Raw genomic sequence first — 57,671 nt, forward strand, 5'->3', positions numbered from 1 at the left:
TAAAAAGTCAGCTTATTGCTGACTTTTTATTTTAATTATAATTATGAGAATAAGCTTTAAATGTTTTAAATAATAATTTTTGTTGTTTAATTTATTTTTAGAGAAAATATAAACATAAAAGCAAGTTGATTTTTTTATGGAAATTATAGTGGGGAAATAGATAAGTTTTTGTTAAATATGATAATTAAATGTAGCTATAGAGATTATTATAGGTTGAAAAGAAAGGGATTCTGGAGTATAATCTAAAAAGTATTAAAATAGAGTAACGGATGAAAGGAATGTTATATAGATGAGATTAGGGATTGTAGGACTACCAAACGTAGGGAAAAGTACATTATTTAATGCTATCACTAAAGCTGGAGCAGAATCAGCAAACTATCCATTCTGTACAATAGAACCAAACGTAGGTGTTGTTAGTGTACCAGATAAGAGATTAGATGTATTAGAAAAAATGTATGGAACAAAGAGAAAAGTATATACTGCTGTTGAGTTTTATGATATAGCAGGGTTAGTTAAAGGAGCTTCAAAAGGTGAAGGTCTTGGAAATAAATTCTTATCACACATAAGAGAAGTTGAGGCTATAGTACATGCTGTTAGATGTTTCGAAGATGAGAATGTAGTTCACGTTGAAGGATCAGTAGATCCAATTAGAGATATTGAAACTATAAACTTAGAGCTTATATTTGCAGATTTAGAAGTTTTAGAAAGAAGAATGGAAAAAGGAGTAAAACTTGCTAGATCAGGTGACAAGAAAGCTAAAGCTGAATATGAAATAATGGAAAAGGTTAAAGCACACTTAGAAGCTAACAAACCAATAAGAACTTTAGAATTAACTGAAGATGAAGAAGTTTTTGTTAAATCTTTATTTATGATTACTTCTAAACCAGTTTTATATTCTTGTAATATATCAGAAGACGATATGATGGCTGGAAATCTAGAAAATGACTATGTAAAAATGGTTAAAGAATATGCTGCAAACGAAAATTCAGGTGTAGTGGTTGTTTGTGCAAAGCTTGAAGAAGAATTATCAGGATTAGAAGATGAAGAAAAAGCAGAAATGCTTGAAGAATATGGATTAACTGAATCAGGATTAGATAAACTTATAAGAGCTTCATACAAATTACTTGGATTAATAAGTTACTTAACTGCAGGTGTTCAAGAAGTTAGAGCTTGGACAATAAAAGAAGGAACTAAAGCACCAGCCGCTGCAGGTAAAATCCATTCAGATATTGAAAGAGGATTTATTAGAGCTGAAGTTGTTGCATATGATGATTTAGTAGAATGTGGTTCAGAGGCAGCAGCTAAGGAAAAAGGTCTATACAGATTAGAAGGTAAAGAATATGTTATGAAAGATGGAGATGTTGTAAACTTCAGATTTAATGTATAATTAACTTTAAATTATATAGGGTATAATATAAAAGTAAAATCTACAAGTATCTTATTGTATTTGTAGATTTTATTTTTTTATTTGAAATTTATTATAAAATTTATAAGAGATTTATAGTAAATATTGTTGAAATTTTCTTAGAGATTTTCATTGTAAATTTTATTTAATAATATTTAAAAATAATGATAGAAAATGATATTTTTTCTGAATAATATTACATAAAAAGGAATAAGAAATGTTTGTTTGTATAGTTTTATTAAAAACTAATAAAAAGTATTGAAAATGCTAAGTTTTATAAAGAAAAATTCAAATAAAACTTGAAGGAATTTCAATTATTTTATAGAATATATAATGTAGTGGTGTAAAGTGGTTAAAAGTGGTTAAATATTACTTACTGGAGGTGCAAAATGTTTATTGGAGAATACCAACATAGTTTGGATAATAAAAATAGAATTGTTGTACCTTCAAAGCTTAGAGAAGAGCTTGGAGAAAAGTTTGTAATTACTAAAGGACTTGATGGATGTCTTTATGCTTATCCACAAAAGGAATGGATTATACTTGAAGAAAAACTTAAGAAGTTACCACTTACAAATAAAGAGGCACGAGCTTTTGTGAGATTTTTTTTCTCAGGAGCATGTGAAGTGGAAACAGATAAACAAGGAAGAGGATTAATTCCATTAAATCTAAAAGAATATGCAGGCATAGAAAAGGAAATAGTAAGTATAGGCGCATTAACCAAAGTAGAAATTTGGAGTAAAGAAAAATGGCAAGCATATAATGAATTAAACATAGATTTTAATTCGATTGCTGAAAAAATGGGCGATTTAGGAATATAAGGAGTTTTAAAATGGAATTTAATCACGTATCAGTTTTGTTAAATGAATGCTTAGAAGCATTAAACATTAAAGATGATGGTATTTATGTTGATTGTACTTTAGGTGGAGCAGGACATTCAAGTGAGATAGTTAAAAGATTATCTAGTGAAGGTAGACTTATAGGTATAGATCAAGATAAAGATGCATTAAGAGCGGCAGGAGAAAGATTACATAATTTTAAGAATGTAACTCTTGTACATAACAATTTTCATAACATAGGAGCTATTTTAGAAGAGCTTGAAATTGAAAAAGTTGATGGTATTCTAATGGATTTAGGTGTTTCTTCTTATCAATTAGATGAAGGTGAAAGAGGCTTTAGTTATATGAAAGATGCTCCTCTTGATATGAGAATGAATAGAGAAAATAATTTTTCAGCTTATGATGTAGTAAATGATTATAGCGAAGAAGAATTATATAGAATCATAAGAGATTATGGAGAAGAAAAATTTGCAAAAAGAATTGCAAAGTTTATTGTTGAGAGAAGAGAAGAAAAAGCTATTGAAACAACTTTAGAATTAGTTGAGATAATAAAAAATGCAATTCCAGCAAAAGCAAGAAGAGAGGGGCCACACCCGGCTAAAAGAACTTTCCAAGCTATTAGAATTGAGGTAAACAGTGAACTTTCAATTTTAAATAAGGCCATGGAGGATGGAGTAAATAAGCTAAACAAAGGCGGAAGAATGGCTATTATAACATTCCACTCATTAGAAGATAGAATTGTTAAAAATAAATTTAGAGATTTAGCTGTATCATGTAGATGTCCAAAAGAGTTTCCAATATGCGTATGTGGAGAAAAAGCAAAGGTAAAGGTTATAAGCAGAAAAGCAATAGAACCAAGTAAAGAAGAAGTAGAAATAAACCCAAGAAGTAGAAGTGCTAAACTAAGAGTTATAGAAAAAATATAAATATTATGAAAAATTAGTGGGGGTGTGAATAAAATGGGTGTAAGAGAATATGATTATATAAGAGGAAATACAGCTCTAGTACCAGAGAGAAAAATTAAAGAAAAAGAACGCCAAAGAGAAGAACAAAAAAGAGCAATAGAAAAGAAAAATCATTTAAAAAGAAAACAATTTATAAAGAATACTTTTAAGGTTGCAAGTTTAGCATTTATATTATCTTTTATTGTTTTACTTATAGATGGATATGTATATAAGTTACAAGAAAACTTAACTACTATAGAAGATGCTGTAAGAGAAGAGTTAGATGTAAATGAAGCATTAAAAGTAGATATGCTACAGTTTGCAGCTTTTGATGTAGTTAAAAGTGCTGCAGAAGAAATAGGAATGGTTTATCCAAAGGAAGAGAGTACTATAAGTATTGATATGTCTAAAGAATATTTTTCTCATATAAAGGAAGAAGAGAAAGGTAATAGCAGTTTATTTGGGAAATTAATAGAAATATTCAATTAATTATATAATTATAGACTCTTAATTGGCCTAAAGTATTTACCTATAAGTAAAGAGATATTGTTATTCATGATTATTTAATTAGTTGAATATTTCATGGAGGAATGAGTATGAATAAAAAGTATTTTAAAGACCGGGCATTGATTAGAAAAAGAATGACGCTTGCCTTATGGTTTATTACAGCAATATTTCTTATACTTATACTTAGGCTATCTTACATAATGATAGTTAAAAGAGAAGATTATTCATCAAGAGCAGAAGAGCAATGGACGAGTGAAGTGCGAATAGATGCACGAAGAGGAAGGATATTAGATAGAAATGGAAACGAGCTTGCAGTATCGGCTAATGTATATAGAGTAGACTTTGATTTAAATTCTATAAGACAATATTTGAAAAAGAATGATAAATCAACAAGTGATATTGCTCCATTAATTGCAGAAGCATTAGCTATGGAAAGTGACAAAGTTTTAGAAAAACTTGAAACTAAATTACCTAGTGGAGCAAATGCTGGATCGGCAACTCTAGTTAGAAGAATAGAAAAAGAAGAGGCTGATAAAGTTAAGGCATTAGAGATTTCAGGAGTTATAGTTTCACCAGATACTAAGAGATATTATCCAGAAGGTGAATTTTTATCTCATGTTTTAGGAAGTACAAATGTAGATGGACAAGGATTAACAGGAGTTGAACTTCAGTATAATGAATATTTATCAGGAGTTCCAGGCCTTAGAAGAACAGAATTAGATAGAAATAGTGAAAATTTACCATATACTATATCAGAATTTACAGCTCCTATAGAAGGTAAAGATGTTAGTTTAACAATAGATAAAAATATTCAGGCTATAGCAGAAAAGGTAGCTGAAAAAGGACTTGTAGAAAATAAAGCAGCCAGAGTATCTATATTAGTTATGAATCCTAATAATGGTGAAATTTTAGCTATGGTTAACAAGCCTGATTTTGATCCGAATAGTCCATTTGATGGATATGAAGATTTTATTGGAGAAACAGATGCAGAAAAACTTCAAAAAATGTGGAGAAATAGCTTAGTAAATGATACATTTGAACCAGGATCAATATTTAAGGTAATTACTATGTCAGCAGCTCTTGAAGAAGGACTTGTTAGTGAAACTGATACTTTTAATTGTGGAGGAAGCTTACAAGTTGGACCACATACAATAAAATGTTGGAAAACTTCAGGACATGGAGAGCAGACATTATCTGAAATTCTTCAAAACTCATGTAATGTTGGTTTTATGAAGCTTGGAGAAAAAATTGGTAAGGAGAAACTTACAGAATATATAAAGAAATTTGGCTTTGGTAAGATATCAGGAATAGACTTACCAGGAGAAGCTAAGGGAATAATTAAGTCTGCAGCTAATATAAATGAAGCGGACCTTGCAACAATATCTTTTGGACAAACTAATACAGTAAATGCAGTTCAATATATGACAGCATTTAATGCTATAGTAAATGGTGGAACTTTAATAGAACCACACATTATGAAGTCTGTAACACATGAAGATAGTCAAGGAAATCTAGTGGTAGATGAAGAATTTGAACCTACAATTACAGAAAATGTTATTTCGGCAGAAACTGCAAGTACATTGAGAGACTTTTTACAAAGAACAGTAGCACAAGGTGGTTCTAATAAGACGTATATTCAAGGATATCATATAGGTGCAAAGACTGGAACAGCACAAAAAGTAAATCCTGTTACAGGTGGATATGAAAGTGGTAAATATATTTCTTCAATGGCAGGATTTGTTATGAATGGAGAAGAAGCTCAATTTACAGTGTTTGTAACCATAGATGAACCAAGTGCTGGCGCTTATTATGCAGGTGTAGTAACAGCTCCATTAGGTAAAATTTTAATTAATGATATAATAAATTATTTAGAAACAGAGCAAGATGAGGATGTTATCTTAAAGGATATAGTAATACCAGAAGTAAGAGATATGTCAGTAGAGGATGCTAAAAATATATTAAAAGATTATAATTTGAAGTATAATATTTATGGAAATGGGTCTATAATAACAAATATGAACCCTTATCCTGGATATACAGTTAAAGAAGGCTCTACTATTAATCTTTACACAGATGAAAATGAAACTTATAATAAGAGTGTTGTTATGCCAGATTTAAGTGGATATTCAAGTGAGGCAGCTACGGAACTTTTAAAATCACTAGGTATTGATTATACTCTTCAAGGTGATGGAGTAGTTAATAAGCAAAGTATTCCTAAGGGTGAGTTAATTTCAGTTGGTACTACAGTAAAGCTTACTTTAAGTGCTGAATATGGTGATTAACAAATTTCCCTTTGTTATTTAGCATGTGGGAAACTCACATGCTAAATTTTTTGTTTATTAGTAGTATAGATATTTTAAAGGAGAGATAGATTATGAATTTAATTGAGTTATTACAAGATGTGGACTTTAATTTAGTAAAAGGAACTTTAGAAAAGGAAATAAATCATATTCAATACGATAGTAGAAAAATAACAAATGGTGATATTTTTGTATGTTTATCAGGCTTTGAAGTTGATGGTCATGATTATGCTAAGAAGGCTATAGAAGCTGGAGCCACAGTAATTATATGTGAAAAAGATTTAGATTTTGATAATATAGATGAGTCAGTAACTGTTATTAGAGTAAATGAGGGAAGAAAAACATTAGCAACTATGTCAGCTAATTTTTATGGACACCCTACTAAAAAGTTAAAGCTTATAGGGGTTACAGGAACTAATGGAAAGACTACTAGTGTATATATATTAAAATCTATATTAGAAAAAGCAGGTAAAAAAGTAGGGTTAGTTGGAACAATTGCAAATTACATAGGAAGCAAAAAAGTTAAATCAGAAATGACTACACCTGAATCGTTAGAGTTACAAAAACTATTTAGTGATATGGTAGAAGAAGGCTGTGAATATTGTGTTATGGAAGCATCTTCACATTCATTAGAGTTAAATAGAGTATATGGTTGCAATTTTGAAGTTGGAATATTTACTAATATAACAAGAGACCATATAGATTTTCATAAGACTTTTGATAATTACTATAATGCAAAGTTTAAGCTTTTTGAAAGAAGTAAAACATGTGTTATTAATGTAGATGATAATTATGGATATAGAATAATAAATGATTTAAAGGGATTAGATAAGAATGTAACTACTTATTCAATAAAAGAAGAAAGTGATTTAAGAGCCTATGACATTAAATTAGAAGAACAAGATATTATATTTAATGTAAATAATGTAGAATATAAATTTGTTCTTCCAGGAGAATATAATATTTATAATGCATTAGGTTGTATAGGAGCAGCTAAAGCTTTAGGCATTGATGATGAAAGCATAAAGAAAGGTTTATTAGATGTAGTAGTTCCAGGTAGATGTGAAAGAATTGGTCAAAAATACAATTTACCGTATGAAATAGTTATTGATTTTGCTCATACTCCAGATGGACTTAAGAATATACTTGAAACATTAAGAGGATTTACAAAGAATAGACTTATTGCTGTTTATGGTAGTGGTGGAGATAGAGATAAGGTTAAGAGAGCTGAGCTTGGAAGAATAGGTACAGAGATTGCTGATTTAGTAATAATTACATCTGATAATCCAAGAACAGAAGACCCACTTGCAATATTAAAAGAAATTGTATTTGGTACAGAAAAGACAAATTATATAGCTATTGAAGATAGAGTAGAAGCAATAAAAATGGCAATGAACATGGCAGAGCCAGGAGATGTAATTGTGTTAGCTGGTAAAGGACATGAAACATATCAAATAATGCCAGAAGGTAAAGTTCATTTTGATGAAAGAGAAGTAGTTGATGACATAATAAATGGAAGAAAGTAGTGTGATAGTTATGGAAATGTCATTTGAAGAGATAGTAAAAGCACTTGAAGGTAAGGTTATAGTAGATAATCATTATAAAAACTTTAATAAATTTTGTATTGATAATAGAAAGATAGAAAAAGATAATATATTTTTAGCAATAAAAGGTGAAAAATTTAATGCTAACAATGTTGCTATAAAAGCCTTAGAAGATGGTGCATCTATAGCCATTGTAGATGAAGTGAATTTTGATTTAAATGAGGCTGAAGGAAAAGGAATTATTATAAAGGTTGATAACACAATAAAGGCTTTATTAAGATTAGCAACTTATTATAGAAATAAATTAAATGTTAAAGTTGTTGGGGTTACAGGTTCAACAGGTAAAACATCGACAAAAGATTTAATTGCAGCACTATTAAGTAGTAAATATAAGGTATTTAAAACAAAAGGTAATTTTAATAGTGAAATAGGATTACCACTTATGATACTAGAATTAACTTCAGATATAGATGTTGCTGTATTAGAAATGGGAATGAGTGATTTAGGAGAGATAGAAGTATTAGCTAGGGTTGCAACTCCTGATATAGCAGCTATTACAAATATAGGATTATCTCATATGGAACACCTAAAAACTCAAGAAAATATATTAAAAGCTAAGATGGAGATAACAACTTGTTTTAATGAAAATAACATTCTAGTTATTAATGCAGAAGATAAGATGCTTAAAAATATTTCACAAAAAGGATATAAACTTAAAAAAATTGGATATAATCATGAATATGATGTTTACGCTTCTAATATTATATTAAGGGAAGAAGAAACAGAGTTTTTAGCTCATGTTGGTAATAAAGAGGCTGTATTTACTTTAAAAATGGCAGGAAAGCATAATGTTTTAAACACAATGATAGCTATTGAAGTAGCCAATAATCTAAATGTATCTTTAGAGGAAATGATAAAAGGCTTAGAAAATTTAGAAGCAACTTCAATGAGATTACAATTAATAAAAAAAGATGGATTTACTATTATTAATGATTGTTATAATGCTAGTCCTGATTCGATGAAATCTTCATTAGATGTACTTTCTGCCTATAAAAACAATAGAAGAATAGCAATTTTAGGAGATATGTATGAATTAGGTACAGAAGCTACTAAAGCACATATGGAAATTGGTGAATATGCAAGAGATAAAGTTGATCTTTTAATAGTAATAGGAGAACAGAGAAATAACTTTAAAGATGGTTATAAAAATGAAAATATATTTATGTATGAAACTAAAGATGAATGCATAAAAGAATTAAAAAATATTGTAAAAAAAGATGATGTAATATTAGTTAAGGCATCTAGAGGTGTGAAACTTGAAGATGTAACACAAGCTCTTACTGAGTTAACAGTATAACTAAGGAGGTGAACTGCTATTAAAGCAGTAGAAAGATGGGGGATAGAATAATAAGTATGTCACAGTCAGAAATTTTTAAGATTTTAGCAATAACATTAATTTTAGGTACACTAATTGCCTTAATTTTAGGACCTATAGCAATACCAATATTAAGAAGACTTAAATTTGGTCAAAACATTAGGGAAGAAGGTCCAAAGAGTCATTTAAAGAAAGCAGGAACTCCAACTATGGGAGGAGTAATATTTATACTTTCAACTTTAATTGTAATGTTAATAATGAGCAGTAGCTTTACAGAAAAAGGTATGATAGCTTTATACTCATTAATAGCATTTGGATTTATTGGATTTTTAGATGATATCTTAAAGATAATAAAGAAACAAAGTGAAGGTTTAAAGGCTTGGCAAAAGATGGTGTTATTACTTATAGTATCTGGAGCTTTAGGGTATTATGCATATTTAAATTTTCAACACGATGTAATAATACCATTTACACAAATTAAAATACCTCTAGGTATTATGTATATACCTTTTATAGTTCTTGTATATGCAGCTACTACAAATGCAGTTAATTTAACTGATGGATTAGATGGTTTAGCATCATCAGTATCAGTATTAGTTTTAACATTCTTTGCTGTAGTTTGTGTAATAATGAAAGAATATTCTTTAGCTATATTTGCAGTTGCATTAATTGGTGGACTTTTAGGATTCTTAAAAAACAATGCTTATCCAGCTAAAGTATTCATGGGGGATACAGGATCTCTGGCAATAGGTGGTGCTATAGCAACTATAGCAATAATATTAGAAGAACCATTGCTAATAGTTATAGTTGGTGCAATTTATGTAATAGAAGCTTTATCAGTAATAATTCAAGTAACTTCTTTCAAGCTTACTGGTAAAAGAGTATTTAAAATGGCTCCAATTCATCATCACTTCGAACAATGTGGTTGGAACGAAGTAAAAATAGTTACAATATTTTCAATAATAACTGTAGTTTTATGTATAATAGGTTTTTTTGCAATTTAGTAATTAAATTGGAGGAATGTCTATGAAATTTTATAAGCCCAATGAAAAGAGACTCTTAGGCGAAATTGATTATGGAATGTTTACTACATTATGCATTTTATTATCTATAGGAGTTATTATGGTATATTCGGCAAGTTCGTTTTACTCAATGTTTCATAATAATGATAGTATGTATTTTTTTAAGAGACAATTATTATGGGCAATTATAGGGCTAGTAGCAATGATATTTATGATGTCTTATGATTATCATAAATTAAAAAAAATTACCCCTGCAATACTAATAATTACAATACCATTATTAATATCTGTATTTTTCTTTCCAGAAGTTAATGGTGCTAAAAGATGGATTCAAGTTGGAATATTTTCTTTTCAGCCATCAGAGCTTGCAAAATATGCAGTAGTATTGTTTTTAGCTTTAAGTATAGATGTTAAAGGGGATAAGGTAAAAGATTTTTGGCATGGGTTAGTTCCATATTTATGTGTTTCAGGATTTTTTGCGGCACTTATATTAGCAGAACATAATATGAGTATAGCAGCTATAATTATGATAGTAACATTTATTATGCTTTTTGTGGCAGGGGGTCAAATTAAGCATTTATTTGGAATAATATTACCAGCTTTAACAACGTTAGCTATATTTTTTATATTTAGTTCAGATTATAGAAGAGAAAGAATGTTAAATTTTATAGATCCGTGGAAAGATGCAGCTGATGCTGGATATCAATTAATTCAATCTTTTTTAGCGTTAGGGTCAGGTGGTCTTACAGGGCTTGGGCTTGGACAATCAAGGCAAAAAACATTATATATGCCAGAGCCACATAATGATTTTATCTTCTCTATCATAGGAGAAGAGGTAGGACTTATAGGATGTCTATTTATAATCTCTTTATTTATAATATTTATATGGAGAGGAATAAAAGTTGCTATAAAAGCTAAGGATACCTATGGAAAACTTTTAGCTATGGGAATAACTTCTATAATAGCAGTTCAAGCTATAATAAATATAGCTGTTGTAACAGGTTCTATGCCAGTAACAGGTGTTCCGATGCCTTTTATAAGTTATGGAGGATCGGGGCTTGTTATAAATTTAATGGCGATGGGAATTTTATTAAATATATCTAGACAAATAGAAGATAAAGCTATTTAAAAGATAACCTATAAGAGCTTCTTATTTTTAAGAAGCTCTTAAATTTTACTTAATAACCATAATTTATTCATTTATACAAAATTATCGTAAAAAAAATTGTAATTTATGATAAAATAGTAAGAGAGAATAAAATTAATTACAAAGGATATAAGGAATAAATATGAAAGATGTAAAAAAGTTTATAAATTCTAAAAAGAGAAAAAGAAAAATTAAAAAAGTAATATTAATGACTATAGTGACTTTAGTGGCTATAATTATATTTATAGCTAAAGCGCCTATATTCAATGTGGAAAGCATTATATTTTCAGGAAATTCAGCTATAGCAACTGAAGCTTTAGCACCATTAGTTCAAGATAAGATAGGACAAAATATTTTCACTGTTAATCAAACAGCCATAAAGGAAACACTACAAAGAAATAAATATATAAAGGGAGTAACAGTAAAAATAAAAGGAATATCTACGTTAGAAATTAATATTAAGGAGGAAGCTCCAGTTTATTATATAAAAATGAATGAAAAGTACATTATAGTGAACAATAATTTAGAAAAAATAGAGGAAGTAGCAAGTATAGAAGGCAGAAACTTAGTAGAGATAATAGGTGTTGATCTTAATACCATATTAGAAGATAACAATAACAGTGAATTAGATTCGTTTAAAGAAATATTAAATAAGTTTTATCCATATATATCAGAAAATAGAGAAGAGTTAAGGTTAGATGCATTAGATATATCTAATATTATAGATATAAGAGGATATATTGGAGATGTAGAAATATTCTTTGGAGATGATGAAGGGCTTCACAACAAAATGGAAAAAGTATATTCAATAATGTTAGATAATACTGTGAATTTAAAAAAGGGATATATAAATGTAAGCTTTGAAGGTTCGCCAGTAATAAAAAAAGAATAGGAGGAAACATATTTGAAGAAAATTGGTTCACAAATTTTAGTAGCAATTGTCTGTGCATTATTAGGATTTTTATTAACATATCAATTTAAACTGTTAACTGATAAAAATAAAGAAAATGTTATTGAAAATAATTCAGATATTTTATTAGAAATTGAAAATCTAAAAAAAGAAAAAAAAGAATTAGAAGAGACAAATATGTCACTTTCAGAGGAACTTAAAAAATTAGAAGAAGCTGCAGCAAAAGAGGGGGAGGTTGAAGGAGAAATTAAAAAATTACTAGATAATGCAAGAATGCAGATAGGACTTTTAGATGTTAAAGGACCAGGTATAATATTAACAATAACTCCTAAAAACTCTATATTCTCTACTAATTCAACTCAAAATGTAAAATCAATTAGTGAGGAAGAGTTAGTTAACATAGTAAACTCATTGTGGTATTCAAATGCTGAGGCTATATCAATTAATGATATGAGAATAACACCGCAAACAGGAATAAAAACAGCTGGAAGTTATATTTCTATAAGTTCTGCAGGGAGAATAGATCCTAATGCTGAAATTGTAATAAAAGCAATTGGAGATAAATCAAAGTTAAATGTAGGTGTAAACTATGCAGGGGCGTTAGATTATGGTGCATTAAAATATTATGATAAAGATATAAAAACATTAGATGATATTATAATTAATAAAACAACACAATCATTAAAATCAGAATATATGACACCAGTACAATAAGGAGGAGAGATTATGATAGCAGTTATAGGATTATTAATAGGAGTTTTTTTAGGATTACTTTTTGATGTAAATATTCCAGAAAAGTTTTCTCCTTATATGTCAATTGCAATACTTGCATGTTTAGATTCTGTTTTTGGAGCTTTTAGGGCATGGCTTAATAAAAATTTTAAACCTGATATATTCATATCAGGATTCTTTGGTAATTCATTGTTAGCAGCAGCACTTGCTTATTTAGGAGATAGATTAGGAATTCCTATTTATATTGCAGCGGTAATTGTTTTTGGAAGCAGAATATTTGATAATTTCGGTAGTATAAGAAGATTGTTGCTAGAAAAGTTTAAAAATAAGCAAAGAGGTGATTAAATGAAAAACTATAAGTTTAAGTTTTTTGTTTTTATTGCTTCTATTACTTTAGGATTTTTAATTGTAGTAAATGTGGGCATGGGAAAGAATATAGGAATATTCAATTTAAATGCAGTGCAATACAAAGATGCTACAGAAGAAAGAAATAAGTTGTATGATGAAATTGCAAACTTAAAAGATGAAAATTATAATCTTTATGAAAAGATTAGCAGTTATAATGTAGATGAAAATGGGCATGAAAAAATCATAGAGCATATGAAAAGTCAATTAAATGATTATAGTACTGTTGCAGGAATTAATATGGTTAGTGGACCAGGAATAATACTTACTATTAATGATGCTGATTTTGATGTTTATACTAATAGTGAATTTGAAGTAAGCAGAAGCATTTTACATGCATCAGATGTTGCTCTTGTATTAAATGAATTACGAATTGCAGGAGCTGAAGCATTAGGATTAAATTCATATAATAGTGTTACTAGAGAAGTAAATGATGAATTTGATAAAATAATAAAAATAAATGAATTGTCAAGGGAAGCTTATAGAATAATAAATACAACTGGAGTAGAATGTGCATGGGCATTTATTGAATTAGATGATAAAACTAAAAAGATAGAGGGACCATTTGCTTTTTACGCAATTGGAGATCCAGAACAGTTGGAAGCTTCGCTTTTGGCTCAAGGAAGTCACATAAATAATTTAATTATAAGAAATTTAGATATTAGTATAGTGAAAGTAGATAAAATTATACTACCTAAAAGTATATATTCTATTGCACCTACCTATATGCAAAGGGCTGATAGTTAAATTAAAAAAGTTCTTAAAAAAATCCAAGAAAAATGGTATAATTATTTGGAAAAGTATGAAGGGAATTTAAGACTTTTGAAGAATAATATTCTATAGGAACACAAATCTCTTTCAAAGGAGGGGGTTAATATTAGTATTGAAAACAAAATTAAAAATATATTAAATGAAATACCAAAAGATGTAACTTTAATAGCAGTATCAAAAACTAAGCCAGTACAACTAATAATGGAAGCGTATAATGCCTCACAAAGAGATTTTGGAGAAAATAAGGTTCAAGATCTTATTTCTAAGAAAGAAGTTTTACCAAAAGATATTAGATGGCACTTTATAGGAAAATTGCAAACTAATAAAGTTAAATATCTTGTAAATAATGTATACTTAATTCATTCTTTATCTAGTATTAAACTTGCAGAAAAGATTGAAAATGAATTTGGAAAATCAAATAGTATAGCAAATGTGCTAATACAAATTAATATAGGTAGGGAAGAAAGTAAAAGTGGTATATTAGAAGAGGATATAGAAGATTTAATATCTTTTGTTGAGGAATGTAATTTCATAAAAGTAAATGGAATTATGGTTATAATACCGAAGGGTAGTGAAGAAGAAAATAGATATTATTTTAGAAAAACAAAATCTATTTATGAAGAGTTAAAAAAACGTACATTTAAAAATATAAAAATGGAATTTTTATCAATGGGAATGACAAATGATTATAAAATAGCTATAGAAGAGGGAGCAACTACAATAAGAGTTGGCTCTGGAATATTTGGAGCAAGGGATAATTAGAGGAGGATAAATATGTTTGGAAAGTTTAAAGAAATGATAGGATTAGGTGACTTTGAGGAAGAATTTGATGAAGTTGATGAAACTCTTGAAGAAGAAGAAGATGAAGTTGAAGAAATAGAGCCAATAATATCTAAACAAAGAGGAAATAAGGTTGTAAATATTCATAATGCTGCATCTGCAAAAATAATGGTGGTAAAACCAACATCTTATGAAGAAGCGAGAGAAATTGCTGATGCCATAAAAAATAGAAAAATAGTTGTTGTTAATACTACAGCAATGGAAACAAAAATAGCACAAAGATTAGTTGATTTTATAAGTGGTGCATGTTGTGTTTTAGGAGCTCAGCTTCAAGAAGTAGAACAAAGAGTTTATTTACTTTCTCCATCAAATGTTGAAGTAAGTAACGAACTTAGAACTGAAATAAGTTCAAAAGCACTATTTAATTGGAATAAATAGGAGGGATTTTTATAGGAATTATAAGTAATTTTTTATCTTTATTATTTTCAGTATTATATATAAGTATATTTGCTGAGATAATAATGTCTTATATACCTAATCTTAGACAAAGCCAAGTTTATAAGATAATAACATCGTTTAATTATCCTATTTTAGAACCTTTTAGAAGAGTGCAAGAAAAATTTTTTGGTCAAATGATGTTAGATTTTTCGCCGGTGTTAGCAATTATGTTTTTAAGTTTAATTAAAGGATTATTATTAGGATAGCATGATAAGTAAAGATGATATTTTAAAGAATTTTTCAAAAGAAGACATTGAAGATGTTATAAAAGTATATGAATGTATGAATATAGCTTATCTAAAGGATATTCCTACATTTACAAAGTTTTTTTGTAAACCTAATATTTGGATGTATTTTATTAAGGAGTTTAATTCAAATAATTTTTCTGTGAAAGCTGAATGTGGATTAGATGAAGGTGATAGAAAAATATTATCTTTCAATAATATTTATTCTATACCTTACCCTTATAAAATACTTAAAATAAGCAATAGTTCTAAATTTAATAAATTAACTCATAGAGATTATTTAGGAGCACTTATGGCTTTAGGATTAGAAAGAGATAAGTTGGGGGACTTAAGAGTTAATGATGATTATGCAATAGTTCCTGTTTACGAAGAACTTGCAGATTATATATGTACTGAACTGAAATTAGTTAATAAAGCACCTGTTAAGGTTTGTGAGATATTTGAGGAAGATTTGCCAAAGGCTAATTTTAAAGAAGAGACAATAATAATACCTTCACTTAGATTAGATAATTTTGTTTCTAAGCTATCTAATGTATCTAGGGGGAAAGCTATAACGCTTATAGATACAAATAAGGTTTTAGTAGATTATGCTAAAGTAAAGGGTAAAAGTCAAGAGATAAAAGAAGGGCAAAGAATAACAATCTCTGGAACAGGAAAATTTTTAGTTGGTAATATAATGGGAAATACGAAAAGTGGAAGATATAAAATAAACATTAAAAAGTATATATAGAAGAGGTGACGGGGATGAAATTAACTCCTATGGATATAAACAATAAAGAATTTAAAAAAGCAATAAGAGGATATAGCCCAGAAGAGGTTGATGAATTTTTAGATGATGTAGTTGAAAATTATGAAGAGTTATATAAAGAAAATTCAAGACTTAAGGATAGTTTAAATAGAGCTAATGAAAAAATAGAACATTATGAAAAGCTTGAAATAACCATACAAAACACTTTACTTTTAGCTCAAAATGCAGCTGATCAAGCAAAAGAAAGTTCAGAAAAACAAGCAGATTTAATTATTAGCAATGCAAATGAAACAGCACAAAGAATTTTAGATAAGGCTCACGGTGATGTAGTAACTATTAATGATGAATATGAAAGAGTTAAGGAAGAGTTTATAAAATTTAGAGCTAAGTTTAGAGGATTTATGAATACTCAACTTCAAACATTTGATGAACTTGAAAAAGATTTAACTAAAAATTACAATGTAGCTGAACCAGTTGAAAATTATGAGTTAACAGAAAAGGAAGTAGATATTTTTGAAGAGCCAAAGAAAGAAGAAGTTCTTTCGGATGAATTTAATGATGATATGTCAGAAATAAAAAAGTTTTTTGCTAATAGTTAATACATATAGGAGACCAGAAAGTGGTCTCCTTTAAATTTAATTTAATTACTTTTGAGTAATGTGTATTGAGTATAAGGTATTTATATATTATAATGTCTAAAGAAAAAGAAATGACGGAGATAATTAATATGGAAGAAATTATATTTAATATAGATGAAGAAAAAGTTGGGCAAAGAATAGATAAATATTTAAGTGAAGCAATAGAAGGAAAATCTAGATCATTTATTCAAGGACTTATAGATGATGAAAATGTTAACGTAAATGATAAAAAAATAAAGAGTAATTATAAGTTAAGAAAAAATGATGTTATTACTGTTAAATTAAAAGAACCTGAAGAGTTAAATGTATTACCTGAAAAGATGGATTTAGATATAGTATATGAAGATAGTGATGTTATAATTATTAATAAATCTAAGGGTGTAGTAGTTCATCCAGCTCCAGGTAATTATACTGGAACTTTAGTTAATGGGATATTACATCATTGTACAGATTTATCAGGAATTAACGGTGTAATAAGACCGGGTATTGTTCATAGAATAGATAAAGATACATCAGGAATACTAGTAATAGCTAAAAATGATGATGCACATAATAGTTTAGCTGTTCAGTTTAAAGATCACTCAATAAAAAGAGAATACTATGCTCTAGTTGAAGGAAGATTTAGTACTTTAGAAGGTACAGTGGATAAACCTATTAGTAGAGATAAAAAAGATCGTATAAAGATGGCTATAAATAGTGATGGTAAAAGAGCTGTTACTCATTATGAAGTATTAGAACAATATGATAAAGGTGTATCTTTAATTAAATGTACATTAGAAACTGGAAGAACACATCAAATTAGAGTTCATATGGCATCAATAGGTCATCCTTTAGTTGGTGATTTAGTATATGGTTATAAAAGACAAAAGTTTAATATAGAAGGGCAAGCGTTACATGCAAAGACTTTAGGTTTTATTCACCCAAGAACAAAAGAATATATGGAATTTACATCAGAATTACCAAAGTATTTTGAAGAATTATTAGATAAATTAAGAAAATAGTAGGAGTGAATCGTAGTGAAGTTAAAAGCAAATTTATTAGATGAAAATGCAATAAGAAGAAGTTTAATAAGAATTTCACATGAAATAATTGAAAAGAATAAAGGCGTTGAGGATATTGTTTTAGTGGTATAAAAAGAAGAGGATATCCATTAGCTAAAAGAATTGCAGAAAATATAGAGAAAATTGAAGGTGTAAATGTAGCAGTAGGGTATGTAGATATAAGCCTTTATAGAGATGATATAACAGAAGTTAATGATATTCCAGAAATAAACTCTGTTGATTTAGGAGTAGAAGTTAAAGGAAAGAAAGTTATATTAATAGATGATGTATTATTTACTTGTAGAACTGTAAGAGCAGCTATAGAAGCTATTATAGATGCTGGCAGACCACTTTCAATACAACTTGCTGTGCTTATAGACAGAGGACATAAAGAATTACCTATTAGAGCTGATTATGTAGGAAAGAATATACCTACATCTAAGACAGAAATAGTAGCAGTGGAAATTAATGAAATAGACGGAAATGATTCAGTAAAAATATATGAATCATAAAAGGAGACAAAAGAAAAATGGAATATAATTTAGTAGCAACAACTACCTTTGGATTAGAAGGAATTACAGCTAAAGAGTTAAAAGCTTTAGGATATGAAGATTTAAAGGTTGAAAATGGGAAAGTACATTTTGAAGGTGATGAAATGGATATTGCTATTGCAAATGTTCATTTAAGAACTGCAGATAGAGTATTTATAAAAATGGCAGAGTTTGAAGCAAGAAGCTTTGAGGAACTTTTCCAAGGAACTAAAGCAGTAAAATGGAGTGAAATTATACCACAAGATGGTGTTATGCACGTTGTAGGAAAATCAGTAAAATCAACACTTTTTAGTGTGCCAGATTGTCAATCAATAGTAAAAAAAGCTATTGTAACAAGTATGAGTGAAGATTATGGAGTAACACATTTTAGTGAAGATGGACCAGTATATAAAATTGAAGTTTCTATATTAAAGGATGTTGTAACTTTATCAATTGATACTAGTGGAGTTGGACTTCACAAAAGAGGATATAGAGAAGAAGCAGGGATTGCACCACTAAAAGAAACTTTGGCAGCAGCTTTAGTTTTAATTTCAAGATGGAAAGAGGAATATACTTTAGTTGATCCATTCTGTGGTTCAGGAACTATATTAATTGAGGCAGCAATGATAATGCAAAATATAGCACCAGGTCTTTGTAGAAACTTTGTATCAGAAACATGGCCAACGATTGGTAAAGATATTTATGAACAAGTTAAAGAAGGTGCTGAAAGATCAATAAAGAAAAAAGATATTAAACTTATTGGTTATGATATAGATGGAAGAATGCTTAAAATTGCAAGAAGTAATGCTCAAAAAGCAGGCGTATCTAATTACATAGAGTTCCAAAAGAGAGATTTTAAAGAGTTTTCATCAAGTGAAAAAAATGCATTTATTATAATTAATCCACCATATGGTGTAATACTTGGAGAAAAGAAAGAAGTTGAAGAATTATATAAATACTTAGGTATGAATAAGAGAAAGTTAGATACTTGGGATTTTAATATATTAACTTCTTATGAGGGCTTTGAATCACCGTTTGGAAGAAAAGCAACTAAAAATAGAAAGCTATATAATGGTAAATTAAAATGCTATTACTATCAATATTTTGATAATGAAAAAATTAAAAATCATGGAGATATGGTTGTTAATCATATTTAGAAAAATTAAATAATTAAGTACTTAAAATAGAGAGTATGAAAGCTAATTAGCATAACATACTCTCTATTATTTTAAGTAAGTATTTTTGTAGAATTTTTTATATCTTAATTAACAGAATTACATAATTTGTTATTATATCAAATAATAGTTTTTTAAAGTGCTTAAGTTGTTAAATTTTAGTTATATTAAGATTAGTTAATTGTGAAGGTTCTGCATACATTGTATAGTTGGTATGATAAATAACCATTCCTGGGTTGGCTCCATTAGGTTTTTTAAGATTTTTTACTAATGTATAATCAACTGGTACTTTAGAGGAGTCTTTTGCTTTACTATAAAATGCAGCTAGAGTTGCTGCCTCTTCTAATGTATTATCTGGAATATTGTTTGAACAAACAATAACATGAGAACCAGGAATATTTTTAGTATGAAGCCACATAAAGTTTTTATTTGCAAATTTTAATGATAAATAGTCATTTTGAATATTATTTTTTCCTACAAAAATATCTATTCCATCAGAAGAGATATAATGAAGAGGTTTAGATGATTTTGATTTTTTAGAATTTTTATTAGACTTTTTCTTTCTTACATAACCTGTAGAAATAAGCTCTTCTTTAATATCATCTATTTCAGTGTAACTTTCACAATTTTCTATATTAGTTAATACAGAATATAAATAATTAAGTTCATCAGAATTTTTTTCTAATTGTTCAAGTGCAGATTCTTCAGATTTTTTTAATTTATTATATTTTTTATAGTAGCTTTGAACATTTTCAGAAGGACTCTTATTTTCATCTAAAGGAATTTCTATTTCTTCACTATTTTCGCTATAGAAATTAACTAAAGTTATAGAAGTATCACCTTTCTTTATACTATAAATATAAGAAGTTAATAAATCACCTTCTATTTTAAATTTTTCTTTATCAGAACACTTTTCTAAAAGTGAGTTTAGCTTCATTTCTTTTTTTAAACATCTATCAATATTTGTAGTAACTAGTTTGTGTAAATTTATAGAGCGTGATTTTATTCTTTCTTGTTTATCTTTTTCCATATAATATTTATCCATTAACTGGTTAACATCATCAAAACTTTCAGAAGTATAAGAAGCTTCTAATTGATTTAAGGAAATAGTATAAAAATCAAAATAATTGTTATCAGAATCTATATAAATTTTAAAATCTTTATTATCTGTTAAAGTATTTAAAAAATTAGAAATAAATTTATAAATTAAATCTACAGAGAAATCACTATTGTTTTTTAAATATTCAATATAAAGATGTTCTGATAATGGTTTGCTAATACCGGTAAAGCATGAAGTAAAGAAATTTTTATCAAAAATTATGGGATTTTCATGCAAAAATTGGGTTAAAGTGGTATTATTAAATGTGAATGGATTAATTTTAGTAGATTTAGGCGGAAGTTTATAAGTTATTCCAGGATATAGTACTCTATAACTATTAATGCTAGGAGAAATATGTTTAATACATTCCATTATTTTATTATCTCTTTCTCTAACCAAAGTTATATTACTATGTCTTCCCATTATTTCTACTATTAAAATATAGATACTGTTAAAGCCTAGTTCATCAGCAGCTTCTATATAAAATTTAACTATTCTATCACCCTCATGCTGAGTAATATCAGTTATTTGGCCTCCAATTAAATATTTACGTAAAACCATTGTAAACATTGGGGCTTGTAGAGGGTTTTGTTTTATTACATTTGTTAGATGAAATCTAGGATATTTGGATGAGGCAGAAATAAGCAGTTTAACATTTTTTCTGTCTTTTCTTAGTGTTAAAATTATTTCATCTTTTTCAGGTTGATTTATTTTGTCAATTTTAGAATTTATTATTGATTTTTTTAAATCTTCAACTAAACTATATAAGTAGATACCGTCTATTGCCATAAATGTTCATCCTTTCTTAGGTACTAATTAAGGTTAGTATAACATTAAAAGCGGTATTAGTTCAATGTGATTATTAGGGGGTTATTATGGAATTTGTAAAAATGCATGGAACAGGAAATGATTTTATTTTCATTTTAGATTTAGAATCTAAATTAAAGGGGCAAGAAAGTAAAATAGCAAAAAAGCTTTGTCATAGAAGATTTGGAATAGGAGCTGATGGATTAGTTTTAGTAAGAAATTCAAATTGTGCTGATATGAAAATGGACATAATAAATAGTGATGGCTCTAGCGCTAATATGTGTGGGAATGCCATTAGATGTTTTGGAAAATATGTTTATGAAAATTCTTTAGTTTTAAAAGATGAAATTAAAGTAGAAACTGGAGATGGAATAAAGGTTTTGAATTTGAATATAGATGAATATAATATAGTACAAGATGTTAGAGTATATATGGGTGAAATATCTTTTGATGGAAGCCGTATACCACTAAAAGATAAAAAAGAATTAATTAATGAAAAAATCACTGTAAATGGTAAAGAATATAATGCAACATCTATTTTAGTTGGAGTACCGCATACAGTTATTTTAGTTGATGATGACGATTATAATGTAGAAGAGGGAAAATATATTGAAAAATATGAATTATTTTTAGAAGGAACAAATGTTAACTTTGTAAAAGTTATTGATGACGAAAATATAAGGGTAGAAACTTGGGAAAGAGGAGCTGGAGCAACCTATTCTTGTGGAACAGGATGTTCTGCATCAGCTGTAGTTTGTAATAAATTAAGAAATACAAGGGGTAAAGTAAATGTTTTTGTACCAGGTGGTAAGCTTGTTATAGAAATAGTTAACAATTCTATTTTTATGATTGGTGGTGCAGAAATTATTTGTAGGGGGATAGTATATTAAGAAAAGGAGAAGTAGATGAAAAGGAAAGGGACTATATTATTTTATAGATTATTTATATTATCTATAAGCTTTTTACTTGTTGGCTGTAAGGCGCAAATAAAAATAGAGGAAAAACCATTAGCTTTAAAGGTGAAAATATCTAGAGGAGCTTTTGTAAAGCAAGAAGGAGAAAACTTCGATACATTTAATTTTATTAATGAGTATGACTATGAAGGTGTAGATACAGAAGATAAAGTAATAAATAATTTTAATTTACTAAGTAATACATATACGTATTTTAGAGGCACAAATTATTTTATAAATTATAAAGATAATGACATTAAAGTAGAAGAAGAAAATGTATCAAATTTTAAGATATCACCTAAAGGTAATTATGTTTTTTATTTTGCAAATAATGAATATTTGCAACCAATAAATTTTAATTTAGAAGAAAATACTTCTGAATTAATAGAAAATAAAGCTATAATATCAGGAAAATTTATAGATTGGTTTAATGATGATCAACTGATTTTTTATGGTATTGACGTTGAGAATAAAGTCAATGGTATTTTTACATATGATATAGTAACTAAGAAAGAAGCACTTTTATATGAAATAAATAATGGGTTTATAAGCTTTTTAGAATATATAGATGGAAAGGTTTATTTTGTTCAAAAGGATTTTGATGATAATGGAGTGCTTAAAAGTATAGATGAAGAAGGAAACATAAAAGAGGTATGTCTAGATATTACAGAAATATCAGATGTTGAAGTAAGTGATGAAAAAATATATGTTTTAGGAAAAATAAAAAATAATGTATATTCTATTTATGAAGTTTCAACAGGGGTAGCTCATAGGATTGTATATGATTTTCCAAGTAGCATTAATATAGAAAAGGGATTATCTATAAATGAAAATGGAGAATTAATGTTTATGGGACTTACTAATAATAAAAAAAGTGAAATATATAATTATTCAGATGATGGAATAGCGCTAATATCAAAAAGTGAAGGTGAATACAACTTTATAAATGTAAAATAGCAAGCTTAGAGTAAAATCTAAGCTCTTTTTATTTTTAATTGAATAAAAAAGAAAATAAGTGGACACTATCATAAATAGTAACCTTAAGGTTTAGGAGGGTGAGAAAATAAAGGTTAATATTGGTGATATAGATATTAGTATTTCACGAAAGATAAGCGAAGAAAAATCAAAAAAGCTTAAAGTTTTACCTTTTAAGGAGAAAAATAATGAAGTATTTATTTTTGTTTTAAAAGAAGAAGATTTTATAAGGGAAGAATTAAGTATTATTTTTAGAAAAAACATAAAAGAAATAATAGTAACTGAAGATGAATTAGAATATTATCAAAAGGTTGTATATTTAGGTTTAAGAAAGAACTTGGATCAAATTATATTATTAGAAGCTATTAAAGAAAAAGCATCAGATATTCATATGGAACCACATAAGGATAAGATTATAATACGCTTTAGGGTGGATGGATTTTTGAGAATAGTTTTTATATTTAAAGTAGAGGAATATTTACAGATTGTATCTAAAATTAAATTGAATTCAGACTTAGATATTACAGAAAAGAGAAGACCACAAGATGGTAAAATGACAATTAAAGATCAAGATAAAACATATGATTTGAGAGTATCTATAATACCTGTTTCTTACGGAGAAAAGATAGTAATAAGAGTTTTATATAGAGATGTTTTTAACTACTCTTTAAATAAGTTAAACTTGACAAAAACTCAAATAAATAACATTAGATACATTATGAAAAGTAACAATGGCCTTGTCTTTGTAAATGGGCCTACAGGAAGTGGAAAATCTACAACTTTGTATACTATGATACAAGAGTTAAACAATGAAGAAATAAATATTTCAACATTGGAAGATCCAGTTGAAGTAATTATAGATGGAATATCTCAAATGAGTATAAATACAAAAATAAATATAGGATTTGCACAAGGGTTAAGAAGTATATTAAGACAAGATCCTGACTTAATAATGTTAGGTGAAATTCGTGATGAAGAAACAGCAGAAATGACAGTTAGAGCGGCTCTTACAGGACATAAAGTATATTCTACTATACACACTAAGGATGCTAGAGAAGTTTTTATTAGATTAGAAGATATGGGAGTAGAAAGCTATTTAATAAGGGATTCAATAGTAGGAATAATATCACAAAGATTAATTAGGGTATTGTGTGATGAGTGTAAGAAAAAAGATATAAATATATTGGTATTAAATAAAAAAGTAGAGAGTTATAAGAAGTGTGGATGTTCTAAATGTAATTATAGTGGATATAGGGGGAGAGCTTTGGTAGCTGCAGTTCATATTATTGATAATAATACAAAAGAAGCTATAAGAAGAATTCATGAAGATAGAGATATATTAACCAATAATGAAATGATAGATAATTTAAATGATTTACTTATCAATGGAAAAATTTCATTTGATGACTATAATGATTTTATTAAATGGGAAGGAATAAGTCATAGTTATGAAAACGTTAAATAAAGGAAAAGCAAGAGATAAGGATTTATCTTTAATTGCTATAAATATAGCCAAGTTATATGAAGAAGATATAAATTTTTTGAAAATAATAGACTTATTAGACGAACTTCCACTTAGAAAAGATTATAAAGAATCAGTAAAAATGATATCACAAATTATAAAAAGAGGAGGATCTTTAGAAGAAGGATTTTCTATTGATAATAAACTATTTCCAGGATTTTTTGTATCTATGATTAGTATGGGAGAAAGTACTGGAAAAATTTCAAAGGTTTTTAGTTCGCTTGGAATATTTTATGAAAAAATGGAACTTATAAAAAAGAAATTAATAAATACATTAACATATCCAGCAATTTTGATTGTAGCATTGATAGTATTATTTATGTTTGTAATTTTTTTCTTTATACCTAATATGACAAATGTCTATGAAGAAATGGGGAATGGTATGCCTAAAATTTATAATAGTATAAGTAAGTTTACAGAGTTTACAATAGAATATCCATTTATAACAAGTATATTTGTGGTGTTTTGGGGAGTACTTTTACCTTATATTTTATTTAAGAATTATTTTAAAAAATATATAAGAATTTTATGTGCTAAGATACCTATTTATAAGTTATTTAATGAGTATTTAGTTATTTCTATAATGTCAGTAATAGTTAATAGTGGCATAAATATTTCAGCTGGGATTAATCAATGTTGTAATTGTAATTTATTAAACAGTATTGCTAAAGAGAGGTTAATTATTATGAATGAAAGTATTATGAGAGGAAAATCAATAAGAGATTCTATGGATAAGAGTAAATTGTTTTCTAAATATACATTAGCACATATAAAACTAGGAGAAGAAAGTGGGACAATTGATGAAAGACTAAGTGTATTACAAGAAGAATTATTTTTAAGGTTAGGTATTAATATGGATAATTTATTAAAATTAATTGAACCTATATCCATAATTACAATGGCAGCAATAGTTATTGTATTTTTATTTGTATTTATATTACCTCTTTTTAATAATATTTTTAGTATATGATAACAAATATGAAAAAAGAAAAGAAGAAAGGATATACACTTATAGAAACTATAACGGTAATGTTTATGGTACTAATATTATTTTCAGCAATTTCTCATATAGGAAATAGTATAAAGAAAATCAAAGAATATGTGGCGGTAAAGGGTACTATTTTAGAAGTTGTAAATATTATTAGTTATGGAAAGCAATATTGTAGGAATTCAGAAGGTCAAGGAATAGTTGAGATTTATATGGAAAGTGGAGAAGTAAAATTGAAAGATGTTTCTTCAAAATATAAGATTATAAAAGAAATTAAATTGCCAAAGGGGCTAAGATTTTTAAGTAATCAAGAATTATATATAAATAATAAGGGACAAATAGAGTCAAATACTATAAGAATATTAGATAGTGATAAAAATTTATATAGAATAACAATATCTACAGGAGTTGATACAATAAATATTTATGAGGAATAGTAAACTTTTAAAAAAGAAAAAAGCAGTTACAATGCTTGAGGCTATAGTAAGTATTTTTATTATTTTTATTATGTTTAGTGTAGTTGTTAAACTTGTACAACATAACAATAAGATACTAGAGAAAAGGGAAGAAATAGAGCAAGGACATAGAGTAGTTTACTGTATAATGCAAGAAATAAAGTATAATATAAGCTTTAATGATGTAAAAGAACTTTATAATAATGAATTATTAAAGTATAAAAATTATAATGAACTATTAAGTGATTTAAGAAGTAGTAGTTTAAATTACATTGATATTGGTGAAGACATAATAGTTGATATTGAAGAGTTTAATGATAGTTTAAACATATTAATAAGTTTATATGATGCTAATAGTAATTTAGTTGTTGAAAGAGAATTTTTAAAATATAAGTGGATGGATTATTATGAGTAGGTATAAAAGAGGATATACGTTATTAGAATTTGTTGCAGTAATGTCAATGTTTCTTATAATTGGAGCAATAGTCATTAATTTAGGTATTTTTAGTGTTAAAGATTATTTAAATAAAGTTGATAAGGGAGTAATGTTAGAAAAGTTTGATAATGCAATGTTAAATATAGATATTATATGTAATAAAGCATCTATTGTATCTATAGATGGCAATGTAACAGCAGCTTTAGGTAAAGGAAATAATATAGTTATACAGTATATAGAAAATAATGAGGAAATTAAAAAAACAATATATTTAAATGGAAATAGACTTATGGTAAATACTGTGGTTATAAAAAATGGATATAATGTAGATGAAGGTAATAATGTAATATTAAGTAATGTAGAAAATTTTGAAGTTAATAAAAAGGGTAAATTAATATATTACACAATTGAAATTAAGAATAGTGGAGAAAGAATAAGATGTATTTAAATAAAAACAAAGGGATAATAATGTTAGAAGTATTATTAATACTTAATATTTTATTAGTTCTTATTATGTATAGTAGCAAGTTTATAGTTATAAATTGTAGTAAGTTTAATTTATACAATATTAAGGAAGATATAAAAGCAATTACTGAGAATGAAAATGAATTGTTAAGGGAAGTAATTAAAGAAATAAATGAAAAAGATAATATTAAAGAAATTTTTAATTTGTATAAAGAAGATAAAACTATAAGTTATGAATATTTTTATAGCGAAAATAAAGAAATTAGATTTTTAATTAAAAATGGAGAATTGTATATTGAAAATAAGAGCAATAAATCAAGGCCTATTGTTAGTAAATTAGATATGAAGATCTTAGAAAATGAAGAGATAGTTTTTATGCCAACAACTTATAAATTATATAAAAAAATAGTGTAAGGAGATTATATGAAAGAAATTATATTAGTTGATAATAGTAATTTTCATTATAAAGGGATAACTTACACCAAGGATGATATAAAAGAGAAGATAGGAAAGAAAGTAAAGTTTATATTATTAAATGAAAATATAATTGTTAAAAGTTTTGAAGATATAAGTAAAATAAATTATAACTTTATTGATGAAATTATAAAGATTGAATATGGAGAAGATTATGAGATTTTAACAGATTATGATTATTGTAAAAGATTAAAAAGACTTTATTTATATTCAATAGGAAATGGAAACTTGTTATATAGTGTTAGCAAAAAAGTAAATGAATTAAGTGTGGAGCCTATACAGTTTTACGCAAAAAATAGTTTGCCCAAAAAATTTAAACGTATTACTAATTATATATTAGTAATAATGATTGATAAAAGTATTTATTATATAGAGGTATTATATAATTGTATAGTTAAAAGTTATATAGAAAGAAATGTATCAAATATTTCTAATAAAATAAGCAACTATAATGCTAACCAAATATTATTAATTGATAAGAGTGTGGAACAATTTATAGATAGAAATATTAAGGAAAGTACAAATTTAACAATAATAAATATAGGAGGCAAAATAAATGAGCAAATATATAAAGCATAAAAAGTTTATTCCTATAAATTTTATTGAAAGTAAGAGCATGACTATAGAAAAGAATAATGGAAAAGCAATATTTCTTTTATTATTAATAAATATATTTCTATTTCCACAAAATATAAAGGGGATATTTTTAAAAGAGGAAAAGGATGAGTTTGTAGAAGTAAAAGCTAATGACTATATAGATATTAATGAAATAGAGAAATGGATTGCTTTAGATAATGAACATATATTGAGGTTTACTGTTAGAGATAATACTGGAAAAGTAGTATTAAAATCAGATGAAGCTCTTAATTATATTGAACAATTGGGAGTTACAATAAAAAAATATAATATTGAAGATGATGAAATATTAGTTGAGGTAGACTATGATTAGTAATTTAAAATTTCATTTAGGAGTAAATATAACAATAGCAATCTTAACTATAATTCAATTTGCAATATATATTCCTTTAAATTTTAAAAATGTAGAGATTTATGATAATGATATGCAGGTTATTTCAAATAATAAAGTAGAAGCATTTTCTACAATAAGAAATGAGCTTGAAAATATATATTCATTAAAAATAATAAATATGAAAAAAGAAAATGATAAATGGAATGTTAGAATTTCTGTAGAAGGAAGTAAAGAAGAAATATTGAGAATTGTGAATAAAATGGTAGAATTTCAAATATATAATTATAATATTGATGGAAAAGAAGGAAATTTGATATTAACTTTAGATTTATATAGATAAAATAATTAAAAATTTTAACGATATTGATGAAATAATTGCATTTCTTTAGTAATTTTGATAGAATGTTTTTGTTGTGTCATTAATCAACAAGATAAGTTATGACTATTTATTTTGAATAAAGGTCATAATAACTATGAATTCAAGTTATTTGGAGGGAAATTTTTATGATATCAGCAGGAGATTTAAGAAAAGGTACAACTTTTGAGTATGAAGGACAAGTGTATACTGTTATAGACTTTTTACACGTTAAACCAGGTAAAGGAGCTGCATTCGTAAGAACTAAGCTTAGAAACGTTATTTCAGGTGGGGTTACAGATACTACTTTCAACCCAACTGCGAAATTACAAGAAGCAGTAATCGAAAGAAAAGAAATGCAATACCTTTATTCTGATGGAGAATTATACTACTTCATGGATCAAGAAACTTATGAGCAAATTCCACTAAACTATGAAAAAGTTGAAGAAGCTATAAAGTTCTTAAAAGAAAACATGTTTGCAATCATTAAGTTCTACAAAGGAGATGCATTCTCAGTTGAAGCACCAAACTTTGTTGAATTATTAATAACTCAAGCAGATCCAGGAGTAAAAGGAAATACTGCAACAAACGCTATGAAGCCAGCTACATTAGAAACAGGAGCTGTTGTTAACGTTCCTATGTTCGTTAACGAAGGTGACACTATCAGAGTTGATACAAGAACTGGCGAATACATGGAAAGAGTTTAATATTTAAAGTAAATGCTAGGTTTTTAAACTTAGCATTTGTTTTATATTTAAGTACATATAAAATTTAAAAATAATAAAATGTTTTATTTTAGAATTTGTATATAAGGATATAATCAATAATATATAAGTATGAAATAAATTATGTTAAAGTAATTTATTTCTTTAGAAGGGAAGTGTAGCAGATGAAAGATGTTTATAATAAGATAGATAAGGTTAAAGCTGAAATTGAAAAGATAAAAGATGATAATTATTTAAATATATTTAATTCTTTTTCAGATATTTTAGAAAGTTTATCTTCTAAAGTAGAAGAGGTTATTTTACATCAAGAATATTTAGAAGAAAATATGGAGTATATTGGAGATGATTTAACTGATATACAAGATGAACTTTTTGAAGAAGTGTCTTTTGATGATTTATCAGCATTAGATGATGAATATATTGAAATAAGCTGTAAAAATTGTGATAAACCTATTTTTGTAGAGCAACAAGCATTACAAAATGGAAACTTTATACCATGTCCATTCTGTGGTGGAAATGCAAAATAAGGTAAATAAGAGCCGTTTCAAATAAATGATTTTTTAATCACTTATTTGAAACGGCTTTTTATTATTTAAAACAAAAAATAAAGGTAAAGATCAGAAAGTTAAAAATAAATATGTTAAGTATATTTTTAAATAAATAATTTACATATTTTTATATAACATGAATATTTATATAATATGTGAAATAGAAATTTATAGAGAAGTACATTTAAAGGAAGTGATGAAAGTGGAATATGAAGAAATTTATAGAATGCTTCCAAGTGGAATAAATGAAGAAGTAAAAAGATATTTCAAGATAGAAGGAGTGCAGGAAATAAGAGTAAAAATAGGAAAGCAAGTAATGTTAACCACTTCTAAAGGAGAAAAAATATTAGATTATACAATAACAAATGAAGACTTAAAATATATGATGTCTAAAATATCAAATTACTCATTATATGCATTTGAAGAAGAGATAAAACAAGGATATATAACAGTAAAAGGTGGCCATAGAGTGGGACTTGCTGGAGAGTGTGTTATGGTTAATGGAGAAGTTAGAACAATAAAAAATATATCATCCTTAAATATAAGAATATGTAATGAGGTAGTTGGTTCATCAAATAGGGTTATGAAATATATAACAAATAATAATAAAGTATATAACACACTTATAGTATCTCCACCTAAATGTGGTAAAACAACAATTCTTAGAGATATTGCTAGAAATATATCTAATGGAATGTATAGTTTAAACTTAAGAGGAAAAAAGGTTACTATAGTTGATGAGAGAAGTGAAATTGCAGGTTGCTATAATGGTATACCACAAATGAATGTAGGAGTTAGAACTGATGTTTTAGATAATTGTTTAAAAAGAATAGGAATGATAATGGCTATAAGAAGCTTATCACCAGAAGTATTAATATGTGATGAAATAGGAACAGAAGGCGATTTAGAAGCATTAAATATGGCTTTTAATTCAGGAGTTAATATTATAGTAACAGTTCATGGTAATGATATTAATGATATTTACGGCAGAGAAATGTTTAGAAAACTAATAGATGATTGTATATTAGATCGAATAATAATATTAAGTAGTAAAAATGGAGCAGGTACTTTAGAGAAAATTTATAAAGTAAGTAGGGAGGAGGGATTAGTATGCTTAGATTTGTAATGATAAGTATTATGTTTATTATTTGCACATATATAGGATTTTATTATGGAGAAAAATATAGAACTAGAAGTTCAAATTTAAAAGAAATACAAAAGGCTTTTATTATGTTCAACAAGTGAGATAAGTTATTCTAATACCCCACTTCCAGATGCATTAAAAAATATAAGTAATAGAGTAGGAGAACCAATTTCTAAAATATTATTAGATATGTCAATAAATTTAAATGATGTAGATATTAAAGGTGTATATGAGGCTTTTACAATAGCATATAAGAAGTATAAAGATGAGATAAACCTAAGTAAAGATGACTATAAAATATTAAGTGATTTTTTTAAGACTATAGGGGAATGTGATGCAGTAACACAAGAAAAAGTATTTACAGTTGCTTTAGAAAACTTAAATCTAAATTATATTGATGCAAATAATGAAGCAAATGTGAATGTTAAGATGTATAGAACACTGGGGATTTCAATTGGAATTATGATAGCTATATTTTTTATTTAATGGGAGGGTAAAAGATGCTTTTTGATGTAGGAATTTTATTTAAAATTGGTGCTATGGGAATTTTGCTTATGGTAATAGAAAAGGTGTTAGAAGCTAATGGAAAGAAAGAGATTGCAAGTTTAGCCAATTTAGCTGGGGTAGTAATAATACTAGTAACTGTTATAGGTATGGTTGCCAATCTTTTTGATACTGTAAAAACTATGTTTACTTTATAGAGGTTTATTATGGAGATTATTAAAGTTGTAGGATTTGCTTTTGCTGCAGTCTTCATATACTTACTATTAAAAGATAAGAAGTCAGATGTTGCTTTTTATGTATTGGTAGTAGCTGGGATATTAATATTTATGTATATGATAGGGCAGCTAGGTGAAGTTATTAATTTTATTGATGATATTGCAAGTAAGGCTAATATAAACACTGTATATATAGAAATAGTATTTAAAATACTTGCAATTGCTTATATTACATCTTTTTGCAGTGAAATATGCAAAGATGCAGGAGCATCTACTATTGCATCGAAAGTTGAGTTTTCAGGAAAAATTATGATTTTAGCATTAGCTATTCCAATTCTAATGGCTGTATTAGATTCTATTCTTCAAATAATGTAGGTGAGAATATGAAAAAGTATATATTAAAAATTGTGTTATGTGTAGTTATGTTTATTAATTTATATACAGTTATCCCTAGTTTTGGACAAAGTGTATTTGCAGAAGAAAACACTACTATAAGTACAAATGATGAAGTAAATTCAAAGCTAAATGGCTTATACGATTATATAAACACAATGAAAAGTGATGTGGAATTAATGAATGAATTAGATCCAGTTAGCTATATAGAAAGTTATATAGAAAATGGGGAAGGTAATATTTCAGTATCAAAGGTTTTAAGTGCAGTTATAAGTTTGTTTTTTAGAGAAATAAAGTCAGTACTAGCACTATCATTTTCTATAATTGTTATAGGTATAATTTGTTCATTGTTCAAAAATATACAATCAGCATTTTCAAGTGAAGGAATATCACAGGTAGCATTTTATGCATGTTATGCATTACTTATAATAATTTTATCAAAGACATTTATAATATCTTTAGATTTAGCTAAGGACGTTATAGTTGAAATAACAAACTTTATGTCAAAGCTTTTACCTGTGCTTGTTGTAATGCTTGCAGCAGCAGGTGGTTTAACACAAGCCGCTACAATTGATCCTATAGTGTTAGGCGCAACAATAATAGTACCAAAGATATATACAGACATAATAATACCGCTTATATTAATGACATTTGTGGTTAAATTTACAAATAATATTTCAAGTGAGCCTAAGCTTTCAAATTTAAGTGCTATGATGGAAAAGTCGGTTACTTGGATACAAGGTTTAGTATTGACAATATTTATAGGCTTGCTGACAATTAGAGGAATAACTTCATCTACAATTGATGCAGTTACATTAAAAACCAGTAAACTTGCAATAGAAAGCTTTGTACCAATAGTTGGTAAATCACTTTCAGATTCAATTGCATCCGTTGCAGGCTATTCATTAATAATAAAAAATGCAATTGGGTCTATTGGGTTAATAGCAGTAATATTAATAATAATATATCCCATAATTAAGATCGTATTATCATCAATGATATTTAAGCTTTCAGCATCTCTTTTAGAGCCTATAACAGATAAAAGAATAACAAGTTCTATTGCAGCAGCGGGAAAGTCATTAGTATTGATAATGTCCTGTGTTATATCAGTAAGTTTAATGTTCTTTATTTTAATTGCGATGATGATATCGGCAGGTAAGTTTGTTATAGGAGGATAGAAATTGAAATATATAAATGATTTTATTGTAACCTTAGTTATTATGATGATTTTCATAACAGCAGTAGAAATTATTGCACCAGATAATTCAATGAAAAAATACATTAAGTTTGTACTTGGACTTATATTAATATCTGTTATGTTAAATCCAATTATATATTTTTTCACAAAAGGGGAACAGAGTATTATTGAAGCAGTAGAATCTTATGAGGAAATGTTATATATCGGAAGCAGTGAGACTATAGAAAAAAATACAGAAGATGAAAAGGTTCAAGCTTTTAAAGAAAATTTAGATAAAAACTGTGATGCACTTTTAAAAGATGAGTTCTCAGGGAAAACATTTAAGTCAAATGTAGAGTGTACACTAGATATGAATAATATGACATATACAATAGATAAATTAGAAGTAGGAGTTAAAGATAATAGTGTAAAACTAATAGATAAAATAGATATAAGTATTAATAAAAGTGAGGAAACTATTTCTGATAAGGCACAAATAGAAGATGAGGAAAAAATAAAAGAATATTTAGCAGAAACATTTAAAATACCAGTAGAAAAAATAGAGATATATAGTTTAGAGGGAAGGTGAGTAAATGGATAAGGAAAAGTTTGATAAAGAAATTAGCAAATTATTAAAAAATAAAAAATTTACTAATTGTCTTATTGCATTACTGGTTGTTATTTTTCTTTGGTTAGCTGTTAGTACTTTTTCAGGTGGAGAATCAAATAATTCAAAAAGTAGCGAAAATACACCAAATGGAGCTACACAAGTTGCTACAGTAGAGGGAGAAATGACATCAAAAGAATTATTAAGTTATGAAGAAAAGCAACAAGAAGAGTTAAAAGAGATTTTAGGACAAATTGAAGGTGTAGGAAAGGTTACAGTAAAAATTTATTTTGAAAGCGGAGAGGTTAAAGTTCCTGTAACTAATAGTACAACTCAAGTGTCAGAAACACAAGAAGAGGATAGAGATGGAGGAACTAGAGTTACTACATCACAATCAGATTCAACAACAGTTGTAATGAGTAATAATGGAAGTAGTAATGAACCAGTTATTACTAAAGTGTATAAGCCTGAAATAACAGGAGTTTTAGTAGTAGCAGAAGGGGCTCAAAGCAGTAAGATAACATATGATATACAACAAGCAGTAGCTAGTTTATATAATTTAAGTTTTGACAAGGTTAAGGTATATCCAATGGCAAGTTAGCATATAATTTTATAGAAAGATATGGGAGGGAATAAAAAATGACAAAAAAACAATTTGGTATTATTTTCACATTGATGGCTCTTATAGTTTGTGTAGGAGTATTATCTGTAAAGTTAAATGGAGAAGGGTATAATGATCCAACTGATTTAGCTTCAATTTTAACACAAGAGAACACTGATGAATCAAGCAATGCAGACCAAACAGTAAGCACAAGTGAATATTTTTATAGCATGAGATTAACAAAGGAACAACAAGATCAAAAGTATATTGATGATATGAAAGCTATAAGCGAAGATCCAAATGCGTCTCAAGAACAAAAAGACATAGCAAATAATGCGTTAATAGAAAAGACTAAGATTCAAGAACAAGAAGGAAGAGTAGAAGTAGATATAACAAGCAAAGGTTATAAAGATGCAATTTGTATGATAGACCAATCACAAGTAAAAGTTTATGTTAAAGTAGATGATAAACTAAGCGAAGAAAATTCAGCTTCAATAAAGAAAGTTGTTGAGGATATAACTGGATTAACAGATGTTAATATAACAGCAATGAAATAATTCGTTGTAATATAATAGGTATTTTGCTATAATAAACATAAGGAAAAACAGGTTTAGATAATAAACCTTAAGGAGGTTTTTGTTTTGGAAAATAATGTAGGTGAAAAAGCCTTAGGAATAGTTAAAATTTCCGATGAAGTAGTAAGTATTATAGCCGGAATAGCAGCAGATGAGATTCAAGGCATAGTAGGAATTCCACATGGAGTTTCAAATAACATATCACAAATATTAAAAGGTAAAAAGACAACTAATAATAAAAGTGTTAAGGTTACTTTAGAAGAAGACAAAGCTGTTATAGAATTAAATGTAGCAGTAGAATACGGTATTAAAATTCCAGAAGTAGTAAGTGAAGTTCAAGAAAATGTTAGAAAAACAGTTGAAGCTATGACTGGTTTAAATGTAGATACTGTAAATGTAAATGTTCAAAACATATATGTTAAAAAACAAGAACAAGAAGCAGTTAAAGAAGTATAATTAAATTGGCTGTTGCATATTTGCAGCAGCTTTTTGTTGTTAAAAATATTTAAAAATTTGTATCATATTTTTATTTATTATAGACATAAATAAGATAATATTGTAATATACATATGTTTAATTAATATATTATAAGTTTATAATACAATTAAGATAGAAAGTATTTTATATACACTTAGGAGGAAGTTATGAAAAGACAAAAATCAAGAGAAAAAGCAATGGAGCTGCTTTTTAGCATGGAACTTAGCAAAAATAGTTATGAAGAAACAATAGAAACTTTTGTAGAAGACTATGAAATGGATCTAAAAACTATTGATGTAGATTATATAAAAACAGTGGTAAGAACAGTAACTTTTGAAATGAAAAAAATTGATGAAGTAATTGAAAAAGCATTAGTAAACTGGAAGTTAGACAGAATATCAAAGGTTAACTTAACAATATTAAGATTAGCAGTTGGTGAAATGATGTTTATAGATGATGTACCAGGAAGAGTTGCGATAAATGAAGCTGTAGAATTAACAAAGAAGTATTCAGATGATAAGAGTTGTTCATTTGTTAATGGGGTATTAGATAAAGTTTTAAAAGAAGTAGAATAGTAGAAAAAGTATAGTATTGGAGGATTATGTGTGATGGGAGAAAGAATAGATGGAAAAAATATAGCTTTAGCAATAAAAGAAGATATAAAAAAGTTTATAGAAGCTAGAAAAAGCCAAAATCTTCAAATACCTAAAGTTGCATCTATATTAGTAGGAAATGATGGAGGTTCTATCTTTTATTTAAATAACCAAGAGAAGGTAGCCATATCATTAGGATTAAACTTTGAAAAAATTCATTTAAATGTAGAAGTAGAAGAAAAAGAATTAATAAGTAAAATAATTGAATTAAATAATGATGATACTGTATCAGGTATTATCCTTCAATTACCATTACCAAAGCATATAGATGAAAAGAAGGTTATAGCTAATATTTCTCCTTTAAAAGATATTGATTGCTTAACATTTGTAAATCAAGGTAAATTGTATATGGGAGAAGAAACATTTTTACCTTGTACTCCAAATTCAGTATTAACAATATTAAAAAGTTTAAATATTGAACTAGAAGGAAAAGAAGTAGTTGTAATAGGTAGAAGTAATATAGTAGGTAAACCAGTATCTGCTTTAATGCTTAAAGAAAACTGCACTGTTACGACATGTCATTCAAAAACACGTAATTTGAAAGAAGTTTGCAGTAGAGCAGATATTTTAATTGTTGCAATAGGAAAAGCAAAATTTATAGATTCTAGTTATGTAAAAGATGGAGCAATAGTAATAGATGTTGGTACTAATTCTGTTGATGGAAAAATAACAGGAGATGTTAATTTTGATTCTGTAATTGATGTAGCATCTTTAGTTACACCGGTACCAGGAGGTGTAGGAGCACTAACAACTACTCTACTTATGAAAAATGCATGTAAGGCAGTTGAAGAGTATGAAAATTAAAACATTATCAGTTTGTGAAGTTAATAATTACATAAAAAAAGTTTTAGATAATGATTTTATACTTAATAATCTTTCAGTACGAGGAGAGATATCAAACTTAAAATATCACACTAGTGGGCATATTTATTTTTCTTTAAAAGATGAATTTTCTAAGATAAATTGTATTATGTTTAAAGGTAATGCTAATAATTTAGATTTTTTACTTAAGGAAGGGATGTCTGTTATTGTAAGTGGTAGAGCCTCTGTTTATACTGCAAGTGGTTCATTTCAGCTATACTGTAATAGTATAGAACAAGAAGGTGTTGGAAATCTTCATGTTAAATTTGAAAAGCTTAAAGAAAAACTAAGTAGGGAGGGGTATTTTAATGATGAATTTAAAAAGCCCCTTCCTAAAAATCCATATAGAGTAGGTATAGTTACATCAGAAACTGGAGCTGCTATTTGTGATTTAACAAACGTTATAAGACGAAGAAATAGTAAGGTGGATATAGTATTATATCCAGCAGCGGTTCAAGGAGTAAATGCTTATAAAACTATAATTGAAGGTATAAAATATTTTAATAAAAGTAAAAGTGTTGATGTAATTATTATAGGTAGAGGTGGAGGTTCTATTGAGGAACTTTGGAATTTTAATGAAGAAGAGTTAGCAATAGAAATTTTTAAATCAAAGCTTCCAATTGTTTCAGCAGTAGGTCATGAAATAGATTTTACTATTTCAGATTTTGTTGCTGATTTTAGGGCAGCAACACCATCACAGGCAGGGGAAATAGTTGTACCATTAGAAAGTGAACTAAATTATAATATAGATAGATGTAAAGAAAAATTGATAGCAATTATAGAAAATAAAATTTATAACGAAAAGTCAAAATTAGAGACATTAAATAAAGTTTTAAATTTAAATTCTCCATCAAATAAAATTGCTAATAAATATATTAATATAGATAATTTAAAAGAAAAACTTAATAATATTATCTACCATAAGATAAAAAGTAATAAAGAAAAAATATTTTCTTTAAATAGCATTTTACAGGCACATAATCCTATAAATATATTAGGTAAAGGTTATGCTATAATTGAAGGAGAAGATAATAGGGTACTAAAAAGCAAAGAATCTTTTATAGATAAAGAAGATCTATTAATAAAAATGCAAGATGGATATGTAAAAGGGGAATTTACCCTATTAGAAAAGGGGGAGATTTAAAATGGCTAAAAAAGAAAGTTATAATGATATGCTAAATAATTTAGAGGAAATTTTATCTACACTTGAAAAAGATGAATTAAGTTTAGAAGAAGCCATGAAGGAATACGAAAAAGGAAGTAAACTTATAAATAAGCTTTATAAAACTTTAGATAATTTAGAAGGGAAATTTATTACTATAAAAGAGAATATTGAAGTGGTGAAAGATGATGATAATTAAAGAAGTTAAAGAAGAGATAAATAATTATCTAAAGGATTACTTTGAGAATAAGGGAAGCTATAATAAAATAATATATGATTCGGCAAGTTATAGTATAAACATAGGTGGAAAAAGAATAAGACCCATACTTATGATATTAACTTATAGTATGTATAAGGACAAATGGAAGGATATTATAGAAGTTGCAAGTGCAATAGAAATGATTCATACTTATTCATTAATTCATGATGATCTTCCTTGTATGGATAATGATGATTTAAGAAGAGGAAAACCAACTAATCATAAAGTATATGGTGAAGATATAGCAGTTCTTGCTGGTGATGCATTATTAAATGAGGCAATGACTCTTATGATTAAATATTCATTAAACTCAGTAAATAAGAATGCTTTATTAGCAACTTATAAGATAAGTGAAGCTGCTGGAATGAACGGCATGATTGCAGGTCAGATTGTTGATATAATAAACGAAGGTAAAAAAATATCTGCAGATGAATTAAAATATATGCACGCAAAGAAAACAGGTGAACTTATTAAAGTTTCTATTGTAGCAGGAGCATTACTTGGTGATGCAAAGGAAGAAGAAGTTTCAAAGCTTGAAGTCTTTGGAGAAAAATTAGGGTTAGCATTCCAAATAAAAGATGATATACTAGATGTAATTGGAAGTACAGAAAAACTTGGAAAAACTGTTTTAAGTGATGAAGAGAATAACAAGACTAATTTTATATCTATGTATGGTTTAGAGTTTTGCCAAAAGGAATGCAAGAGGCTAACTAATGAATGTATAGAGATTTTAGAAAGTTTATCAGTAAATACAGAGAATTTAAAAGAGTTAACTTTAAATCTTTTAGATAGAGAATATTAAACAAAGGAATGATATGTATGTCAAAATTTTTAGAGAAGATAAATTCTCCGGAGGATGTGCATTATTTAACTAGCAAAGAATTATATGAGCTTTCTGACGAAATAAGAGAATTTTTAATAGAAAGTGTTTCCAAGACTGGGGGACACTTATCTCCTAATTTAGGAGTTGTAGAATTAACTTTAAGTTTATATAAAACTTTTAATCTAGAAAAAGATAAGATTGTATGGGATGTTGGACATCAAAGTTATGTGCACAAAATATTGACAGGCAGAAAAGAAAGATTTAATACATTAAGAAAATATGATGGACTATGTGGTTTTCCAAAAAGAAGCGAAAGTAAATATGATGTTTTTGGAACAGGCCACAGTAGTACATCAATATCAGCTGCACTAGGAATGGCTAGAGCTAGAGATATAAAGAAAGAAGATTATCATGTTGTAGCAGTAATAGGCGATGGTGCATTAACTGGTGGAATGGCTTTAGAAGCATTAAATGATGTAGGGTTTAATAAAACCAATATGATAGTTGTATTAAATGATAACCAAATGTCAATATGTAAAAATGTAGGGGGATTATCTAATCATCTAAATAAATTAAGAATTGGACCAGGATATAATAAATTAAAAGAAGATATAAATTCAACTTTAAATACATCAAATACAGGAAAAGTTATAAGCAGTTATTTACATAGAATAAAAGATGGAGTAAAGCATGCATTAGTTCCATCTATGTTGTTTGAAAACATGGGAATTAAATATATAGGACCAATTAATGGGCATGATATTGAGCTTATGAATGAAGTTTTATCAAAGGCAAAACAAATTCACGGTCCTGTAATTATTCATACAGTAACTCAAAAAGGTAAAGGATATGAGTTTGCAGAACAAAATCCTAATAAGTTTCATGGTGTTTCTCCATTTGATTTAGGAAGTGGAGAATGTGCTATGTCAGGTAAAAAAACTTATTCTAAGGTTTTTGGTGACACTATGATAGATATTGCTAAAAATGATGAAAATGTTGTGGCAATTACTGCGGCTATGCCTGATGGTACAGGCTTGAAAGAATTTTCAAAAGAATATCCTAATAGATTTTTTGATGTAGGGATTGCTGAAGAACATGCAACTACACTTTCAGCAGGAATGGCAAGTGCAGGTTTAAAACCTGTTTTTGCAGTGTACTCAACTTTCTTACAAAGAGCATACGATCAAATTGTTCATGATGTATGTATTCAAAACTTACCAGTTGTTTTTGCTATTGATAGAGCAGGGATAGTTGGAGAAGATGGTGAAACACATCAAGGTGTTTTTGATTTATCATATTTAAGCCAAATTCCAAATATGAGAATATTAGCACCAAAACATTTAGATGAATTATCACTAATGCTTAAATGGGCTCTTAAAGAAAATAAAGGACCAATAGCTATAAGATATCCAAGAGGCACAGATTGTACAGATAATATAAAACCATTAAAAGAAATAGAAAATGGTAAATGGGAAAAGATAATAGATGGAGAAAAAATAGCAATAATAGCTGTTGGAAAGATGGTTCAGCATGTTATGTTAGCTAAAAAGTTATTAAATGACAATGATATTAATCCAACTATTATAAGTGCAACATTTGTAAAACCAATGGATACTGAAATGCTAAAAGAAGTATGTGACAAGGGTTATAATGTTATAACTATTGAAGATAACAACATTAGTGGTGGTTTTGGAAGTTATGTTTTAATGGAGTTAAATAAATTAAACTTTAAAGGTAAATTTAAAGCACTTGGATATGAAGATAAGTTTATTCCTCATGGAGATTTAAAAAATCTTTATAGAGATTCTGGATTAGATGCAGATGGAATAGTAAAAAGTGTTTTAGATATACAAAAGTAAAGGAGAAAATAATGGCATCAAAAAAAGAAAGATTAGATATATTATTAGTTGATAAAGGTATATGTACCTCAAGAGAAAGAGCTAAAACTAATATTATGGCAGGCTTAGTATTTGTTGATGGTCAAAGAGTCGATAAAGCAGGAGAAAAAGTAAATATAGATGCAGATATAGTTTTTAAAGGTGAAGAACTTAAATATGTAAGTCGTGGTGGACTTAAATTAGAAAAAGCTATGAATGAATTTAATATTTCTCTAAAAGATAAAGTCTGTATGGATATTGGTGCATCTACAGGTGGATTTACAGATTGTATGCTTCAAAATGATGCAAGCAAAGTTTTTTCAGTAGATGTAGGATATGGCCAATTTGCGTGGAAATTAAGAACAGATGAGAGAGTAGTTTGCATGGAGAGAACAAATATAAGATATGTAACTCCAGAGGATATTGGTGAAAAATTAGATTTTGCATCAATAGATGTATCTTTTATTTCTCTTAGAACTATTATGCCTGCTGTTAAAAATTTATTAAAGGAAACAGGTGAAGTTGTAGCATTAATAAAACCACAATTTGAAGCTGGTAGAGATAAAGTAGGAAAAAAAGGTGTGGTTAGAGATAAGGAAGTTCATCATGAGGTAATATTAAAGATAGTTAATTACCTTATAGAAAATGAATTTAATATCTTAGGCTTAAGTTATTCACCAATTAAAGGCCCAGAAGGAAATAGAGAGTACTTAGTTTACTTTACAAAAGATAAAGAAAAAGAAAGTAATTTTGAATTAAGTATAATTGATAATATTGTAAATGAATCACATAGCCAGCTTTAAAAGCTGGCTTTAGGTGTATGATAGTGATATAGGAGATTGAGATGAATAATATTGTAATTGCGATAAATCCATCAAAGGATAATGAAGGGAAAATATTGTCTTTAGTAATATCTAAAGTTACTTATGTTTTTTCAAAATCAAAAGTAATTGTACTAAATAGTTATGAATTAAATAAGTATGATTTTCAAGAAGAAGTAGATTTACTGATTGTCTTAGGTGGAGATGGAACATTATTAGGAGTAGCAAGAGATATTAATGATAGATATGATATCCCTATATTAGGAGTGAATATTGGAAATTTAGGATTTTTATCAAGTATAGAAATTCAAGATTTGGACAATGCTTTAAATAAGATAAAGGCTAAAAAATATTCTATAGAAAATAGAATACTGTTAGAATGTAAAGTTGGTATGGAAAATGAGGAAAAGAGTTGTAAAGCATTAAATGATGTTGTAATTGCAAGAGGAACATTATCAAGAATGGCAAGATTTGAAGTTTTTATAGATGGAAAACTTTATTATGAGTTTAAGGGTGATGGTATAATAATTGCAACACCTACTGGTTCTACAGCATATTCTTTTTCAGCAGGAGGTCCTTTTGTATATCCAGACGTAGATGTAATTACATTAACACCTATATGTCCACATACTAGAGGAATGCAACCAATAGTTTTAAAAAGTAGTAGTAAAATAGAGATAAAATCTGAAAATTATAATGGTGAAATATATGTAACTTTTGATGGTCAAGAAGTTATGGAAATAAAGGATAACACTTCAATAATTATAAGTAAAGCAAAAAAAACTGCGAAAATTTTATTGTTTGAAGATTATGATTACTTTAAAGTACTAAGGAAAAAGATTCTTAGTAATTAGTGAGAAGATAAAAGGAGAAAATTATGAAATCAAAAAGGCATAGTAAGATATTAGAAATAATTAATAATATTGATATAGAAACTCAAGAAGAATTAGCAGAAGAATTAAAAAGATCAGGATATGATGTAACTCAAGCTACAGTATCAAGAGATATAAAACTTTTAAAACTTGTTAAGGTGCAAAGTGAATCTGGAAAATATAGATATATAGCTCCAACAAAAGAAGAAAGAGATATAAATGATAAGTTATATAGTATACTAGCTAATGCAGCTATTTCAGTTGATAAAGTAGATAAATTTGTAGTAATAAAGACACTTACAGGTGCAGCATCAGCAGTTGCTGAAGCTATAGATAATATTTATACTAATGATGTAGCAGGAACTATAGCTGGAGATAATACTATTTTTGTATTATCAAGAACAGAAGAAAAGGCTATAGAGCTTATGGAAAAAGTAAGAAAAGTTATTTCTTAATTTTATAAAGGTGGGGTACAATGCTAGTCGAGTTAAATATTAAAAATTTTGCGTTGATTCAAGAATTATCTGTTGAATTTGGTACAGGGTTTAATATATTATCTGGAGAAACCGGTGCAGGGAAATCAATACTTATAGACACTATAGATTATGTATTAGGTGGAAAGTTTTCAAAGGATCAAATAAGATATGGTGAAAATAAAACTATTGTAGAAGCATTATTTTCTATAGAAAATGAAGATATTTATGATGTTTTAGATGAGTTTTCTATTGAAAGAGATGATATGTTAGTTATATCTAGAGAAACTACTATAAATGGGAAGAGCATAATTAAAGTAAATGGTAGAAGCATAGTATTGTCTCAATTAAAGAAAATTAGAGAAAAGCTATTAGATATACATGGTCAGCACCAAAATCAAAATCTTTTAAATAGAGGAACTCATATTTTATACTTAGATGAATTTTGTATTGAAAAGATAAAAGATTTACTTAATGATTTTGAAGAGTTAAGAAGTAAATACTTAGAAAATCAAGAGAAAATAAATAGTTTAAAAGGTAATGAAGATAGAGAAAAGTTAGCCGATTATATTAAGTTCCAAATAGAAGATATAGAAAAAGCAAACTTAAAAATTGGCGAAGAAGAAGATTTAAAAGAAGAATTTAATTTATTATCAAATGCAGAAAAAATTTCAAATAGCTTAGTTAAGTCTTATAGTTATTTAAATTCTTCTAATGAAGGAATATCAGTATTAGAAGGATTATCAAAAGTAATATCAGAATTATCTCATGTAGAAGAACATTTTGAAAAAATAAAAGAAAAGAAAAATCAAATTGAAGAAGCATATTATAATATAGAAGAAGTTACTAGAGAAATTAGAGATATTGGTAGCGAAATACATTATGATGAAGAAGCTTTAGCAAAAATAAATGAAAGAATTTATACTATTGCTATATATAAGAAAAAATATGGAAACTCCATAGAAGAGATATTAGATAATTTAAAAGATCTTAAAGAAAGATATAACGAACTTGTAAATTCGGAAGAAATAATAAACAAGTTAAAAGAAGAGCTTAAAGTATTAGAAGAAAAGATGAAGAAAATCGGTGAAAAGCTTCATCATATAAGAACTGAAGCTAGTGAAATTTTAGAGGAGAAAATAAAAAGAGAATTATCATATGTAGGACTTGAAAAAGCTATTATTAAAATAGATGTAGAATTAAGTGAAAATATGAATACAAGAGGATATGATGAAGTTCAATTCTTAGTTTCAGCAAATCCAGGTGAACCTTTAAAGCCACTGGAAAAAGTTCTTTCAGGCGGAGAATTATCAAGAATAATGTTAGCACTTAAATGTGTCTTTGTAGATAAAGATAAAATCCCAACATTAATTTTTGATGAAATAGATACAGGTATAAGTGGTGCAATTGGAAAAAGAGTTGGTGAAAAAATGTACGAAGTATCTGTAAAACATCAAGTCTTATGTATAACGCATTTACCACAAATTGCAGCTTTATCAGACAATCATTACTTTGTTTCTAAAAAAGTTGAAGATAACAAAACCTTCACAGGAATTAGAGTATTAAATAGAGAAGATAAGATTAAAGAAATAGCAAAAATGGTAGGTGGTGACGAAATAAGTGAAGTTACTATCGAAAATGCAGAAGAAATGGTGAAATTTGCTGAAATAAAAAAAGAAGAAATTAAAAAAGATTCATTTTAGATACATAAGGTATAGAATTAAGGTAAAAAATAAAATCATGGTAATTTAGCATGGTTTTATTTTTTTTATGTAATTTTTTTTAAAATAATAATTTTTGACTTATATAACAAAGTTACTACAGCATATAAAAAAGTCATAGGGGAAAATTAATATTAGAGAAGCAAGGAGGAGATAAAATGATAAAAAAAATAATAAAAAATTTTAGCATAATAACTGCTCCAATAGCTATATTAGCGTTAATTACTTATATTAGTATTTCCCATCTACCTGATAAGATATATGTTAATGAGAGTACGGAAGTATCTGATATATGTATACAAAATTCAAGTATATTAAATAAAATAAACGTTAAAAAAGATAAATTAAATGTAGATTTTTTAGGTGTTATCCCTGTAAAATCAGTTGCGGTACAAAAGGTGGAAGATATAAAGCTATATCCTGGCGGAACAAGTGTTGGAATAAAACTTTCCACTGAAGGTGTTTTGGTTGTAGGCTTCTCAAAAGTTGATGGTGTTAATGGAAGTGAAATTAGTCCAGCAAAAAATGCAGGAATACAGCTTGGAGATGTTTTATTAAAAGTAAATGAAGAAGCTATTGAAAGTTCAAAACAACTTAGTTCAATACTAAGAAACAATAATTCAAGCAGTGTAAATATAGAGTTTTTAAGAGATGGATGTAAATTTAATAAAGAAGTAGAATTAATTAAAGAAGGCGATGAATATAAATTAGGCCTTTGGGTAAGAGATTCTACTGCGGGAATTGGAACTCTTACATTCTATCATAAAGATAGTGAAACTTTTGGTGCTTTAGGACACCCAATTACTGATGGTGATACAAATACTACATTTACCATTAAAGAGGGTGAACTTTTATCTGCATCAGTATTAAGCGTAAGAAAAGGTGAAAAAGGTACTCCAGGAGAATTAAGGGGATTATTTGTAAATGAAAAAAATTCTATAGGAAATATTCAAAATAATACTTCCTCAGGAATTTTTGGTCAATCATATGTTCCTTTAGTTAATTCAGAGTTTAATCAACCGATGTCTATAGGGTATAGAAATGAAATAACAGAAGGAAAAGCTACCATTATTACAACAATAGATGATAGTGGTCCTAAAGAATATGAAATAGAAATAGTTAAGCTTCTCCAACAAGATAAACCAGGTCCTAAGAGTATGATAATAAAAGTTACTGATGAAGAGCTTTTAAGTAAAACTGGTGGTATAGTTCAAGGAATGAGTGGAAGTCCAATTATCCAAAATAATAAAATAGTTGGAGCTGTAACTCATGTGTTAATAAATAAACCTGATATAGGATATGGAATATATATAGAGTGGATGCTAGAAGATGCAGGTATATTAAATTAAGATAAAACAATAAAAAAGGTAAAGATTTTAGAGATTTTTACCTTTTTTTATTTAAAAAACTTATTTGCGTATATAAAGATGTTGCGAAATTACAAAAATATTAAGAATATATAAAATATATAAAAAAATTTCAAGAAAATGTAAAATTAACTGTTTTTATTTTAAATTTTATGTTATAATATAATCAATGTAGTTATAAAAATAGTAAATATAATTAATTTTACAGGAATTACAGTAATATTAGCAAATGGATTAAATACTTATAATATAAGTTTTATTTGAAAGCCAAATTAATAAGGGGTAAGAAAGGGAGATCAAAAATGAATGGAAATAAAATATCAGTTATAATTGCTGACGACAACAAAGAATTCTGTAGTATTTTAAATGATTACTTATTAAATCAAAGAGATATAGTTGTAACAGGAATCGCTAAAGACGGACGTGAAGCTTTAACGTTAATTGAAGAAAAAGAACCAGATTTAGTAATACTTGATATAATAATGCCTCATTTAGATGGATTAGGAGTTTTAGAAAGATTAAATTCTATGAATTTATCTAAATTCCCAAGAATAGTTGTTTTATCTGCAGTAGGACAAGATAAAATAACACAAAGAGCAATTACTTTAGGTGCAGACTACTATGTTGTTAAGCCTTTCGATATGGATATATTTACAAAACGTATAAGAGAAATGTTCAATGATAGTATCATAGCTGAACCGGTAAAAAGACAATCAACTATGCCAACAACAGAAATGATTACAACAAACAGAGGTCCAGTTGACTTAGAAACTGAAATTACAAACATAATTCACGAGATAGGTGTACCGGCTCACATAAAAGGATACATGTATTTAAGAGAAGCTATAACTATGGTTGTTAATGATATGGAATTATTATCAGCTGTAACTAAGGAATTATATCCTTCAATCGCTAAGAAATATAATACAACAGCTTCAAGAGTAGAAAGAGCTATAAGACATGCTATCGAAGTAGCTTGGGGTAGAGGACAAGTTGAAGCTATCAATAAATTATTTGGATACACTGTTCATAATGAAAAAGGTAAGCCAACAAATTCAGAATTTATTGCAATCATTGCTGACAAGCTAAGATTAAAGAATAAAGTATCTTAGTAGCTTATAAATGCAGTAATATAGCGGTTGAGCATATAATTGCAGTTTTGTCAAATTCATTGTAATTATAGCACTAAACTGTTTTTCGTATCATAAGATTAATAAAATTTAATATTTAAGAATGTAAGCCTTCTTTGGTCGTATGACTAAAGGAGGTTTTTTTTGTGCCTAAAATTATAAAAAGGAATAATATCAATGTTTATATAGAAAATTTTATGGAACATTGTAAGTTAAAAGGCCTAAGTAAAAAGACAATGAATTCTTATGAAGGAACTTTAAGATTATTTTCAAAATTTCTAGAAGAAGAATATCAGATAGGAAATGTTGTCGGAGTTAAGCATAAACACATAAATGAGTATTTAAAGTTTACTAAAGAGCGAGGTAAGTATAGTTATGTTTCTAATGATAAAACTGTTGCTTTAAATAATCCTGCTAATAGACAAGACCTAGGTAAGAAAATATCTAATATAACGATTAATAATTACATTAGGAATATGAAAGTATTTTTTAATTGGTGTATTGTCGAAGGAATAATTAAAAAAAGTCCAATGGATGATATAGAATTTCTTAAAGCAAAAAGAAAAGCAAAAGAAGATATTTCAGATGAAGATTTTATGGCACTTATTAAAGTAATGGATATAACTAAGTTTCATGAGTATAGAGATTATGTTATAGTTCAGCTGATCATGGATACTGGAATGAGATTAGGAGAAACACTATCTTTAGAAATAACAGATGTGCATTTAGAAAAGAGATATATTGAAATCCCAGCAGAAATAACTAAAGGTAAAAAAGATAGAGTAGTATTCTTTAGTAATACAATGATGACGATTTTAAGAAAGTGGATACAGTATAAAGATAGATATACAGATGATGAAATAAGGGTATTTTGCACTAAATCTGGCACTAAGTTTGAAGTGAGGAATTTTGAAAGAAATTTTAGAGTGTATAGAGAAAGAGCTGGTATTAGTAAGAATATTACACCACATGGATTAAGAAATAATTTTGCAAAAAGATTTTTAATGAGTGGCGGTGATATATATACACTTTCAAGGATATTAGGTCATAGTTCTGTTGTAGTTACTGAAAAAGCTTATTTAGATTTAACAGTAAGTGATATAAGAAAAAACTATAAACAGTTTAGTCCATTAGAAAATATGAATAAAAGATAAAACAAAAGGAGCTACGCCAATAGCTCCAACTGCAACAATTAAATATTGTTAAATTAACTTTGTATATCCCTCTTGGAGATACCTAAACCGTAATTAAATGGTATCAAAAAAAAGAAGGATGTGCAAGGCTTAGTTTCCTATTGCCTAAAATTGCTATAGGTCAGTTGTCTAAGCACTAGAACAACTATAAATAACTCTAGAGGTCAGTTGAGCCAATGCAGTAAAATCAACTATAACACGATTATATACTATTCCCTTCTTTAGTGGTGTTATGTACGGTGAGGGCTACCATAAAAGGCTCGGAGGTTACTTGGGAGATTAATATCTCGGTAGGTACTGGCATTGTTTCGACAACTTGTAGGACAAGCATTATAAGTAAAAAGCTAGTATTGTTTTAAACAGTAAATAAGAAGGGTGTCTAGGCGAAGGCTCAATGCTTTATACAGACTATATATGACAGTTTATCTACTTATGTTGCAATAGTAATAGTTTTATGTTGCAATAATAGGTAGATAAATTATCATGACTCTGAACTCATACATAACCAGACTATATGGAGGGAAATACATGAAGGATTATGAAAAAGAATTAATTAAGTTATATAATGAAACTTTTGGTACTTTAGAAGAAGTAAGCAGGGTAGTTGGTATATCAAGAAATAAAGCTGCTTCAATATTGCAGAAATATGATGTAGTTAGAAATAGTAAAAGGGTTGAAGTTGCAAAAGAATTATACAGTACTAAGAAATATTCAGTAACTCAATTAGCAGTAAAAGTTGGGATGACAAGAACAACATTAGCTAAATATCTTAAAGAAGATAATGATATTGAAATGTTTAATCCGTTAAAAATATATGAGTATAATGAAGATTATTTTAAATGTATAGATAGTGATGAAAAAGCTTATTGGTTAGGGTTTATTTGCGCAGATGGCTCCATAGTAGAAGCAAAAACATATCTAACTTTAGAAATAGGATTACAACTTAGTGATAGAGAACATTTAGTGAAATTTCTAAGAGCATTAAGTTTTAAAGAAAGTGATATAGATAAGAAAATAAGAGTTAAAAATATAAGATTAAAAGATAAGACTTATAAAAGCTGTAGTATTGTAATTAACAGTACAAGGATGTGTGAAGATTTAATTAAACTAGGTGTTGTTCCAAGAAAATCATTAGTAATGAAGTTTCCGAATAAAATAAGCAAACAGCTAATACCTGCATTTTTAAGAGGATATATTGATGGAGATGGTGGATATAATATTAGGTATAGAAGAGATGGAAGTAAATCAGTAAGACTATATATAATCGCAACAGAAGAGTTTTTAAATGAATTCTATAATTTTTATAAAAGACAAGTATCACCTACTAAATTATTAAGCAAAAAAGGCACTCCTGTGCGACAGTTAGAAAAGGGTGGTAGTGAAGCAGAATATATAATTAGAAATATTTATGAAGGAGCAACTGTTTATTTAGAGAGAAAATATAATAAAATTAATTATTTATTTAAATAATATAATAAGATTATATGATTAGGTTAAGTAGAAATAATAAAAAAATTAAGGAAGATTTTCATATATAGTACCCGATGATAAGGTATAGATAATATGATAAATCTCCCTTGTTATTATATAAAAGGCAATTACATTATAATTTAAAATAACTATTATTTTCAGTAGGGATAAATCCTTTAAACATGTTTTCTCTAAGTGGATTTAGTATATTAATAGCAGAAGTTATATTCGGATATGTTAAAGCAGAATACACATCTGGCTCCATTTCAATTTCAAGTTCAGCATAAATAGCTTTTAATTCATTATTTAGAATATGATAATCTTTAGTAGTTTCAGTCATAGAATAATAAATATCCCATTGAGAATTAACTAGCTTTTTAAATTCATAAGCATAATCATTTAGGATAGATAAGCATTCTTTACTACGATCACGCATGCCATTAACAACTAATATATCTAAGTCATGCTTAATTTCTGCAAGATATGTAACAACAAAATTATTATAAATATCAGTTAAGAAAGCTTTTTCTTCTAATAATCCATCTATAGATTTAGTAAGTTTTTTTATTTCAGAAATTTTACTAATGTCGCCTGTTGCTAACAGCATTTCTTTCTTTTCATTATTCTCTTTTATTTTTTTAGATAAAGTATCTATTTTCTTAGATAGCTCTTCTTTTCTAGCATTTGCAGTATCAATTTTATTTCTTAAATGATTTAGTTCATTTAATGATTGTTGATATATTTTAGCATTATTTAATTTACTCATTTTTTATTACTCCTTTTTAAAAATTATTTGCTTCTTCTAATATTTCCTCTAGTGTTATATTAGCAAGATTAGAATGTTTAGTATTAGTTATTGGTTCCTCTTTAAAATGTTCAGATAGCTTAGCTATAATTTCAAAAGCTTTTAACTTATGATTTGGATTTAGCGAGTGAAGTAATATATCCTCAATCTCTGTTAATCCTTGAAATGTTAACCAAGTAAGTTTCTTATCTAAAGCTTTATTTAATTCTGATTTAAAGTTCTTATTATCAAACCAACTGTAAATAGTACTTCTACCAATATTTAATTCACAGCTAGTTTCTGTTATAGATTTACCAATTGATAGCATTTCAATAGCTTGTTTTTGGTTTACTGTTAGATTATTTTTTTGAATAACTTGCTGCATAATGACGTTTGACCTCCGAGTGATTTAGATTAAGTTTAGTATCTAAATGATATAATATCCTTAAATAAGTCTCTTCCTTAATATTACTTCTGCCTTTGATAATATCGCAGATTCTTTGAGGACTAAGTTCTACAATATCAGCAATTTGACGGTAACTTAAGCAGTAAGAAAATCTTATTTCCTGTAATAATTCTGATAATGATACTCCATATTGTAATAAGTATCTAAATAAACCTAATAATTCTTTTGTAATCTTCATTTGATTACCTCCTAATAATATTTTTATCTTTTCACCTATAAGTCCGTCATATATGTAAAACTACAACCTATTACTAAAAAATATTGTATATATTTCAGATAGCATTGCTGTAACTATATTTATGGGTGGTCACCCGTTTGAGGGGGGGGAGAGATAAAGAGAAAGTTCTTTAGATAAGCTTAGATTAAACTATATATTTATTAAATAATTTATAGTGTTAAAACGATTAAGATAAGTAAGTTGAAATGATGATAATTATAGTAGATTTGCTATATATGAAGATTGTTTAAGTAATTATATATATGATAATGAAAATACTACTCCCATAATAAAAACTGCTATAGAGCTTATATGGCTAGAATAAATAAAATAGTATGATTAACTTAATAATAGAGAATATAGTTGGATACAAGACAAATTAGTAGATGAATAGTTTTTATATCAGAATTAGTATAAAGGTGTTAGATAATAAAATAAGATAGCTCCAATAGATTTAATTACTGTAGATATGATTACTAATAGTAGTGAAAACACATGACTCCTTCTATACAAAAAAAGTGTGTAAAAATCATTTGATTAAGGTTACACTTGAAAAAGCGGGAAATAGCTGGGTATATAAGTATAATTAGCTATAAATTATGTTACCTAAAGTTGAATATGATTTAGGTTACAATATATAATAAAGTTACTGAAAAATAGTAATGTGGGGAGATAATAATGATATTTGGATATACAAGAATTTCAACTAAGAAAGATACTCAAACTACAGAGAGACAGGTATTAACTTTAAATCAATACTCTATAACTAATGGTTTTAATTTTGATGAAATAATAGAAGAAAGAGTAAGTGGGACTGTTAAAGCTGAAAATAGAGTAGAGTATAGTAAGTTAAAGGATAAGCTTAGAAAAGATGATATATTAGTTATAACTGATTTAGATAGATTAGGAAGAAATGCTGATGATGTAATAATGGAGTTGAAACAACTTAAACTGCAAGGAGTTAGAGTGGTGGCTTTAGATATGCCTTATATGAGTGATTGGAATAAAGCTAATGATAGTAGTATATATGATATGATTATTGATATTGTTATTACTATAAAGGCTCATATGGCTCAACAGGAAAGAGAAAAGACTATAACAAGAATTAATCAAGGATTAGATGTGGCTAGAGCTAAGGGAAAGAAATTAGGTAGACCAGAAAAGGAGCTTCCAAAAGACTTTAAGAAATACTATGATAAGATGATTAATAAAGAAATTAATAAAGTTGAGATGGCTAAATTACTAGGTGTATCACGAAAACATCTATATACTATGATTGAAAAATATAATAATGAAAATAATTTGAGTAGCTGCTTATAGTGTAGCTATTCTTTTTTATGTAAATTTTTAATGTTTAGTATTGTGCAATAGGTATGGAAATTAAGAAATTTATATTAAATTGAAATGTCACAGTATAGTTTATTATTAGACATATATAGTGAGGTATAAAAATAAAATAAAGATACTTCAGTAGGAGGAAAAAGGATGGCAAAAATACTAACGTTTAAAAATTTGGATAATAAAAGTTTGGATATTGAAAGGTTAAAAAGTAGATATTTTAATTTGAAAGAAAATAATTCAGAGTTAAAGAAAATAAAAAAATATGAGGAAAAAATATTATTTGAGCTATTACAATTAAGAGGAAATTATACTATGGTAGATGCTGCATTTGAGATAGCGGAAATATTAGACTATGATGTTAATACTGTATTAGAAACATTTATTATGCTTCAACGAATAGAGATAAGAGGAGAGTCATTAGAGATAGATGAAAGAATTAATATAAAAGTAGACTTATCTAAGAAAGGATTAAAACCTATTGAAATAATAGCATTTTTTAAAAAATTCTATTTCAAAACGTATAAGTTCGAGTATAAAGTTAATTATGCTAAAGATATTAATCAAGTGAAAAAATTACACGTTAATTATAATGATGATGAGATTTTAGAAGCTATAGAAACTTTTATAACTGATTACAATATAAGATATGAAAACAGAAAATATCCATTTCCTACAATTGGAGCATTCTGTTCGTGGGGAATAGAAAGAAGTTATAGTGAAAATAGTAGTAAAAAAGCTATTTATTATGATAGATATAAAGATAAAGATGACGATAAGGAGTTTACATTATTTTAGGAAATGGAATCTATTCAGAATATGGATTATTTTCATATCCTTTATTTATTAGTAAGAGATAAGCTGTAATATATAGTAACAATAGATAAGCTGTTATTTAATATATATATCAGCTAATATTTAGAAAGATATATATTATTTTTAAGACCGAATGATAATGAGGGCTAGTTTTGGTTACTTTATTAAAAGAACATAGAGAATACTTTTAATAGTAACTTCGTTACTGGGATATTCATCCCTAAAAATTTTATATATATTATATATTCTTTAAGAGATATAGAGTGAAAGCTAGTAATATAGCCGTTTAAAAGCTATTTTAACTGTTTTTTACATTATAGAACAGTTAAAAATTTTATTTATCAGAAAGTTAGTCACATTATCACATCACTACAAACATATTTAGTGAGGTGATAAAAGTGTTAAAAAAATATATAAAAAATGATTTTAAAATTACAGTAGTAGACTCAATAATGGGAAGTGGTAAAACTTCATGGGCAATAAAATATATTGATGAATTGCCAGAAGTTATAAAAGTTATATTTGCTACTCCGTTTTTATCAGAAGTTGATAGGGTTATCAAAAATGTAAATAGTAGAAAGTTTTATGAACCAAATGAAAAAAATGATAAGGGAACTAAATTAAATGGTTTTAAAGAATTGTTAAAAAAAGGTGCCAATATAGCCACTACACACAGCTTACTAAGATTAATTGATGATGAAATGCTAGCACTAATAAAGAAGGAGAATTATATATTAATTCAAGATGAATGTATGGAGGTTATGGAGCGAGTTGAGTTTGATAAATTTGATTTGCAATTAATGATAAATAGTAGCTTTATTAGTATGGAAGATAAAAATTGCTTAAAGTGGATAGGTCCGAGCGAGTATAAAGGAAGATTTAAAGAGATAAAGGATAGTTGTATTAATGGGGGATTATATAGATATGGAGAGAGTAGCATATTAATTTCATTCTTAAGAAGAGATATATTTGATGCTTTTGGAACTGTATTTATATTGACATATATGTTTGATGGGCAGTATCAGAAATATTATTTTGATTTTTTTGAAATAGAGTATCAGTTGAAATCAGTATCAAGAGTAGGTGGCGAGTATAGGTTGAGTAGTTATTATGAACAAGGAGGGCAACAGTTTAATAAGTTGATAAACGTATATAATGGAGATTTAAATAAAATAGGTGATGGAATATGTTCATTATCTTCTACAAAATTAAAAGCAATGAATAAGGATGAAGCAAAAATTATAAAAAATTCAATATATAATTACTTTCATAATATAACAAAAAGCAAATCTAATGATAATATGTGGACTACTGTCAAGGCAGCAGAAACTAAGTTGAAAGGAACAGGCTATTCAAAAGGATTTGTAGCTTGTAATAGTAGGGCAACAAATGAATTTTCAGAAAAAAGAAATTTGGCATATATATTGAACAGATTTATTAATCCAATAGAGAAGAACTTCTTTAATGACAATGGAATAGAATTTGATGAGGATAAATTTGCACTAGCTGAAATGTTACAATGGATATTTAGATCAGCAATAAGAAAGGGAGAAGATATAAATATTTATATACCATCTAAAAGAATGAGAAGGCTTTTAGAGGGGTGGTTAAATGATGTAGAATATAATATTATGTTAGAAGAAATGGATGAATTAGATGCTGCTATTGAATTACAAGATGTTTTATAAATGCAAATTAGAGAAAAATGTAGTAAAATAATATATATTAGGTCAATAAAGGAGCGAAAATAAATGGCAACAATAGGATTTGAAGAACAATTATGGGCATCTGCTGATAAGCTTAGAAACAATATGGATGCATCAGAATATAAGCATGTAGTATTAGGATTAATATTTTTAAAATATGTTTCAGATACATTTATGGAAAAATGGGAAGAGTTAATGGAAGATGACCCAGATTTTGCAGAAGATAGAGATGAGTATTTAGCAGAGGGGATATTCTGGGTTCCAGAGACAGCAAGATGGAATTACATAGCAGAAAGAGCGAAGCTACCAGAAATAGGTCAAGTAATAGATGCCGCTTTAGATAGTATAGAAAAAGAAAATGAAACTTTAAGAGGTGTATTACCTAAAAACTATTCAAGACCAGAATTAGATAAGAGAGTTTTAGGAGAAATAGTTGATTTATTCTCTAATATAAATGTTGGTGGAAGTATTGCTAAAGAAAAAGATGTATTAGGAAGAGTGTATGAATATTTCTTAGGAAAATTTGCAGCTAATGAAGGTAAAGGTGGTGGAGAGTTCTATACTCCTAAGTCTATAGTTACTTTAATGGTTGAAATGCTAGAGCCTTATAAGGGATATGTTTATGACCCAGCTTGTGGTTCTGGTGGGATGTTTGTACAGTCTTTAAAATTCGTTCAAGAACATAGTGGAAATGCTTTTGATATATCAGTATATGGTCAAGAGTCAAATCCAACAACATGGAAATTAGCTAAGATGAATATGGCTATTAGAGGAATAGAAAATAATCTTGGTAGCAAAAATGCAGATACTTTCCATGAAGATTTACATCCTTCACTTAAGGCAGATTATATCCTTGCCAATCCTCCTTTTAATCAAAGTGATTGGGGGCAACCTTTATTAGTTGATGATTCAAGATGGAAGTATGGAACACCACCAGCAGGAAATGCAAACTATGGATGGATAGAACATATGTTAGATAAATTAAGCCAAAAAGGAAGAGCAGCAGTTGTACTTGCTAATGGTTCTTTAAGTTCAAATACTTCTAATGAAGGTGAAATAAGAAAAAATATTTTAGAAGCTTATTTAGTAGATGCAATAGTAGCACTTCCAGATAAGTTATTCTATACAACAGGTATTCCAGTTTGTATTTGGTTCTTTAATAGAGATAAGAAGAATAAAGGTGAAACTTTATTTATAGATGCTAGAAAAATGGGAACTATGGTTAACAGAAGATTAAGAGAGTTAACTGATGAAGATATTAAAGAAGTAGCAGCTATTTATCATTCATATAAAGAAAATGAAAACTATGAAGATAAACAAGGCTTCTGCAAGAGAGCTACTATAGAAGAAATAAGAGCTAATGATTATATCCTAACCCCAGGAAGATATGTTGGAATTGAAGAAGTTGAAGATGATGGAGAACCATTTGAAGAAAAGATGGAAAGATTAACAAAAATACTTTCAGAGCAGTTCAAGAAATCTAAGGAGCTTGAAGGAGAAATAAGAAAGCAACTTGGAGGAATTGGATATGAGGTGTAAGAATTTTGATAATTATAAATTAGGTGAGTTGGTAGAGATTTCATCAAGTAAAAGGATATATGCTAAGGAGTATGTAGGATATGGAATTCCTTTTTATAGAGGTAAA

The 57,671-nt window shown here is 27.4% G+C and carries 66 protein-coding genes and 1 pseudogene (1 of these 67 running past the window's edge); 63 read left to right on the top strand and 4 right to left on the bottom strand.

Annotated elements, in window-relative coordinates; translation table 11 throughout:
* Positions 1-289: 289 nt before the first annotated feature.
* The 21 genes and pseudogenes from ychF (at position 290) to HMPREF0216_RS07165 (ending at position 19,534) form a co-directional block, all read left to right on the top strand.
* Complete coding sequence (gene ychF / locus HMPREF0216_RS07065; RefSeq protein WP_005213007.1) at positions 290-1,387, top strand: redox-regulated ATPase YchF; 1,098 nt, start codon at positions 290-292, stop codon at positions 1,385-1,387.
* A gap of 407 nt (positions 1,388-1,794) precedes the next feature.
* A complete protein-coding gene (gene mraZ, locus HMPREF0216_RS07070) occupies positions 1,795-2,223 on the top strand; it encodes a division/cell wall cluster transcriptional repressor MraZ (RefSeq protein WP_005213008.1) in 429 nt (142 codons plus the stop codon).
* Between the two features lie 11 nt (positions 2,224-2,234).
* Positions 2,235-3,167 (top strand): 16S rRNA (cytosine(1402)-N(4))-methyltransferase RsmH, encoded by a 933-nt coding sequence (gene rsmH, locus HMPREF0216_RS07075; protein WP_005213009.1) that lies wholly within the window; start codon positions 2,235-2,237, stop codon positions 3,165-3,167.
* A 24-nt stretch (positions 3,168-3,191) separates the two neighbouring features.
* Entirely contained in the window at positions 3,192-3,674 is a 483-nt protein-coding gene (locus tag HMPREF0216_RS07080) for a hypothetical protein (RefSeq protein WP_147576247.1), read from the top strand.
* A gap of 107 nt (positions 3,675-3,781) precedes the next feature.
* The gene (locus tag HMPREF0216_RS07085) at positions 3,782-5,974 is read left to right on the top strand and encodes a stage V sporulation protein D (protein WP_005213011.1); all 2,193 of its coding nucleotides are present in this window, start codon (positions 3,782-3,784) and stop codon (positions 5,972-5,974) included.
* A gap of 92 nt (positions 5,975-6,066) precedes the next feature.
* The gene (locus HMPREF0216_RS07090) at positions 6,067-7,518 is read left to right on the top strand and encodes a UDP-N-acetylmuramoyl-L-alanyl-D-glutamate--2,6-diaminopimelate ligase (RefSeq protein WP_005213013.1); all 1,452 of its coding nucleotides are present in this window, start codon (positions 6,067-6,069) and stop codon (positions 7,516-7,518) included.
* Between the two features lie 10 nt (positions 7,519-7,528).
* Positions 7,529-8,893 (top strand): UDP-N-acetylmuramoyl-tripeptide--D-alanyl-D-alanine ligase, encoded by a 1,365-nt coding sequence (locus HMPREF0216_RS07095; protein WP_040419334.1) that lies wholly within the window; start codon positions 7,529-7,531, stop codon positions 8,891-8,893.
* 35 nt (positions 8,894-8,928) lie between these two features.
* Positions 8,929-9,915 carry a phospho-N-acetylmuramoyl-pentapeptide-transferase gene (gene mraY, locus HMPREF0216_RS07100; RefSeq protein WP_005213015.1) on the top strand — a complete coding sequence of 329 codons (987 nt, stop codon included), beginning with the start codon at positions 8,929-8,931 and terminating at the stop codon, positions 9,913-9,915.
* 22 nt (positions 9,916-9,937) lie between these two features.
* A complete protein-coding gene (spoVE, locus tag HMPREF0216_RS07105) occupies positions 9,938-11,062 on the top strand; it encodes a stage V sporulation protein E (protein ID WP_005213016.1) in 1,125 nt (374 codons plus the stop codon).
* Between the two features lie 160 nt (positions 11,063-11,222).
* Positions 11,223-11,972 carry a cell division protein FtsQ/DivIB gene (locus HMPREF0216_RS07110; protein ID WP_005213017.1) on the top strand — a complete coding sequence of 250 codons (750 nt, stop codon included), beginning with the start codon at positions 11,223-11,225 and terminating at the stop codon, positions 11,970-11,972.
* Between the two features lie 12 nt (positions 11,973-11,984).
* The gene (locus tag HMPREF0216_RS07115; RefSeq protein ID WP_005213018.1) at positions 11,985-12,704 is read left to right on the top strand and encodes a DUF881 domain-containing protein; all 720 of its coding nucleotides are present in this window, start codon (positions 11,985-11,987) and stop codon (positions 12,702-12,704) included.
* Between the two features lie 12 nt (positions 12,705-12,716).
* Positions 12,717-13,067: a small basic family protein gene (locus tag HMPREF0216_RS07120; protein ID WP_005213019.1), complete on the top strand. Its 351-nt coding sequence runs from the start codon at positions 12,717-12,719 to the stop codon at positions 13,065-13,067.
* Positions 13,068-13,874 (top strand): DUF881 domain-containing protein, encoded by an 807-nt coding sequence (locus tag HMPREF0216_RS07125; protein WP_005213020.1) that lies wholly within the window; start codon positions 13,068-13,070, stop codon positions 13,872-13,874.
* A gap of 129 nt (positions 13,875-14,003) precedes the next feature.
* A complete protein-coding gene (locus HMPREF0216_RS07130) occupies positions 14,004-14,660 on the top strand; it encodes a YggS family pyridoxal phosphate-dependent enzyme (protein WP_040419304.1) in 657 nt (218 codons plus the stop codon).
* A gap of 12 nt (positions 14,661-14,672) precedes the next feature.
* Positions 14,673-15,116: a cell division protein SepF gene (locus HMPREF0216_RS07135; protein WP_005213023.1), complete on the top strand. Its 444-nt coding sequence runs from the start codon at positions 14,673-14,675 to the stop codon at positions 15,114-15,116.
* Positions 15,117-15,136: 20 nt separating this feature from the next.
* Positions 15,137-15,382, top strand: coding sequence for a YggT family protein (locus tag HMPREF0216_RS07140; RefSeq protein WP_278244421.1), 246 nt, complete (start codon positions 15,137-15,139; stop codon positions 15,380-15,382).
* 1 nt (position 15,383) lies between these two features.
* Complete coding sequence (locus HMPREF0216_RS07145) at positions 15,384-16,151, top strand: YlmH/Sll1252 family protein (protein WP_005213027.1); 768 nt, start codon at positions 15,384-15,386, stop codon at positions 16,149-16,151.
* A gap of 14 nt (positions 16,152-16,165) precedes the next feature.
* Positions 16,166-16,768, top strand: coding sequence for a DivIVA domain-containing protein (locus HMPREF0216_RS07150; RefSeq protein WP_005213028.1), 603 nt, complete (start codon positions 16,166-16,168; stop codon positions 16,766-16,768).
* A 128-nt stretch (positions 16,769-16,896) separates the two neighbouring features.
* Positions 16,897-17,808, top strand: coding sequence for an RluA family pseudouridine synthase (locus tag HMPREF0216_RS07155; RefSeq protein ID WP_040419308.1), 912 nt, complete (start codon positions 16,897-16,899; stop codon positions 17,806-17,808).
* 15 nt (positions 17,809-17,823) lie between these two features.
* A pseudogene (gene pyrR / locus HMPREF0216_RS07160) lies at positions 17,824-18,359 on the top strand (bifunctional pyr operon transcriptional regulator/uracil phosphoribosyltransferase PyrR).
* Between the two features lie 17 nt (positions 18,360-18,376).
* Positions 18,377-19,534 (top strand): THUMP domain-containing class I SAM-dependent RNA methyltransferase, encoded by a 1,158-nt coding sequence (locus HMPREF0216_RS07165; RefSeq protein ID WP_005213032.1) that lies wholly within the window; start codon positions 18,377-18,379, stop codon positions 19,532-19,534.
* Between the two features lie 169 nt (positions 19,535-19,703).
* Here the strand turns inward: HMPREF0216_RS07165 and HMPREF0216_RS07170 are convergent, their stop codons facing one another.
* Positions 19,704-21,440, bottom strand: a complete 1,737-nt coding sequence (locus HMPREF0216_RS07170) for an Rqc2 family fibronectin-binding protein (protein WP_005213033.1) — start codon at positions 21,438-21,440, stop codon at positions 19,704-19,706.
* An 86-nt stretch (positions 21,441-21,526) separates the two neighbouring features.
* Here HMPREF0216_RS07170 and dapF point away from each other — a divergent pair, with 86 nt between their 5' ends.
* The 37 genes from dapF to HMPREF0216_RS07350 all read left to right on the top strand — a co-directional run bounded on the left by dapF (position 21,527) and on the right by HMPREF0216_RS07350 (position 50,699).
* Positions 21,527-22,348 carry a diaminopimelate epimerase gene (gene dapF, locus HMPREF0216_RS07175; RefSeq protein ID WP_005213034.1) on the top strand — a complete coding sequence of 274 codons (822 nt, stop codon included), beginning with the start codon at positions 21,527-21,529 and terminating at the stop codon, positions 22,346-22,348.
* Between the two features lie 15 nt (positions 22,349-22,363).
* A complete protein-coding gene (locus HMPREF0216_RS07180; protein ID WP_005213036.1) occupies positions 22,364-23,368 on the top strand; it encodes a hypothetical protein in 1,005 nt (334 codons plus the stop codon).
* A gap of 355 nt (positions 23,369-23,723) precedes the next feature.
* Positions 23,724-24,851: a GspE/PulE family protein gene (locus tag HMPREF0216_RS07185; RefSeq protein WP_005213038.1), complete on the top strand. Its 1,128-nt coding sequence runs from the start codon at positions 23,724-23,726 to the stop codon at positions 24,849-24,851.
* Complete coding sequence (locus HMPREF0216_RS07190; protein WP_005213039.1) at positions 24,835-25,878, top strand: type II secretion system F family protein; 1,044 nt, start codon at positions 24,835-24,837, stop codon at positions 25,876-25,878. The genes HMPREF0216_RS07185 and HMPREF0216_RS07190 overlap by 17 nt, the downstream gene beginning before the upstream one ends.
* Positions 25,879-25,886: 8 nt before the next feature.
* The gene (locus HMPREF0216_RS07195; protein WP_040419313.1) at positions 25,887-26,333 is read left to right on the top strand and encodes a hypothetical protein; all 447 of its coding nucleotides are present in this window, start codon (positions 25,887-25,889) and stop codon (positions 26,331-26,333) included.
* Positions 26,323-26,766: a hypothetical protein gene (locus HMPREF0216_RS07200; RefSeq protein WP_005213043.1), complete on the top strand. Its 444-nt coding sequence runs from the start codon at positions 26,323-26,325 to the stop codon at positions 26,764-26,766. Before HMPREF0216_RS07195 ends, HMPREF0216_RS07200 begins: the two co-directional genes overlap by 11 nt.
* The gene (locus tag HMPREF0216_RS07205) at positions 26,759-27,235 is read left to right on the top strand and encodes a prepilin-type N-terminal cleavage/methylation domain-containing protein (RefSeq protein ID WP_005213044.1); all 477 of its coding nucleotides are present in this window, start codon (positions 26,759-26,761) and stop codon (positions 27,233-27,235) included. Before HMPREF0216_RS07200 ends, HMPREF0216_RS07205 begins: the two co-directional genes overlap by 8 nt.
* Positions 27,226-27,666: a hypothetical protein gene (locus HMPREF0216_RS07210; protein ID WP_005213045.1), complete on the top strand. Its 441-nt coding sequence runs from the start codon at positions 27,226-27,228 to the stop codon at positions 27,664-27,666. Before HMPREF0216_RS07205 ends, HMPREF0216_RS07210 begins: the two co-directional genes overlap by 10 nt.
* 9 nt (positions 27,667-27,675) lie before the next feature.
* On the top strand, positions 27,676-28,305 hold the full coding sequence (locus tag HMPREF0216_RS07215) for a hypothetical protein (RefSeq protein ID WP_005213046.1): 630 nt from the start codon (positions 27,676-27,678) through the stop codon (positions 28,303-28,305).
* Positions 28,283-28,675, top strand: a complete 393-nt coding sequence (locus HMPREF0216_RS07220; RefSeq protein WP_005213047.1) for a hypothetical protein — start codon at positions 28,283-28,285, stop codon at positions 28,673-28,675. Before HMPREF0216_RS07215 ends, HMPREF0216_RS07220 begins: the two co-directional genes overlap by 23 nt.
* Positions 28,668-29,036: a hypothetical protein gene (locus HMPREF0216_RS07225; protein WP_005213048.1), complete on the top strand. Its 369-nt coding sequence runs from the start codon at positions 28,668-28,670 to the stop codon at positions 29,034-29,036. The genes HMPREF0216_RS07220 and HMPREF0216_RS07225 overlap by 8 nt, the downstream gene beginning before the upstream one ends.
* A gap of 164 nt (positions 29,037-29,200) precedes the next feature.
* Positions 29,201-29,758, top strand: a complete 558-nt coding sequence (gene efp, locus HMPREF0216_RS07230; RefSeq protein WP_005213049.1) for an elongation factor P — start codon at positions 29,201-29,203, stop codon at positions 29,756-29,758.
* A 182-nt stretch (positions 29,759-29,940) separates the two neighbouring features.
* Positions 29,941-30,303 (top strand): CD1247 N-terminal domain-containing protein, encoded by a 363-nt coding sequence (locus HMPREF0216_RS07235; protein ID WP_005213052.1) that lies wholly within the window; start codon positions 29,941-29,943, stop codon positions 30,301-30,303.
* A 217-nt stretch (positions 30,304-30,520) separates the two neighbouring features.
* Positions 30,521-31,450, top strand: coding sequence for a stage III sporulation protein AA (gene spoIIIAA, locus HMPREF0216_RS07240; RefSeq protein WP_040419316.1), 930 nt, complete (start codon positions 30,521-30,523; stop codon positions 31,448-31,450).
* Entirely contained in the window at positions 31,435-31,569 is a 135-nt protein-coding gene (locus HMPREF0216_RS17895; protein ID WP_005213054.1) for a hypothetical protein, read from the top strand. The genes spoIIIAA and HMPREF0216_RS17895 overlap by 16 nt, the downstream gene beginning before the upstream one ends.
* A gap of 1 nt (position 31,570) precedes the next feature.
* Positions 31,571-31,954 carry a hypothetical protein gene (locus HMPREF0216_RS16280; RefSeq protein WP_083875393.1) on the top strand — a complete coding sequence of 128 codons (384 nt, stop codon included), beginning with the start codon at positions 31,571-31,573 and terminating at the stop codon, positions 31,952-31,954.
* Between the two features lie 14 nt (positions 31,955-31,968).
* Complete coding sequence (spoIIIAC, locus tag HMPREF0216_RS07250) at positions 31,969-32,169, top strand: stage III sporulation protein AC (protein ID WP_005213056.1); 201 nt, start codon at positions 31,969-31,971, stop codon at positions 32,167-32,169.
* A 9-nt stretch (positions 32,170-32,178) separates the two neighbouring features.
* On the top strand, positions 32,179-32,562 hold the full coding sequence (gene spoIIIAD / locus HMPREF0216_RS07255; protein WP_005213057.1) for a stage III sporulation protein AD: 384 nt from the start codon (positions 32,179-32,181) through the stop codon (positions 32,560-32,562).
* A gap of 8 nt (positions 32,563-32,570) precedes the next feature.
* Entirely contained in the window at positions 32,571-33,758 is a 1,188-nt protein-coding gene (gene spoIIIAE / locus HMPREF0216_RS07260; RefSeq protein ID WP_005213059.1) for a stage III sporulation protein AE, read from the top strand.
* A 3-nt stretch (positions 33,759-33,761) separates the two neighbouring features.
* The gene (gene spoIIIAF / locus HMPREF0216_RS07265; protein WP_040419319.1) at positions 33,762-34,346 is read left to right on the top strand and encodes a stage III sporulation protein AF; all 585 of its coding nucleotides are present in this window, start codon (positions 33,762-33,764) and stop codon (positions 34,344-34,346) included.
* Positions 34,347-34,350: 4 nt separating this feature from the next.
* Complete coding sequence (spoIIIAG, locus tag HMPREF0216_RS07270) at positions 34,351-34,965, top strand: stage III sporulation protein AG (RefSeq protein WP_005213062.1); 615 nt, start codon at positions 34,351-34,353, stop codon at positions 34,963-34,965.
* Between the two features lie 38 nt (positions 34,966-35,003).
* The gene (locus HMPREF0216_RS07275) at positions 35,004-35,522 is read left to right on the top strand and encodes a SpoIIIAH-like family protein (protein ID WP_005213063.1); all 519 of its coding nucleotides are present in this window, start codon (positions 35,004-35,006) and stop codon (positions 35,520-35,522) included.
* A gap of 84 nt (positions 35,523-35,606) precedes the next feature.
* On the top strand, positions 35,607-35,996 hold the full coding sequence (locus tag HMPREF0216_RS07280) for an Asp23/Gls24 family envelope stress response protein (protein WP_005213064.1): 390 nt from the start codon (positions 35,607-35,609) through the stop codon (positions 35,994-35,996).
* A gap of 188 nt (positions 35,997-36,184) precedes the next feature.
* The gene (nusB, locus tag HMPREF0216_RS07285; protein WP_005213065.1) at positions 36,185-36,592 is read left to right on the top strand and encodes a transcription antitermination factor NusB; all 408 of its coding nucleotides are present in this window, start codon (positions 36,185-36,187) and stop codon (positions 36,590-36,592) included.
* Between the two features lie 33 nt (positions 36,593-36,625).
* A complete protein-coding gene (locus HMPREF0216_RS07290) occupies positions 36,626-37,474 on the top strand; it encodes a bifunctional 5,10-methylenetetrahydrofolate dehydrogenase/5,10-methenyltetrahydrofolate cyclohydrolase (protein WP_040419339.1) in 849 nt (282 codons plus the stop codon).
* Complete coding sequence (gene xseA, locus HMPREF0216_RS07295; RefSeq protein ID WP_005213069.1) at positions 37,464-38,675, top strand: exodeoxyribonuclease VII large subunit; 1,212 nt, start codon at positions 37,464-37,466, stop codon at positions 38,673-38,675. Before HMPREF0216_RS07290 ends, xseA begins: the two co-directional genes overlap by 11 nt.
* 1 nt (position 38,676) lies before the next feature.
* Positions 38,677-38,892: an exodeoxyribonuclease VII small subunit gene (gene xseB / locus HMPREF0216_RS07300; RefSeq protein ID WP_005213070.1), complete on the top strand. Its 216-nt coding sequence runs from the start codon at positions 38,677-38,679 to the stop codon at positions 38,890-38,892.
* Positions 38,882-39,754: a polyprenyl synthetase family protein gene (locus HMPREF0216_RS07305; protein WP_040419342.1), complete on the top strand. Its 873-nt coding sequence runs from the start codon at positions 38,882-38,884 to the stop codon at positions 39,752-39,754. Before xseB ends, HMPREF0216_RS07305 begins: the two co-directional genes overlap by 11 nt.
* 17 nt (positions 39,755-39,771) lie before the next feature.
* Entirely contained in the window at positions 39,772-41,634 is a 1,863-nt protein-coding gene (gene dxs / locus HMPREF0216_RS07310) for a 1-deoxy-D-xylulose-5-phosphate synthase (protein ID WP_005213073.1), read from the top strand.
* Positions 41,635-41,645: 11 nt separating this feature from the next.
* Positions 41,646-42,455: a TlyA family RNA methyltransferase gene (locus HMPREF0216_RS07315; RefSeq protein ID WP_005213074.1), complete on the top strand. Its 810-nt coding sequence runs from the start codon at positions 41,646-41,648 to the stop codon at positions 42,453-42,455.
* Positions 42,456-42,496: 41 nt separating this feature from the next.
* Positions 42,497-43,327 carry an NAD(+)/NADH kinase gene (locus HMPREF0216_RS07320; RefSeq protein WP_005213087.1) on the top strand — a complete coding sequence of 277 codons (831 nt, stop codon included), beginning with the start codon at positions 42,497-42,499 and terminating at the stop codon, positions 43,325-43,327.
* Between the two features lie 23 nt (positions 43,328-43,350).
* Entirely contained in the window at positions 43,351-43,800 is a 450-nt protein-coding gene (locus HMPREF0216_RS07325) for an arginine repressor (protein ID WP_005213089.1), read from the top strand.
* 20 nt (positions 43,801-43,820) lie between these two features.
* Entirely contained in the window at positions 43,821-45,521 is a 1,701-nt protein-coding gene (gene recN, locus HMPREF0216_RS07330; protein WP_005213095.1) for a DNA repair protein RecN, read from the top strand.
* Between the two features lie 176 nt (positions 45,522-45,697).
* Positions 45,698-46,888, top strand: a complete 1,191-nt coding sequence (gene spoIVB / locus HMPREF0216_RS07335; RefSeq protein WP_005213096.1) for a SpoIVB peptidase — start codon at positions 45,698-45,700, stop codon at positions 46,886-46,888.
* Between the two features lie 320 nt (positions 46,889-47,208).
* Positions 47,209-48,018, top strand: a complete 810-nt coding sequence (gene spo0A, locus HMPREF0216_RS07340) for a sporulation transcription factor Spo0A (RefSeq protein WP_040419320.1) — start codon at positions 47,209-47,211, stop codon at positions 48,016-48,018.
* A 164-nt stretch (positions 48,019-48,182) separates the two neighbouring features.
* Positions 48,183-49,190 carry a tyrosine-type recombinase/integrase gene (locus HMPREF0216_RS07345; protein WP_005213098.1) on the top strand — a complete coding sequence of 336 codons (1,008 nt, stop codon included), beginning with the start codon at positions 48,183-48,185 and terminating at the stop codon, positions 49,188-49,190.
* A 567-nt stretch (positions 49,191-49,757) separates the two neighbouring features.
* Positions 49,758-50,699, top strand: coding sequence for a helix-turn-helix domain-containing protein (locus tag HMPREF0216_RS07350; RefSeq protein ID WP_005213099.1), 942 nt, complete (start codon positions 49,758-49,760; stop codon positions 50,697-50,699).
* Positions 50,700-50,832: 133 nt separating this feature from the next.
* Here HMPREF0216_RS07350 and HMPREF0216_RS07355 read toward each other — a convergent pair whose 3' ends face one another.
* Genes HMPREF0216_RS07355 through HMPREF0216_RS07365 form a run of 3 tightly spaced genes read right to left on the bottom strand, consistent with a single transcriptional unit; the run spans position 50,833 to position 52,127 of the window.
* Positions 50,833-51,465, bottom strand: a complete 633-nt coding sequence (locus tag HMPREF0216_RS07355) for a hypothetical protein (RefSeq protein WP_005213112.1) — start codon at positions 51,463-51,465, stop codon at positions 50,833-50,835.
* A gap of 16 nt (positions 51,466-51,481) precedes the next feature.
* Positions 51,482-51,868 (bottom strand): phBC6A51 family helix-turn-helix protein, encoded by a 387-nt coding sequence (locus HMPREF0216_RS07360; RefSeq protein WP_005213119.1) that lies wholly within the window; start codon positions 51,866-51,868, stop codon positions 51,482-51,484.
* Positions 51,843-52,127, bottom strand: coding sequence for a hypothetical protein (locus HMPREF0216_RS07365; protein WP_005213120.1), 285 nt, complete (start codon positions 52,125-52,127; stop codon positions 51,843-51,845). The genes HMPREF0216_RS07360 and HMPREF0216_RS07365 overlap by 26 nt, the downstream gene beginning before the upstream one ends.
* 717 nt (positions 52,128-52,844) lie before the next feature.
* Here HMPREF0216_RS07365 and HMPREF0216_RS07370 point away from each other — a divergent pair.
* The 5 genes from HMPREF0216_RS07370 to HMPREF0216_RS17485 all read left to right on the top strand — a co-directional run.
* A complete protein-coding gene (locus HMPREF0216_RS07370) occupies positions 52,845-53,486 on the top strand; it encodes a recombinase family protein (protein ID WP_005213121.1) in 642 nt (213 codons plus the stop codon).
* A 165-nt stretch (positions 53,487-53,651) separates the two neighbouring features.
* Positions 53,652-54,302 carry a hypothetical protein gene (locus tag HMPREF0216_RS07375; RefSeq protein ID WP_005213122.1) on the top strand — a complete coding sequence of 217 codons (651 nt, stop codon included), beginning with the start codon at positions 53,652-53,654 and terminating at the stop codon, positions 54,300-54,302.
* A gap of 416 nt (positions 54,303-54,718) precedes the next feature.
* Positions 54,719-56,008: a hypothetical protein gene (locus HMPREF0216_RS07380; RefSeq protein WP_005213123.1), complete on the top strand. Its 1,290-nt coding sequence runs from the start codon at positions 54,719-54,721 to the stop codon at positions 56,006-56,008.
* Positions 56,009-56,071: 63 nt separating this feature from the next.
* Positions 56,072-57,565 carry a class I SAM-dependent DNA methyltransferase gene (locus HMPREF0216_RS07385; protein WP_005213126.1) on the top strand — a complete coding sequence of 498 codons (1,494 nt, stop codon included), beginning with the start codon at positions 56,072-56,074 and terminating at the stop codon, positions 57,563-57,565.
* A protein-coding gene (locus HMPREF0216_RS17485) for a restriction endonuclease subunit S (protein WP_005213129.1) crosses the window boundary here: on the top strand, positions 57,555-57,671 show its 5' end (the start). The gene runs 1,158 nt beyond the window's last position; only the first 117 of its 1,275 coding nucleotides appear in the window; its start codon is at positions 57,555-57,557; its stop codon lies off the right edge, out of view. The genes HMPREF0216_RS07385 and HMPREF0216_RS17485 overlap by 11 nt, the downstream gene beginning before the upstream one ends.

Origin of the sequence: Clostridium celatum DSM 1785, assembly GCF_000320405.1 — a bacterium.
Lineage (GTDB): Bacteria > Bacillota > Clostridia > Clostridiales > Clostridiaceae > Clostridium > Clostridium celatum.

Excerpts from the sequence above, each read along its gene's own strand:
- HMPREF0216_RS07150 (WP_005213028.1), top strand. The coding sequence starts at position 16,166 with ATGAAATTAACTCCTATGGATATAAACAATAAAGAATTTAAAAAAGCA.
- HMPREF0216_RS07350 (WP_005213099.1), top strand. The coding sequence starts at position 49,758 with ATGAAGGATTATGAAAAAGAATTAATTAAGTTATATAATGAAACTTTT.
- spoIIIAD (WP_005213057.1), top strand. The coding sequence starts at position 32,179 with ATGGAGATTATTAAAGTTGTAGGATTTGCTTTTGCTGCAGTCTTCATA.
- HMPREF0216_RS07365 (WP_005213120.1), bottom strand. The coding sequence starts at position 52,127 with ATGAAGATTACAAAAGAATTATTAGGTTTATTTAGATACTTATTACAA.
- mraY (WP_005213015.1), top strand. The coding sequence starts at position 8,929 with ATGGGGGATAGAATAATAAGTATGTCACAGTCAGAAATTTTTAAGATT.
- spoIIIAG (WP_005213062.1), top strand. The coding sequence starts at position 34,351 with ATGGATAAGGAAAAGTTTGATAAAGAAATTAGCAAATTATTAAAAAAT.
- HMPREF0216_RS07085 (WP_005213011.1), top strand. The coding sequence starts at position 3,782 with ATGAATAAAAAGTATTTTAAAGACCGGGCATTGATTAGAAAAAGAATG.
- efp (WP_005213049.1), top strand. The coding sequence starts at position 29,201 with ATGATATCAGCAGGAGATTTAAGAAAAGGTACAACTTTTGAGTATGAA.
- HMPREF0216_RS07180 (WP_005213036.1), top strand. The coding sequence starts at position 22,364 with ATGAAAAGGAAAGGGACTATATTATTTTATAGATTATTTATATTATCT.
- mraZ (WP_005213008.1), top strand. The coding sequence starts at position 1,795 with ATGTTTATTGGAGAATACCAACATAGTTTGGATAATAAAAATAGAATT.
- rsmH (WP_005213009.1), top strand. The coding sequence starts at position 2,235 with ATGGAATTTAATCACGTATCAGTTTTGTTAAATGAATGCTTAGAAGCA.
- HMPREF0216_RS07325 (WP_005213089.1), top strand. The coding sequence starts at position 43,351 with ATGAAATCAAAAAGGCATAGTAAGATATTAGAAATAATTAATAATATT.
- HMPREF0216_RS07305 (WP_040419342.1), top strand. The coding sequence starts at position 38,882 with ATGATAATTAAAGAAGTTAAAGAAGAGATAAATAATTATCTAAAGGAT.
- spoIIIAE (WP_005213059.1), top strand. The coding sequence starts at position 32,571 with ATGAAAAAGTATATATTAAAAATTGTGTTATGTGTAGTTATGTTTATT.
- spoIVB (WP_005213096.1), top strand. The coding sequence starts at position 45,698 with ATGATAAAAAAAATAATAAAAAATTTTAGCATAATAACTGCTCCAATA.
- HMPREF0216_RS07220 (WP_005213047.1), top strand. The coding sequence starts at position 28,283 with ATGAGCAAATATATAAAGCATAAAAAGTTTATTCCTATAAATTTTATT.
- spoIIIAA (WP_040419316.1), top strand. The coding sequence starts at position 30,521 with ATGAAAGTGGAATATGAAGAAATTTATAGAATGCTTCCAAGTGGAATA.
- HMPREF0216_RS07110 (WP_005213017.1), top strand. The coding sequence starts at position 11,223 with ATGAAAGATGTAAAAAAGTTTATAAATTCTAAAAAGAGAAAAAGAAAA.
- HMPREF0216_RS07165 (WP_005213032.1), top strand. The coding sequence starts at position 18,377 with ATGGAATATAATTTAGTAGCAACAACTACCTTTGGATTAGAAGGAATT.
- HMPREF0216_RS07135 (WP_005213023.1), top strand. The coding sequence starts at position 14,673 with ATGTTTGGAAAGTTTAAAGAAATGATAGGATTAGGTGACTTTGAGGAA.
- recN (WP_005213095.1), top strand. The coding sequence starts at position 43,821 with ATGCTAGTCGAGTTAAATATTAAAAATTTTGCGTTGATTCAAGAATTA.
- HMPREF0216_RS07195 (WP_040419313.1), top strand. The coding sequence starts at position 25,887 with ATGAAAAAAGAAAAGAAGAAAGGATATACACTTATAGAAACTATAACG.
- HMPREF0216_RS07360 (WP_005213119.1), bottom strand. The coding sequence starts at position 51,868 with ATGCAGCAAGTTATTCAAAAAAATAATCTAACAGTAAACCAAAAACAA.
- HMPREF0216_RS07090 (WP_005213013.1), top strand. The coding sequence starts at position 6,067 with ATGAATTTAATTGAGTTATTACAAGATGTGGACTTTAATTTAGTAAAA.
- spoVE (WP_005213016.1), top strand. The coding sequence starts at position 9,938 with ATGAAATTTTATAAGCCCAATGAAAAGAGACTCTTAGGCGAAATTGAT.
- ychF (WP_005213007.1), top strand. The coding sequence starts at position 290 with ATGAGATTAGGGATTGTAGGACTACCAAACGTAGGGAAAAGTACATTA.
- HMPREF0216_RS07215 (WP_005213046.1), top strand. The coding sequence starts at position 27,676 with ATGAAAGAAATTATATTAGTTGATAATAGTAATTTTCATTATAAAGGG.
- HMPREF0216_RS07145 (WP_005213027.1), top strand. The coding sequence starts at position 15,384 with ATGATAAGTAAAGATGATATTTTAAAGAATTTTTCAAAAGAAGACATT.
- xseB (WP_005213070.1), top strand. The coding sequence starts at position 38,677 with ATGGCTAAAAAAGAAAGTTATAATGATATGCTAAATAATTTAGAGGAA.
- HMPREF0216_RS07290 (WP_040419339.1), top strand. The coding sequence starts at position 36,626 with ATGGGAGAAAGAATAGATGGAAAAAATATAGCTTTAGCAATAAAAGAA.
- HMPREF0216_RS07375 (WP_005213122.1), top strand. The coding sequence starts at position 53,652 with ATGGCAAAAATACTAACGTTTAAAAATTTGGATAATAAAAGTTTGGAT.
- HMPREF0216_RS07370 (WP_005213121.1), top strand. The coding sequence starts at position 52,845 with ATGATATTTGGATATACAAGAATTTCAACTAAGAAAGATACTCAAACT.
- HMPREF0216_RS07095 (WP_040419334.1), top strand. The coding sequence starts at position 7,529 with ATGGAAATGTCATTTGAAGAGATAGTAAAAGCACTTGAAGGTAAGGTT.
- HMPREF0216_RS07235 (WP_005213052.1), top strand. The coding sequence starts at position 29,941 with ATGAAAGATGTTTATAATAAGATAGATAAGGTTAAAGCTGAAATTGAA.
- HMPREF0216_RS07190 (WP_005213039.1), top strand. The coding sequence starts at position 24,835 with ATGAAAACGTTAAATAAAGGAAAAGCAAGAGATAAGGATTTATCTTTA.
- HMPREF0216_RS07225 (WP_005213048.1), top strand. The coding sequence starts at position 28,668 with ATGATTAGTAATTTAAAATTTCATTTAGGAGTAAATATAACAATAGCA.
- dapF (WP_005213034.1), top strand. The coding sequence starts at position 21,527 with ATGGAATTTGTAAAAATGCATGGAACAGGAAATGATTTTATTTTCATT.
- HMPREF0216_RS07200 (WP_005213043.1), top strand. The coding sequence starts at position 26,323 with ATGAGGAATAGTAAACTTTTAAAAAAGAAAAAAGCAGTTACAATGCTT.
- HMPREF0216_RS07275 (WP_005213063.1), top strand. The coding sequence starts at position 35,004 with ATGACAAAAAAACAATTTGGTATTATTTTCACATTGATGGCTCTTATA.
- nusB (WP_005213065.1), top strand. The coding sequence starts at position 36,185 with ATGAAAAGACAAAAATCAAGAGAAAAAGCAATGGAGCTGCTTTTTAGC.
- spoIIIAC (WP_005213056.1), top strand. The coding sequence starts at position 31,969 with ATGCTTTTTGATGTAGGAATTTTATTTAAAATTGGTGCTATGGGAATT.
- HMPREF0216_RS07155 (WP_040419308.1), top strand. The coding sequence starts at position 16,897 with ATGGAAGAAATTATATTTAATATAGATGAAGAAAAAGTTGGGCAAAGA.
- HMPREF0216_RS07385 (WP_005213126.1), top strand. The coding sequence starts at position 56,072 with ATGGCAACAATAGGATTTGAAGAACAATTATGGGCATCTGCTGATAAG.
- dxs (WP_005213073.1), top strand. The coding sequence starts at position 39,772 with ATGTCAAAATTTTTAGAGAAGATAAATTCTCCGGAGGATGTGCATTAT.
- HMPREF0216_RS07315 (WP_005213074.1), top strand. The coding sequence starts at position 41,646 with ATGGCATCAAAAAAAGAAAGATTAGATATATTATTAGTTGATAAAGGT.
- HMPREF0216_RS07320 (WP_005213087.1), top strand. The coding sequence starts at position 42,497 with ATGAATAATATTGTAATTGCGATAAATCCATCAAAGGATAATGAAGGG.
- HMPREF0216_RS17895 (WP_005213054.1), top strand. The coding sequence starts at position 31,435 with ATGCTTAGATTTGTAATGATAAGTATTATGTTTATTATTTGCACATAT.
- HMPREF0216_RS07355 (WP_005213112.1), bottom strand. The coding sequence starts at position 51,465 with ATGAGTAAATTAAATAATGCTAAAATATATCAACAATCATTAAATGAA.
- HMPREF0216_RS07210 (WP_005213045.1), top strand. The coding sequence starts at position 27,226 with ATGTATTTAAATAAAAACAAAGGGATAATAATGTTAGAAGTATTATTA.
- HMPREF0216_RS07125 (WP_005213020.1), top strand. The coding sequence starts at position 13,068 with ATGAAAAACTATAAGTTTAAGTTTTTTGTTTTTATTGCTTCTATTACT.
- HMPREF0216_RS07170 (WP_005213033.1), bottom strand. The coding sequence starts at position 21,440 with ATGGCAATAGACGGTATCTACTTATATAGTTTAGTTGAAGATTTAAAA.
- spo0A (WP_040419320.1), top strand. The coding sequence starts at position 47,209 with ATGAATGGAAATAAAATATCAGTTATAATTGCTGACGACAACAAAGAA.
- xseA (WP_005213069.1), top strand. The coding sequence starts at position 37,464 with ATGAAAATTAAAACATTATCAGTTTGTGAAGTTAATAATTACATAAAA.
- HMPREF0216_RS07120 (WP_005213019.1), top strand. The coding sequence starts at position 12,717 with ATGATAGCAGTTATAGGATTATTAATAGGAGTTTTTTTAGGATTACTT.
- HMPREF0216_RS07205 (WP_005213044.1), top strand. The coding sequence starts at position 26,759 with ATGAGTAGGTATAAAAGAGGATATACGTTATTAGAATTTGTTGCAGTA.